Here is a 56,182-nt window from a genome sequence, read left to right on the forward strand (position 1 = left end):
CCAGGTGGTCGGCGTACCCCATGAGAAGTACGGCGAGGAGGTCCTGGCCTGCGTCATCCCGCGGGACCCGGCCGACCCGCCGACGCTGGAGGAACTGCGGGCGTTCTGCGAGGGCCGGCTGGCGCACTACAAGGTGCCGAGCAGGCTGCAGATCCTGAAGGCCTTCCCGATGACGGTGTCGGGGAAGGTGCGCAAGATCGAACTGCGGGAGAACTACAGCGCCCCGTAAGGGGCCTTCGGCCGACGGTTTCAGGAGTCGGAACGGGCTTTCAGCGGCCGAACCGTGACTGCAACTGCTCAGGGACACGTCCGCCCTGGATCCGGATGTCGGCCGCGGCCTCTTCGATCCGGTGCAGGTCGCCGGACGTCAGCTCGACGTCGAGGGCGCCCAGGTTCTCTTCCAGGCGGTGCAGCTTGGTGGTGCCGGGGATCGGCACGAACCACGGCTTCTGCGCCAGCACCCAGGCGAGAGCGATCTGGGCAGGCGTGGCTCCCTTGTCGTCGGCGATCTGCCGCAGCAGGTCGACCAGCACCTGGTTGGCCTGCCGTGCTTCAGGGCTGAAGCGTGGAAGCAGGCGGCGGAGGTCGTCGTCGGCCAGCGATGTGCCGGCATCGATCTTGCCGGTCAGAAATCCTTTGCCGAGCGGGCTGAAGGGCACCAGGCCGATGCCCAGTTCCTCCAAGGTCGGAATGATGTCGGTCTCGTGCTCGCGCATCCAGAGCGAATACTCGCTCTGCAGCGCCGTCACCGGCTGTACGGCGTGGGCGCGGCGAATCGTCGCGGCACCGGCCTCGGACAGGCCGAAGTGCTTCACCTTGCCTTCGGCGATCAGCTCCTTGACCGTGCCGGCCACGTCTTCGACGGGCACGTCGGGATCGACGCGGTGTTGGTAGAGCAGGTCGATGCTTTCGGTTCGAAGACGCTTGAGCGAGGCCTCGGTCACCCGGCGGATCTGCTCGGGCCTGCTGTCGACCCCGGACATCGGGGTCGGCCCGTGTTCGCCGTGCCTGATGCCGAACTTGGTGGCGATCACCACCTGGTCGCGGACCGGTGCCAGCGCCCGGCCGACCAGGTCCTCATTGGTGAACGGGCCGTAGACCTCGGCGGTGTCGAGGAAGTTCACGCCGCGGTCGACGGCCGCCCGCAGCAACTTCGTCATCTCGCCTGTGTCCTGTGGCTGACCGTAGAAGAAACTCATGCCCATGCAGCCGAGCCCGAGAGCCGAGACTTCGAGGCCCTGCCCTAGTTCGCGTTTTTGCATGACCTCGACGCTATGGCCCTGAAGTGCACTTCAAGCAAGCCTCGCCAGTCACGCGCCTTTCATGTCCAGTTCGTCGGCCACCTCATTCACCGGCTGCGGAGTCCCCGTGAGGTCCAGGACGAACAAGGACACGCCGAGGGAGTCCGCGCGGGCCCGGGCGTCCGTGGCGTAACCGGCCAGGGAGAAGTACACGCAGATCGCCGACTCCGTCATGGCGGTCAGCCACAGGCACTCGACGTCCCGTGAGGAGGCCGGCCGTACCGTCGGGTCCACCTGGGCCAGCAGACCCCGCGCCGCGAGGCCGATGCCCGACGGCGGCCGCTGGTCGGCCCGCCGGATGTCCCTGAAGCCGAGCCAGCGCAGATACAGCGCGGCGGCCGTGACCGCGTCCCGCGCGGTACGGATGGTGACGGGCTGGAAGCGGGGGCGGCGGCCCTGCGGGCCCTGCGCGCGGGCCGGCCTCGGACGGGGAGCCGGCTCCGGCCAGGGCCAGGTCTCGGCGCTCGCCTCGTCCCTCTCGCCAGCCCCGTCGGCCCCCGCCAGCGGCACCCGCAGCAGCGTCCCGCACGGGCAGCCCAGCTCCGGCCGGGGCCACTGGTCGCTGCGGCCGCAGCCGGCGCAGCGCAGGGTGATCCAGTCCTCTTCCCAGACGGGATGGGAGACGGCCGTCGCCGTCCCGTGCCGGTCCAGCGACGGGGCGATCGGTGCCCCGCACACGCACGGATACGACGGCGCCGAGTAGAGGTGCTCGCGCCGGCAGGCCGGACAGCGCACCGGGACGCTCTCTGACATGGCCCACATCGTCCTCCAGCCGACCCCCGCTTGTCCGTCTCTTGACGGCCTTCTCCCGCCCACCTACATTGCTTCCAGATAGTAGAAATTAGTTTCCGCAATGTGGAAACGTTGAGGAAGTCGATTACGGAAGAGCTCACCGCGGGGCGCGACGGGCGTGCGAATCCGACAGCCGAGGCAGGAGTACTCGATGGCACGTATGACCGCTGCCCGCGCGGCAGTTGAGATCCTCAAGCGCGAAGGTGTCGGCGACGCGTTCGGTGTGCCGGGCGCGGCGATCAACCCCTTCTACGCCGCGCTCAAGGCCTCCGGCGGCATCAATCACACCCTCGCCCGCCATGTGGAGGGCGCCTCGCACATGGCCGAGGGGTACACGAGGACCCACGCCGGCAACATCGGCGTCTGCATCGGAACCTCCGGCCCGGCCGGCACCGACATGATCACGGGCCTGTACTCCGCCATCGGCGACTCGATCCCGATCCTGTGCATCACGGGCCAGGCCCCGACCGCCGTGATCCACAAGGAGGACTTCCAGGCCGTCGACATCGCCTCGATCGCCAAGCCGGTCACGAAGATGGCGGTCACGGTCCTGGAGGCCGCGCAGGTCCCCGGCGTCTTCCAGCAGGCCTTCCATCTGATGCGCTCCGGCCGTCCCGGCCCGGTCCTGATCGACCTGCCGATCGACGTCCAGCTCACCGAGATCGAGTTCGACCCGGAGACGTACGAGCCGCTCCCGGTCTACAAGCCGGCCGCGAGCCGCGCCCAGATCGAGAAGGCGATCGGGATGCTCAACGCGTCCGAGCGCCCGCTGATCGTCGCCGGCGGCGGTGTCATCAACGCCGACGCGGCCGAACTCCTCGTCGAGTTCGCCGAGTTGACCGGCACCCCGGTCGTCCCGACCCTGATGGGCTGGGGCCTGCTCCCCGACGACCACGAGCTGAACGCCGGCATGGTCGGCCTGCAGACCTCGCACCGCTACGGCAACGCGACCTTCCTGGAGTCCGACTTCGTCCTCGGCATCGGCAACCGCTGGGCCAACCGCCACACCGGCAGGCTGGACGTCTACACGGCCGGACGGAAGTTCGTCCATGTCGACGTCGAGCCCACCCAGATCGGCAAGATCTTCGCCCCGGACTACGGCATCGCCTCCGACGCGAAGGCCGCGCTGGAGCTCTTCGTCGAGGTGGCAAGGGAGTTGAAGGCGGCGGGCCGGCTGCCCGACCGCAGCGCCTGGGCCGCCGCCGCACAGGAGAAGAAGGCGACCCTCCAGCGCCGTACCCACTTCGACGACATCCCGATCAAGCCGCAGCGTGTCTACGAGGAGATGAACAAGGCCTTCGGCCCGGAGACCCGGTACGTCTCCACGATCGGCCTCTCGCAGATCGCCGGCGCCCAGATGCTGCACGTCTTCAGGCCGCGCCACTGGATCAACTGCGGCCAGGCGGGCCCCCTCGGCTGGACCGTCCCGGCCGCGCTGGGCGTCGCCAAGGCCGACCCGGAGGCGCAGGTCGTCGCGCTGTCCGGCGACTACGACTTCCAGTTCATGATCGAGGAACTGGCCGTCGGCGCACAGCACAAGATCCCGTACGTCCATGTCCTGGTGAACAACGCCTATCTGGGCCTGATTCGCCAGGCGCAGCGGGCGTTCGACATCGACTTCCAGGTCAAGCTGGAGTTCGAGAACATCAACTCGCCCGAGCTGGGCGTCTACGGCGTCGACCACGTCAAGGTCGCCGAGGGTCTCGGCTGCAAGGCGATCCGGGTGACCGACCCGAACGAGCTGGGGGCGGCGCTGGAGCAGGCGAAGAAGCTCGCCGCCGAGTACCAGGTGCCGGTGGTCGTCGAGGCGATCCTGGAGCGCGTCACCAACATCGCCATGTCGACGACGAACGACATCTCCAACGTCGTCGAGTTCGAGGAGCTCGCGACCGAGCCGGGACACGCGCCGACTTCGATCAGGACGCTGAAGGTCTGACACACCGGTACGACGAAGAGGGGCGGCCCGCCGACGGGCCGCCCCTCTTTCGTGTGCCGTGCAGCGGGGCCCGCCGCCCCCGTGTCGGCGGGCCCCGCGTGACGAGAATGTGCCCGCCCCCGGGGGCGGTTGAAGCCTCTTGAATCAAATTCAGAGCTGGATTTGAGGATTGCGTAGACATCCTACGTCCCCAGGTGTACGCGCGTAGTACGCCGTCACGGTTGCTCGTGGTGCTCGGAGAGGCCGGGCCAGTCGTCCGGGCCGCCGCCCTGCCACTCGATGAGGTCGCTGCCCTCGACGTCGGTGACGTACAGGTCGGCCAGGCGCAGGATCTCGCCGACGTCGTCCACGTGCGTGGCGACGCCCAGGGTCCTGTCGCCGTCCGTGACCCGCCGGGAGCCGTCCAGGGCCGGCGAGTGCACCACGATGTGCGGATGCTCGGTTGGATGTGCCATGCCTTCAGCGTCCTGCGGAAGGTGCGCGGATGCACCCCGTACACACCGAAAGGCGCCGGATGCGGGACCGTCCGCATCCGGCGCCTTCGCCCCGGAGAGGTCTTCTGCTGTGCCCCTCCGCGAGGAGGTGGCCGGGACCGCGGCGGCGACGACGGAACCGGGCGCTCCTCCCCTCAGGTCGAAGAAGGAGGCCCCGGACCCTTCACCACCGCACTGGCTCGCACACCGCCGCGGTCCTTGCCTCGCCCGCGCGCCGCTAACCGGCCACCCCTCATCCGGGCCGGTCGGCGGCGCGCGGGCCGTCTTCGTCAGTCCTCGCGGAGGGCGTGGACCGCCTTCTCCACGCGCTTGCCGTAGTCCGGGTCGGCGGCGTGGAAGTGGGTCAGGTTCTTCTCGATCACGTCGTCGCGGGAGACCTGGGAGAGGCCGCCGGCGATGTTGGCGACCAGCCGGGACCTCTCGTCCTCGGACATCAGCCGGTACAGCTCGCCGGCCTGGAAGAAGTCGTCGTCCTTGGTGTGCTGCGGGGCCTCGTGGGTGCCGGTCCAGCCGGTCACCGCGAGCGGGGCCGACAGGGCGCGACCGGTCTCGACCGGGCCGTCGTACGAGTTCGGTTCGTAGTTCTTCGCCGCGCGGCCCTGGGAGTTGACCGCCATGAGGCCGTCGCGGCCGTAGTTCTGCGCGGTCGTCGCCCTGGGGGCGTTCACCGCGAGCAGGGTGTGGTTGACGCCCAGGCGGTAGCGGTGGGCGTCCGCGTAGGCGAACAGGCGGCCCTGGAGCATCTTGTCGGGGGAGGGGCCGATGCCCGGGACGAAGTTGTTCGGGGAGAACGCGGCCTGCTCGACCTCCGCGAACACGTTGTCCGGGTTGCGGTCGAGGACCAGTCGGCCCACGCGCCGCAGCGGGTAGTCCCGGTGCGGCCACACCTTGGTCAGGTCGAAGGGGTTGAAGCGGTAGTCCGCCGCCTCGGCCGCCGGCATGATCTGGACGTAGAGGGTCCAGGACGGGTTCACGCCCCGCTCGATCGCCTGCAGCAGGTCCGTCTGGTGCGAGTTCGGGTCCTTGCCCGCGAGCCCTGCGGCCTGCTCGGTCGACAGGGACCGTACGCCCTGGTTGGTCTTGAAGTGGTACTTGACGAAGAAGGCCTCGCCCTCGGCGTTCGTCCACTGGTACGTGTGGGAGCCGTAACCGTTCATGTGGCGGTACGACGCCGGGATGCCGCGGTCGCCCATCAGCCAGGTCACCTGGTGCGTGGCCTCGGGGGCGTGCGCCCAGAAGTCCCAGACGTTGTCCGGCTCCTGACGGCCCGTGAAGGGGTCGCGCTTCTGAGAGTGGATGAAGTCCGGGAACTTGATCGGGTCCTTGATGAAGAACACCGGGGTGTTGTTCCCGACGAGGTCGTAATTGCCCTCCTCCGTATAGAACTTGACCGCGAAACCGCGCGGGTCGCGGACGGCGTCGGCGCCGCCGAGCGAGTCGGCCACGGTCGAGAAGCGCAGGAAGACCTCTGTGCGCCTGCCGACCGTGCTCAGGAAGTCGGCGGACGTGAAGCCCGTGACGTCGTCCGTCACCTCGAAGTAGCCGTAGGCACCGCTGCCGCGGGCGTGCACCACACGCTCCGGGATGCGCTCGCGGTTGAAGCGGGCGAGCTTCTCCAGGAGGTGCTGGTCCTGGAGGAGGAGCGGGCCGCCGACGCCGGCGGAGGCGGAGTTCTGGTTGTCGGCGACCGGGGCGCCGGACTCGGTCGTGAGCACGCGCTTCGACATGGTGATCTTCCAGACGTGAACGGTTTGCTGAAGTGGTGGGCATGGGTATCCGGGCCGCGGCGACGCCTGGGCGCGACAGGACAGATGTCGGCGGCGCCGCGGCCCGGAAGTCCGGGGTGGGTGTGTCAGACCTGGGCGCCGGAGAGGCGCTCCACGGCCCGCAGCAGGGCGGAGTGGTCCAGGCCGCCGTCGCCCTGGGCGCGCAGGCTGGCGACCAGCTGGGCGACCACGGCGCCGACCGGCAGGGCCGCGCCGACGTTGCGGGCGGCGTCGGTGACGATGCCCATGTCCTTGTGGTGCAGGTCGATGCGGAAGCCCGGCTTGAAGTCGCGCTGAAGGAAGTTGACCTTCTTGCGCGTCAGCACGGTGGAGCCCGCGAGACCGCCGTTGAGGACGTCAAGCGCGGCCTTCAGGTCCACGCCCGACTTCTCCAGGAAGACCACGGCCTCGGCGCACGCCTGGATGTTCACGGCGACGATCAGCTGGTTGGCGGCCTTCACGGTCTGACCGGAGCCGTGCGGACCGCACAGCACGATGGTCTTGCCGAGCGCCTCCAGGATCGGCCGCGCGGCGTCGAAGTCGGCCTGCTCACCGCCGACCATGATGGACAGCACGGCCTCGACGGCGCCGGCCTCACCGCCGGAGACGGGGGCGTCCAGGACGCGAACGCCCTTGTCCGCGGCGGCCTTTGCCAGGTCGACCGAGGTCTGCGGGGTGATCGAGGACATGTCGATCAGCAGCGCGCCGGACCTCGCGTTCTCCAGGATGCCGGCGGGGCCGTACGCGATGGCCTCGACCTGCGGGGACGCCGGCACCATCGTGATGATCACGTCGGCGTCGCGCACGGCCTCGGCGATGGACCCGGCCGCGGTGCCGCCGGCGGCGGCCAGGCGGTCCAGCTTGTCCTGTTCCAGGGTGAAGCCCGTGACGTCGTAACCCGCCTTGATGAGGTTCTCGGACATGGGGGAGCCCATGATGCCGAGGCCTATCCACGCGATCTTGGGGAGGTTGCTCATGATGGGGGTGCCTTTCACGTAAAAGGGGGTCAGCGGGCGGCGCGCGCCTCGCGCGGGAGCCAGTCGAAGGCCTCGGCGCTCGGGCGGTCGCCCGGCTTGTACTCCAGGCCCACCCAGCCGTCGTAACCGGCCTTCTTCAGCTGGTCGAGGAGCTCCTCCAGCGGGAGCGAGCCCGTGCCGGGCGCGCCGCGGCCCGGGTTGTCGGCGATCTGCACATGGCCGGTCCTCGAGGCGAACTCCTCGATCACCGACGGCAGGTCCTCGCCGTTCATGGACAGGTGGTAGAGGTCCATCAGGAACTTCGCGTTGCCGAGCCCCGTCGCCTCGTTGACCTTGTCGGTGATGCCGGCCGCGGCGGGCGCGCTCACCAGCGGGTACAGCGGCGACTCCGGCCTGTTCAGCGCCTCGACCAGCAGGATCGCGCCGATCCGGTCGGCCGCCCGGGCCGCGAGGACCAGGTTCTCCAGCGCGAGCGCGTCCTGCTCGGCCGGGTCCACGCCCTCGACGCGGTTGCCGTACAGCGCGTTGAGCGCCTTGCAGCCCAGCGAGGCGGCGAAGTCGGCGGCCACGTCGATGTTGGCGCGGAACCTCTCCGACTCCTCGCCCGGGACCGACAGGGCGCCGCGGTCGGGGCCCGGCAGCTGTCCGGCGTAGAAGTTCAGGCCCGTGAGCTGTACGCCGGCGTCCTCGATCGCCTTCTTCAGGGCGTCGAGGTCGGACCGCTCGGGGGTGGGGGAGTCGACCCAGGGCCACCACAGCTCGACCGCGGTGAAGCCCGCCGCGGCGGCGGCCGCGGGGCGCTCCAGGAGCGGGAGTTCCGTGAAGAGGATCGACAGGTTGACGTTGAAGCGCTGGTCTGCGAATCCCATGGGCCGCCGCGCTCCCTTCCGTGTCGAGTGATTCCGTATTGCGGAAGTTCATTTCTGCTTAACGGAAGACTGCCTGTGGTCCGGGAGGCCTGTCAAGTACTCTGAGGAGGTGGCCCGGTCCAACGACGAGGTCGCCGCGCTCCTCCAGGAGTACGCGGACCTCATCTCGATCACCGGCGGAGACGCGTTCAAGGCGCGCGTCTACGAGAAGGCCGCACGCGCGGTCGGCGGCCATCACGCCGATGTCGCCACCCTCGACCTCAAGGGCCTCCAGGAGATCCCGAACGTCGGGAAGTCCATCGCCCAGAAGGTCCGTGAGTACTTCGACAGCGGCAGCGTGACCGCCGTAGAGGAACTGCGGGCGAAGATCCCCGCCGGGGTGCGCCGGCTCACCGCCATCCCCACGCTCGGCCCGAAGAAGGCCATGGCGGTCTACGAGGAACTGGGCATCTCCTCGGTCGACGAACTCGCCGACGCCATCCACCAGGAGCGGCTGCGCGACCTCAAGGGCTTCGGCCCGAAGACCGAGGAGAACATCCTCCACGGCATCGAACTGCTCCGGTCCTCCGGCGGGCGCGTCCAGCTCGACGTCGCGACCGGCCTCGCCGAGGACATCGTGGCCGCGCTCTCCGCCGTGACCGGCTGCAAGCGGTGCACCTACGCCGGCTCGCTGCGCCGGGGCCGCGAGACCATCGGCGACATCGACGTCCTCGCCGCCTCGACGAAGCCCGCGCCGATCATGCGGGCGTTCACCGAGCTGCCGTACGTCACCGAAGTGATCGGCACCGGCGACAAGAAGACGTCCGTGCGCACCAGCAAGGGCCTCAACGTCGACCTGCGTGTCGTGCCGCCGGACTCCTGGGGCGCCGCCCTGCAGTACTTCACCGGCTCGAAGGCCCACAACATCCGCACCCGCGAACGGGCCGTGCACCAGAAGCTCAAGCTCTCCGAGTACGGGCTCTTCGACGTCGAGAGCGGCGAGAAGATCGTCTCCGAGACCGAGGAGGAGGTGTACGAGCGGCTCGGGCTGCCGTGGATCCCGCCGGCCCTGCGCGAGGACCGCGGGGAGATCGAGGCGGGGCTGCGCGGCGAACTTCCCGACCTGGTCGCCGAGGCCGACCTGCGGGGCGACCTGCACACCCACACTGACCTCACCGACGGGCTCGCCCCGCTGGAGGAGATGGCCGAGGCGGCCGCCGGGCGCGGTTACGCCTACTACGCGATCACCGACCACGCGCCCGACCTGGCCATGCAGCGCATGACCGACGAGCGGATGCTGGCCCAGCGGGCACGGGTGCGCGAGCTGGACGGGACGTACCCCACCAGAGGGAGGCGTGGTGGGCTGCGGCTGCTGCACGGGGCCGAGCTGAACATCGGGCCCGAGGGGCAGGTGGACTGGCCGGACGAGTTCCTCGCCGGGTTCGACCTGTGTGTGGCCTCCGTGCACTCGCACTTCAACCAGGGGCGCGAGGCGCTGACCCGGCGGCTCGTGCGGGCCTGCGAGAACCCGTACGTCAACATCATCGGTCACCCCACCACCCGGCTCATCGGCAGGCGGCCCGGCATCGACGCCGACCTCGACGAGGTCTTCGCCGCCTGCGCCCGCACCGGCACCGCGCTGGAGGTCAACGCCCACCCCGACCGCCTCGACCTGCGCGACGAGGACATCCTGCGGGCCCGGCGGCACGGCGTGCGGTTCGCCGTGAACAGCGACGCGCACGCCGTCCCGCACCTGGCCAACATGCGCTACGGCATCGGCACCGCCCGGCGCGGCTGGCTCACCAAGGAGGACGTGATCAACACCTGGCCGGAGCGGCGACTGCGCTCCTTCCTGCGCAAGGGGCGCGGGACCTAGGCAAAGGGGGCGCCGAGAGGTGTCCGGTGGGGCTGCCCGAAAACGTGTCCAGGGCGTTAGGTTGAGCCCGTGCGATTGAGAGTGGAGTTCACGACCGAGCCCTTCGACCTCGACGAGGCCCCCGCGCACGCGGTCGTCGCCCGCGAGGTCGTCGAGGCGGCCGAGCTGGACGCGGTGGACGTCGGGCCCTTCGGCAACACGGTGGAGGGCGGTGCGGACGCGGTCCTGACCGCCGTGGACGCCCTGCTGCGCAAGTCCCTGGAGGCCGGCGCCACCCGGATCTCGCTGCAGGTCAACGTGATCGGGGAGGGCGCGGCGTGACCGGCACCGGGGACGAGCCGTTCATCACGGCCGTGAAGCCGCTGGTCGACGCCATGGGCGGGGAGATGCTCCCGCCGGACGAGGCCGGTCCCGACGACGTCGTGCTCGCCTGGGAGGGCGTCGACGCCGTCGCCGTACGGCTGCCGCAGCTCGCGGACTCGCTGGATCACATCCTGGCCGCGATGGAGCGCAAGCAGGGCAAGCCGCTGGCCGAGCTGGACCGCAAGTCCAAGCAGGAGGTCGTGCGGATACTCGAGGCGCGCGGCGCCTTCTCCGTACGGCACGGGGTGGAGACCGTGGCGGGCGCGCTCGGCGTCAGCCGGTTCACGGTCTACAACTACCTCAACCGTGAGAAGGACAGCTGAGCGCTGTCGGGTTTGTTACCCCGAATTTTCAACAAAGTGTTGACTCGATGTTGCGTGGGGGCGTTAGCTGACTCCCGTGACTTCGACTTCCGCGTCCCCCGGCCTGGCCCGGTTCAACGCCCTGGAGGAGCACGCGGCCTACGCCGCCCTCCACGAGGCGTGTGCCTCCGTGACCTGGGCGAAGCGACTCCTCGCCGCCCGCCCGTACGCCACCGCCGACGACCTCTTCGCCGCCAGCGACGCTGCCATGGCCGAGCTGAGCACCGCGGATCTGGAGGAGGCCATGGCCGGCCACCCGCCGATCGGCCGCCCCAAGGAGGGCGACCCGACCTCCGCCCGGGAACAGGCCGGCATGGCCGGCGCCGCCGAGGGCCTCAAGGCGGAGATGCTGGAACTGAACCTGGCCTACCAGGAGCGGTTCGGCCATGTCTTCCTGATCTGCGCCACCGGCCGGACCGGCGAGCAGATGCGCGACGCGGTCAAGGAGCGGATCGGCAACTCGCCGGAGCAGGAACGGGAGATCGTCCGCACCGAGCTGGGCAAGATCAACCGTATCCGGCTCGCCCGACTCGTCGAAGAGGACTGAGAGCAGCATGAGCACCAGCACCACCGCCTCGGTGTCGACGCACATTCTCGACACCAGCATCGGCCGCCCCGCGGAGGCAGTCGCCGTCCAGTTGTCCGCCCGCCTGGGCAGGGACGCGGACTGGCAGGCGCTCGGCGGCAGCGCGACCGACGCGGACGGGCGGTGCAAGGACCTGCCGGCCCTGCCGGAGGGGACCACACACGTACGGCTCGACTTCGCCGTGGAGCCGTATTTCGAGAAGAAGCAAGCCGATGCGCAGCAGGACGCCCCCGCGAATCGGGACAGCGGTGCGGCCGTGTTCTTCCCGGAGGTGGCGATCACCTTCGCCGTCGTGCCGGGCGAGCACTACCACGTACCGCTGCTGCTCAACCCGTTCGGCTACTCCGTTTACCGAGGGAGCTAGCTAGATGCCCACGATTCTGGGACAGAACCAGTACGGCAAGGCCGAGAACCGAGTCGTAAAGATCACGCGGGACGGCGCCACCCATCACATCAAGGACCTGAACGTGTCCGTGGCGCTGTCCGGCGACATGGACGAGGTCCACTACTCCGGCTCGAACGCCAACGTGCTGCCGACCGACACCACCAAGAACACGGTGTACGCGTTCGCCAAGGAGCACGGCATCGAGTCGGCCGAGCAGTTCGGCATCCATCTCGCGCGGCACTTCGTGACCTCGCAGGAGCCGATCAAGACCGCGCGGATCCGCATCGAGGAGTACGCCTGGGAGCGGATCGAAGCGTCCGACGCCAACTCCCAGTTCATCGGCGCGGACGAGGTCAAGCACTCGTTCGTGCGGAAGGGCCAGGAGACCCGGCTCACCCAGATCACGTACGACGGTTCGTCGTGGGAGGTCGTCTCCGGGCTCAAGGACCTCGTCGTGATGAACTCGACCAACTCCGAGTTCTGGGGCTACGTCAAGGACAAGTACACGACGCTCCAGGAGGCGTACGACCGCATCCTGGCCACCCAGGTCGCGGCCCGCTGGCGGTTCAACTGGACCGACGACGAGCAGAAGATGCCCAACTGGGAGAAGTCCTACGAGCAGACCAAGAAGCACATGCTCCAGGCCTTCGCCGAGACGTACTCGCTCTCGCTCCAGCAGACCCTCTACCAAATGGGTTCGCGCATCATCAACAACCGCAGCGAGATCGACGAGATCCGTTTCTCGCTGCCGAACAAGCACCACTTCCTCGTCGACCTGGAGCCCTTCGGGCTGAAGAACGACAACGAGGTGTACTACGCGGCCGACCGCCCCTACGGCCTGATCGAGGCCACCATCCTGCGGGACGGCTGCGAGCCGAAGATCCCCGTGGACCTGACGAACCTGTAGTAGCTCCTTTCAGCAGTTCCTTTTCGGCACCCGCGGCCGGCGGGCCTCCTCACCGGCCGCGGCACTCAAATCCCCGGGGTCCTGCCGTGCCCTCACCACAAAGTCCACTGAGCGAAAAGGACGAATCATGGCAGCAGCCCAGCGCATCGTCATCGAGAACTGTTCGATCGCGACGGTCGACGCCGACGACACCGAGTACGCGAGCGGTCAGGTCGTCATCGCCGGCAACCGCATCGAGTCGCTCGGCGCGGGCAGGGCCCCCGAGGGCCTGGAGAACGTCGTACGCCGTATCGACGCGACCGGCCATCTGGTGACCCCCGGCCTGGTCAACACCCACCACCACTACTACCAGTGGATCACCCGGGGCCTGGCCACCGACCACAACCTCTTCAACTGGCTCGTCGCGCTGTACCCGACCTGGGCGCGCATCGACGAGCCGATGGTGTACGCGGCCGCGCAGGGCTCGCTGGCCATGATGGCCCGCGGTGGTGTGACGACGGCCATGGACCACCACTACGTCTTCCCGGCCGGCTCCGGCGACCTGTCCGGCGCCATCATCCGCGCCGCCCGCGAGATGGGCGTCCGCTTCACCCTCGCCCGCGGCTCCATGGACCGCAGCGAGAAGGACGGCGGACTGCCCCCGGACTTCGCCGTCGAGACCCTCGAAGGCGCCCTCGCCGCCACCGAGGCCACCGTCAAGGAGCACCACGACGCCTCCTTCGACGCGATGACCCAGGTCGCCGTCGCGCCCTGCTCGCCCTTCTCCGTCTCCACCGAACTCCTGCGCGAGGGCGCCCAGTTGGCCCGCCGCCTCGGCGTCCGCCTGCACACGCACGGCTCGGAGACCGTCGAGGAGGAGCAGTTCTGCAAGGAACTGTTCGGCATGGGCCCGACCGACTACTTCGAGTCCACCGGCTGGCTCGGCGAGGACGTGTGGATGGCGCACTGCGTCCACATGAACGACTCCGACATCGCCGCCTTCGCCCGTACGAAGACCGGTGTCGCCCACTGCCCGTCCTCCAACGCCCGCCTGGCGGCCGGCATCGCCCGCGTCCCCGACATGCTCGCGGCCGGCGTCCCGGTCGGCCTCGGCGTCGACGGCACCGCCTCCAACGAGTCCGGCGAACTGCACACCGAGCTGCGCAACGCCCTGCTGATCAACCGCCTCGGCGCCCACCGCGAGGCCGCCCTGAACGCCCGTCAGGCGCTGCGTCTCGGCACGTACGGCGGTGCCCAAGTCCTCGGCCGCAGCGCCGAGATCGGTTCCCTGGAGCCCGGCAAGCTCGCCGACCTGGTGCTGTGGAAGCTGGACACCCTGGCGCACGCCTCCATCGCCGACCCGGTCACCGCGCTGGTCTTCGGCGCGGCGGCCCCGGTGACCGCCTCCTTCGTCAACGGCACGCAGATCGTCGAGAACAACCGCCTGCTGCACGTCGACGAGGACGCGATCGCCCGCTCCACGCGGGCGGAGGCGCAGCGGCTGGCGCGGATCGCCGCGCAGGCCTGAGCGGTCGAAGATCTCCGGTCGAGGGGGACGGCCCTCGACCGGTAGCCGTGGACCCCAGCGGGTCCATGGCGGCCGTCTCCGGGGCGCGCATGGACGTGCGCGCCCCCGGAACGGTCACCGTCACTTTCCTTACAGGCACCCCCGGTCCCGCACGACCGCGCACCACCTCCAAGAAACCCACGTCAGAGCCGACGTGTTAGCTGACCCGGAGGAACCGCTGTGACCGCCCACCCCGTCGACGAGAAACTCCCCGCGCTCAAAATGGCCACCACGGGCCTGCAGCACGTGGCCGCCATGTACGCGGGAGTCGTCGCCCCGCCCCTGATCGTCGGGGCGGCCATCGGCCTCTCCGCCGCCGAGCTGACCTTCCTCACCGGCGCCTGCCTCTTCACCGCGGGCCTCGCCACCTTCCTCCAGACACTCGGCATCTGGAAGATCGGCGCCCGGCTGCCCTTCGTCAACGGCGTCACCTTCGCCGGTGTCGCCCCCATGACCGCGGTCGTCGCCTCCACCAAGGACAAGTCCGACGCGCTGCCGGTCATCTTCGGCGCCGTGATGGTGGCCGGTCTGCTCGGCTTCATAGCCGCCCCCTTCTTCAGCAAGGCCGTCCGCTTCTTCCCGCCGGTCGTCACCGGCACGGTGATCACACTCATCGGCGTCTCGCTCCTGCCGGTCGCCTTCGGCTGGGCCCAGGGCCCCAACCCGGCGGCGGACGACTACGGTTCGACGACCAACCTCGCACTGGCGGGCGCAACTCTCCTGATCGTGCTGGTACTTCGCCGCTTCACCCGCGGCTTCGTCAAGCAGATCGCCGTGCTGCTCGGCCTGGTCGCGGGCACGCTGGTCGCGATCCCCTTCGGTGCCACGGACTTCGGCCCGGTCGCGGACGCGGACGTGATCGGCTTCCCGACGCCGTTCCACTTCGGCGCACCGCAGTTCCAGGTCGCCGCGATCGTGTCGATGTGCGTGGTGATGGTGGTCTCGATGACCGAGTCCACCGCGGACATGCTCGCCCTCGGCGAGATCGTCGAGCGCCCGGCCGACGAGCGGACCATCGCCGCGGGCCTGCGCGCCGACACCCTCGGCTCGGCGATCAGCCCGCTCTTCAACGGCTTCATGTGCAGCGCCTTCGCGCAGAACATCGGCCTGGTGGCGATGACGCGGATCCGCAGCCGGTACGTCGTCGCGACCGGCGGCGGATTCCTGGTCCTGATGGGCCTGTGCCCGATGGCCGCCTCGCTCATCGCCGTCGTACCGCGCCCGGTGCTCGGCGGCGCGGGCGTGGTCCTCTTCGGCTCCGTCGCGGCGAGCGGCATCCAGACCCTGGTGCGGGCCGGCCTGGACAAGGACAACAACGTCCTGATCGTCGCCGTCTCGCTGGCCGTCGGCATCATCCCGATCACGGCGCCGGACTTCTACCACGCGTTCCCCGAGACCGCGCGGATCGTCCTGGACTCGGGCATCTCGACGGGCTGCGTCGCGGCGGTCGTCCTGAACCTGGTCTTCAACCACCTCGGCAGGGGCCGCGACGCCCAGGACGTGACCCACCCGATGGAGGCCGGCGACCGGATCGCCGCCGCCCACTGATGCGCTGCACGCGGGGTGCGGCGATCGCCGTACCCCGCAAGGGCGATGGGGCAGGCTGTCTCCCATGAACGAGTCCGGCCGCGTAGAGGCCTTCAGCGACGGTGTGTTCGCCATCGCCATCACCCTGCTCATCCTGGAGATCAAGGTCCCCGAGGTGGGCGAACACGGCGGCCTGTGGCACGCGTTGGGGCAGCAGTGGCCCTCCTACGCGGCCTATGTGGTGAGCTTCCTGGTCATCGGCATCATGTGGATCAACCACCACCAGCTGTTCAGTTACGTCGCCCATGTGGACCGCACGCTGATGTTCCTGAACCTGCTGGTCCTGATGGTGGTGGCCGCGGTGCCCTGGCCGACGGCGATGCTGGCGGAGTACCTGCGCGAGGACGCGGCCTCGCATGTGGCGGCCGCGGTCTACAGCCTGGTCATGGTCGTCATGGCGCTCACCTTCCAGACCCTGTGGTGGCACCTGACCCGCACCGGCCACCTCTTCGACGACCGGGTCGACGTCCCCGCCGCCCGGGCGACCCGCGCGCGCTTCGCCCTCGGCACCCTGGCCTACCCGGTCACGGTGGGCCTGGCCTTCGTCTCGGCCCCGCTCACCCTGGCCGCGCACGGCCTGATCGCCCTGTACTACGGCTTCAACCAGGTGCCGGTGCCGACCCGCCAGGCCCCGGCCAGTTCATGAGCTTGTCCGGACAGCCGGAGTGCCCGAACGGACTCTCCCCGGTGAAGCGGATCAGGTACCAGTACAGGAAGGTCCAGTCGTACGAGGCCGGGTAGCCGCACATGACGGGCTGCGCCTCGGCGCTCACCTCCCGCACCCACGCAGCGAACTCGCCCAGCGCCGCGGCCGGTTCGGCCCCCTCGCGCTTCAGCCGCTCCCGATCGAGCCCGCTGACGGCCAGCGCCTCCGGTACGAACTCCTCGCTGATCGGCCGCAGTTCACGGTAGAAGGTCCGCTCCTGCGGGTCGGCGGCGGTGAACCCGTCGGCCGTGTGCGTGCCGGCGACGGCGGCGCCCAGGCTGATCATCGAGTACGGCCCCGGGATCGGGCCGTCGGCCTCGATGTCGACGGAGATGTAGCAGCTGGGGCGGATGCGGCGTGCGGACATGAGTCCGGAGCATCGAGGTGGGCAGGGGCGGCCGCAGCCGATTTGAGCCGTGTACGGGCTTCAGGCGCGGCGGACCGCCTGGCAGGGGGTCGCTTCCGGCAGGCGGCCGGTGAAGTACGAGCGGGGCGGGACGCCCATCAGGGTGCGGAAGTCGGTCGTCATGTGGGACTGGTCGTAGTAGCCAGTGGCGGCGGCGAGTTCCGCCCAGGGGCGGGTGGCCGCGTGGTCCAGTACCGTGCGGACGCGGTTGACGCGGGCGTAGTGCTTGGGGGAGAGGCCGACGCCCTCGGCGAAGAGGTTGCGCAACTGCCGCTCGCTGACGGCCAGTTCACGGGCCACGTCGGCGACCTGGGCCGGGGAGCGGCCGGTACGGACCGACAGCGCGTCGACGCCCGCCCGCACCAGCTCGGTGCGCGCCCGGTCCGCCGCGGCCCCGAGCCGCTCCGGCAGCACCTCCGCGAGACGCTCCAACGCCTCGTCCGGCGTCAACCCCCGCAACTCGTCGGCCAGTCGGCGGGCCATCGCGCCCGGCAGGTCCCCCAGGCGCACCGCACGGCCGACCAGTTCCACGGCCGGGACACCGAGCAGCGGGCGGACGGTGCCGGGTGCGAGCCGCAGCTCCACGCATGAGGCCCGGTGCTTGCCGCTGTGGTACGACGCCCGGGCCCGTGGGCCGACGACCAGCGTGCTGCGGCTGCCGTGCTCCCCGGTGCGCACGACCACCCTGGTCGCGGGCTCGGGGAGATGCACGAACGGCTCGGTCGGCGCATCGCCCACCGACAAGGACCCGACCCCGGCGAACCACGGGCGCAGCGCCTCGGGCGTGGGCAGGGTCTCGCGGAGCACGGCATTCGTCACCCCTCCACGGTAAGCGCGCGGCACGGCCGCCCGGGCCCCGGAACCGTGCCGGAATTTCCAAGAGTTACCGCGCCCCGGCCGCCCACCCTCGTGGACATGATCCTTGTGACCGGTGCCACGGGCACCATCGGCAGTGAAGTCGTACGACAGCTCGCGGCGCGCGGCGAGAAGGTCCGCGCGCTGACCCGGGACCCGGCGAAGGCCCAGGTGCCGCCGGGAGTGGAGACCGCGCCCGGCCACCACCGCGACCGGGCGGCGGTGGAGGCGGCGATGGCCGGGGCGCAGGCCGCGTTCCTGGTGGGCGTGTTCGGGCCGGACGACGCGGAGCACGACCGCGGGCTGGTCGAGGCGGCGAAGGCGGCGGGGGTGCGGCGGATCGTGAAACTCGGGGCGATCGGTACGGGCGACCCTCGGCTCGGCCGGTTCGGGACCTGGCATCTGCACGGCGAGGAGGCGGTCCGGGCGAGCGGTCTGGAGTGGACGATCCTGCGCCCCTCCGCGTTCGCGTCCAACACGCTGAGCTGGGCGGCGGCCGTCCGGGAGGGCACACCCGCGCCGAACATGATGGGCGACGGCAAGCAGGGGGTCGTGGACCCGCGGGACGTGGCCGCCGTCGCGACGGCCGCGCTGCTCGACCCACGGCACGCGGGCCGCACGTACACCCTGACCGGCCCCGAGACCCTCAGCGCCCACGAACAGGCCGCCGTCCTCGCCGAGATCCTCGCCCGCCCGGTCCCACTCCACGACCTGACCCCGCAGGAACGCCGGTCCCAGCTCCTCGCGTCCGGCCTGACCGAGACGTACGCGGACGGCCTGCTGGTGACGGCACGCTTCATCCACGAGGGCGGCAACGACGTGGCGACCGGGGATGTGGAGGAGGTGCTGGGGAGGCCGGCGCGGACGTATCGGGAGTGGGCGGAGGACCACGAGGAGGCCTTTGGCTGACGGGTGGGGAGGGGTGGGTGGCTGACGGTGGGGCGACAGGGGGAGGCCGTGGGAGCGGCGGGGGTACAGGGGCGAGGCTGTCGGGATTGCGCTGCCTGCCACGCCAGCCCCCCACCTCACTCACCCGCGCCGCGGCCGCAGCACCCCCGCCGCCAACCCCAGCGCCGCCACGGCGATCACCGCCCCGACCCTGAACGCCAGCCGGTATCCCGCGGCCGTCGCCTCAACGAGCGTGTCGCCTCCCGCCAGCAGGCCTGCCGTGTGGTTCGCCGCCAGTACCGACAGCACCGCCAGGCCCAGCGAACCCCCCACCACCTGTGTCGTGTTGAACAACCCGGACGCCAGCCCCGCGTCCTCCTCCCGCGCCCCCGACATCGCCAGCCCGGTCAGCGCCGGCATGGCCGCGGCGAAGCCGGTGGCGAGCAGGAGGAGGGGTGGGAGTACGTCGGTGGTGTACGAGCCGTCGGCAGGGGCCCGGCTCAGCAGGGCCATCCCGGAGACTATGAGGACCAGCCCCGCCAGCAGCACCCGGTGCGCGCCGAACCGCCCGATGGTCCGCGCCGACAGCCCCAGCATCAGTACCCCGATCACGACCGGCGCCGGCAGGAACGCCGTGCCGGTGAGCAACTCGCCGTACCCCAGCACGCGTTGGAGATAGAGCGCCCCGATGAACTGGAAGCCGTACATCGTCGCGATCATCAGGATCTGGACGGCGTTGGCACCGCTCAGCACGCGTGAGCGGAACAGACGGAGGCGGAGGAGTGGGCGGGCGGCGCGGGCCTGGCGGAGGGTGAAGGATGCGAAGAGGGCGAGGGCCAGGGCGGCGAGCAGGAGCGTCGCGGTGAGGGAGCGGTCGCCGGAGCCGACGATCACGTACACGCTCAGCATCAGCGCGCCCGTGACCAGCGCCGCCCCCGGACAGTCGGCGCCCTTGCCGAGGCCCGCGCCCGGCTCGGGGGCGAGCACACGCAGGGCCGCGAACAGCGCGACCGCGCCGATCGGCAGGTTGATCAGGAAGATCCAGTGCCAGCTCAGGGCCTGGGTGAGCGCCCCGCCGAGGAACATGCCGAGCGCCCCGCCCGCCGCGCCGACCGCACTGAACACCGCGATGGCACGGGCCTGTTCACGCGGCTCGGGGAACAGTGCCACCAGCATGCCGAGCACGACCGCCGAGGTCATCGCCCCGCCGACGCCCTGCACGGCCCGCGCCGCGATCAGCATGCCCTGGCTGCCGGCCACCCCGCACAGCACGGACGCCGCAGTGAACACCGCCAGCCCGACCGTGAACATCCGCTTGCGGCCCAGCAGATCGCCGAGCCGACCGACCAGCAGCAACAGCCCGCCGAACGGGATGAGATACGCGTTCACCACCCACGCGAGCCCCGGCGCCGAGAAACCGAGGTCGTTCTGGATGGCCGGCATGGCGACCGTGACGATGTTGCCGTCCAGGATCGTCATCAGCGTGCCCGCGCACAGCACGACCAGGGACGCCCAGGGGGAGTACGTCCGGTGTGACGCTCGCGTCGATGACTCGGTGAGGGCCGTCATGGCGGCGTGGCCTCCGTAAGCTTCATGGTGCACGATTTGTAACGGGGTACATCGTGAGTGACCATGGAGCCCGGCATAAGGAGGCAGTCCGATGTCCCCTAGGAACACCGGTGTTACCGCCCAGGTGGTGAACGCGCACGCCTGTCCGGTCCGCGAGGTTCTTGACAGGGTCTCCGGCAAATGGAGCGTGCAGATCCTGGTCGCCGCCGCCCACGGACCCATCCGCTTCACCGAACTGGAGCGCAGCATCGAGGGCATCAGCCGCCGCATGCTGACCCTCACCCTGCGCAATCTGGAACGCGACGGCCTGGTCACCCGCACCGTCCACCCGACCGTCCCGCCGAAGGTCGAGTACGAACTGACGCCGGTGGCAAACGAGTTGCACGAAACCCTGCTGCGGCTGACCGACTGGGCCGAGCGCAACAGGGTCTACATCGCGGAGGCGCGGGCCGCCTACGACGCCGAACGGGACCCGGAGCCGACCTGACCCGTGACGCCCGACTGCGCGGGTGCCTAGAGCCCGAACAGGCCTGGGTCGGAGGCCAGTTCCTTGAAGACGTCGCCGGGGCGGGTGACCAGGCGCCGTGCCTTGAGGTCCATCAGCCCGCCCACCGCCGTGATCTCGGCCGCCACGGTGCCGTCCTTCTTGCGGATCGTCTGCTGTATTCGGAACGTCTTGCCCTCGCCCCACTCGAAGCCGCAGGTCACCTCCACCTCGTCACCGGCGACCAGCTCCCGCTGGTAACGGATGGTCGTCTCCAGCGCGACCGGCCCCACCCCGGTGCCGATGAGCGCGGCCTGGGAGATGCCCGCCGCATCGAGCATCGACCAGCGGGCGTGCTCCGCGTAGTTGATGTACACGCTCTGGTTGAGGTGTCCCTGGACATCGGTCTCGTACCCGCGGACGGTCACCGGGACGGAAAACGCCTCAGCCACAACAAACCCCTCTCGCATCACGGCAGTTGACGGACCCGATCCTGACACGTGCCCTCTACACCCGGCGCGGCGAGGCCAGCAGATAACGGACCCTGGTCCGCGGCTCGGTGTACTCCCCGGCCTGCCAGCCCGCCCCCTCCAGGGTGATCGCGCAGGTCCGCAGCGCCTCCGCGTCCGGAGCGTGCACGGCGACGGCGTCCGGCTGCGGCGTCGCGCGCACCCGGTAGCCGGGCGAGTCCCCCGTTTCCGGCGCGTGCCCCGCCGCCTCCAGTGCCAGCGCGGCGGCCTGCACGAGATGCGTACGCTCCCAGCCGCAGGGCCGGTCGGTGGCGGCGTCGGGATTGGTCATCCGGCGCAGCTCCAGCAACCCCTGCCAGGCACTGTGCACCTCACGCACACGAGCGACCCGGGAGACCGGCGCGCTCTCCTCCCCACCGACCCGCGCGGCGAACACCCCACCGGCGCCGCCCGCCTCGGCCCCGCCGGACGCACGACCCCCGGCACCGGCAGCACGTGCGGCCACGGCAGCGGCTCCCACGCCGGCAGCACCGCCGACACCGCCCGGACCCGTCCCCGCCGCACCGCCCGCACCGGTCTGAGCCGGCCCCGCGCCAGCCGCCCCCGCCCCCACACCTGCCGCCCCGGGCTCCTCGCCCTCCCGTATTCGATGCCCCGCCGGCGTCAGAAAGTGGTCGTGCGGCGGCCGTGGATGCCGAAAGGCCAGCCCGCGCTTCACCAGCGCCGCGAGCTGCGTCTCCGTACCCCTCACCCGCCCGGTGACAGGATCGGCGGCGTCGATGACACGCCGCTGCGCGGCGGTCGGCGGTCGTGTCACGGCGTACTCCTTCCAGCGCTGGGGCTCCTGCTCCCACCTGCCTTCGAAGGTACGACGCGGGTCTGACAGTCGACCTCGGAGTGAGGCCCGCCTACGCCCCCGGCCGCACGTTCCACCCCGCGATCACCGGCCGCCCGTGCTCCGTCCCCAGCCGGCACACCGTCCCGGTCGCGAGCTGGAAGAGCGCCCCGGCCGAGGGCGGCAGTCCGAGCCGCCGCGCGGTGAGCACCCGCAGGAAATGCCCGTGGGCCACCAGCACCACGCACCCTTCGGTGTTCGCGAACGCCGCGTCCACCTTGGCGAGCATCCGGTCCGCCCGCTCGCCGACCTGCTCCGGCGTCTCCCCGGGATGTTCCGGCGGCCCGGGCGCGACCCCGTCCGTGAACAGGAACCAGCCGGGCCGGGTGCGCTGGATCTCGACGGTGGTGATCCCCTCGTAGCCGCCGTAGTCCCACTCCCGCAGATCGACGTCGACCCGGACGTCCTGCAGCCCGATCAGCTCGGCGGTCTCCCGCGCCCGCTGCAGGGGGCTGACGAACGCGGCCCCGATCCGGTGCGACCGGATCAACGGCACCAGCCGCCGCGCCTCCTCCCGCCCCCGCTCGGTCAACGGAACATCGGTCCACCCGGTATGCCGCCCGGACCGCGACCACTCGGTCTCACCGTGCCGCACGAGAAAGAGATCACCCATGGGTCAGAGGCTACGAGCCCGGCGGGCCCGGCGCCCGGTGACGGCTACTGCCGATACCCGCTCAGAAACCGCCCGATCCGGCCGATCGCCGCCTCCAGGTCCTCCGCGTGGGGGAGGGTGAGGATGCGGAAGTGGTCGGGGGTCGGCCAGTTGAAGCCCGTGCCCTGGACCACCTGGATCTTCTCGCGGAGGAGGAGGTCCAGGACGAACTTCTCGTCGTCGTGGATCTTGTGGACCTTGGGGTCGAGGCGCGGGAAGGCGTAGAGGGAGCCCCGGGGCTTCACGCACGACACGCCCGGGATCTCGTTCAGCTTCTCCCAGGCCACCGTCCGCTGCTGGTGCAGTCGGCCGCCCGGGGCCGTCAGGTCGTTGATGGACTGGCGGCCGCCGAGCGCTGCCTGGATGGCGTACTGGGCGGGCGCGTTGGCGCACAGCCGCATGGAGGCCAGCATGGTCAGGCCCTCCAGGTAGTTCTTCGCGTGCTGCTTGGGGCCCGTCACCACCAGCCAGCCCGAGCGGAAGCCGGCCACGCGGTACGTCTTCGACAGGCCGCAGAAGGTCAGGACCACCAGGTCGGGGGCGAGCGCGGCGACCGAGTGGTGCACGGCGTCGTCGTAGAGGATCTGGTCGTAGATCTCGTCGGCGAAGACCATCAGGCCGTGCCGGCGGGCGAGGTCGAGGATGCCCTCGATGATCTCCTTCGGATAGACCGCGCCCGTCGGGTTGTTCGGGTTGATGATGACGACCGCCTTGGTGCGGTCGGTGATCTTCGACTCCATGTCGGCCAGGTCCGGGTACCAGTCCGACTGTTCGTCGCAGAGGTAGTGAACGGCCTTTCCCCCGGCGAGCGTTGTCACCGCCGTCCAGAGCGGGAAGTCGGGGGCCGGGATGAGGATCTCGTCGCCGTCCTCCACCAGCGCCTGTACGGCCATCGAGATCAGCTCGGAGATGCCGTTGCCGAGGTAGACGTCGTCGACGTCCACCTCCAGGCCGAGGTTCTGGTAGCGCTGGGCGACGGCCCGGCGGGCGGAGAGGATGCCGCGGGAGTCCGTGTAGCCGTGGGCCTGCGGGAGCATCCGGATCATGTCCTGGAGGATCTCCTCCGGCGCCTCGAAGCCGAAGAGCGCGGGGTTGCCGGTGTTCAGGCGCAGCACGCTGTGGCCCGCCTCCTCCAGCGCGTTGGCGTGCTCGATCACCGGGCCGCGGATCTCGTAACAGACCTCGCTGAGCTTGTTCGACTGCCGGAACTCCATGCTCGCTCGCCCCTCCGCTTTCGTGTGTTGCTTGGTTTTACCAAGTTCGAGCTTGGAAAGTCCAACAACATGTCTAGACTGCGTCGCATGTCACCACGCCGAAGCTACGACCAGTACTGTTCCGCAGCCCGCGCCCTCGACCTCGTCGGCGACCGCTGGACCCTGCTGATCGTCCGCGAGCTGCTGGCCGGACCGCGCCGCTACACCGACCTGCACGCGGACCTGCCGGGCGTGAGCACGGACGTACTCGCCTCACGGCTGAAGGACATGGAGCGGGACGGGCTCAGCACCCGGCGCCGGCTGCCGCCGCCCGGTGCCGCGTACGTCTACGAACTGACCGACCGCGGGCGGGAGTTGCTGCCCGTACTGGCCGCGCTGAGCGCGTGGGGGCGAGCCGAACTGGGCGAGCGGCGGCCCACGGACGCCGTACGGGCGCACTGGTTCGCGCTGCCGCTGCTGCGCTCGCTGGAGGCCGTCGCGGAGGGGGAGGGGGAAGGTCTCGTCGAAGTCCGGCTGGAGGAAGGGGACTTCCACCTCCACGTCGGTGCCGAGAAGGGGCCCGTGTACGGCGACGGGCCCGCGCCCGGCGAGCCCGACGCGCGGCTGACACTGGACGCCGTGACCTGCGAGGCCGTCAGCCGGGGGGAGTTGAGCCTCGTCGACGCGGTGCGGGCCGGGCGGGTCACGGTGACGGGTGACGGTACGACGGCCAAGGCGCTGCGCGAGGCGTGAGACGCGTGGCAGAGACGCGAGGCATGAGAAGGGCCGCCGACTCCGAAGAGCGGCGGGCCCTTTGACGTACCGTCAGGCTCCCGGCGGCACCTGCCTCGGCCGTCCCGACCCCCGCGTCAGCGCGTAGCCGCCCACTCCCGCGAGCGCCGCCAGCACGCCACCGATCGCCGTCCACACCCAGCGGTCGGACCACCAGCCGGAGGCCCAGCCGTCATCGGGTTCGAGGCTGGAGAGCACCGCCGCCTTGGCCGAATCCCCGTCGCCGTCCCCGGAGTCGGAGGTCACCGCGATCCCCGGCACCAGCGGCTGCGCCAGCGAGCCGTCCACCGCCGCCGAGCCGCCGACGTCCTTGGAGTCGACCCGCACCGACGCGTCGATCGGCTGGCCGAGGTCGGCCGTCGTCAGGCTCACCGCGGTCAGCCGGATGTAGTAGGTCCCCGGCAGCGGGTCGTCGGCCCACGGCTCCGACCAGGCCCGGACCGTACGCATCACACACGTCAGTTCCACCGACGCGGCACCCTGCGCGGCCGTGCGCGTCTGCGCCCCGTACTGGCAGGCCTGGCGGCGGCGCAGGCCGTCGTACACGTCGACCTGCCAGGTCTGGGCCGCGTGCGTGTCCGGCAGCTTCACCGTCGCCTTCACGGTGGGGCGTTGGCCGGCGTCCGCGGGGAACGACCAGTACAGGTAGTCGCCGGTGGAGGCTCCCCCAGAGGGGGGACCCCCAGCCGTCGCCTCCTGACCCTGCTCGAACTCGGTCGCCGTACGGAAGGACGTGCCCGCCGAGGTCGGCGCGCCGGCGTCCGAGGAGGCCGAGGGGGACGGCGAGGAGTCGGCCGCCGCCGGGGCCACCGCCAGTCCCAGCGTCAGCAGGGCGGCGCTCAACACATGTGTGATCCGCATCAGTTGGTCCTCCAGACCGCGACCCGCCAGCGCGAAACCCAGCCCCAGAGCAGGCCCGCGACGAACCCGACCAGCACCAGCAGGCCGAGCAGCCACCAGCCGCGCCCGAGGCCGAAGGAGGCCACGTCGGCGGAGTGCGAGGGGCCGTCCACGACGTCGACGGTCAGCTCCAGCGGGAGGCCGGGGGTGGTCTTCACGCCTGTGGCCGGCGAGAACGAGTTGGTCACCTGCAGGCACACGGTCTCCGCGGCCGGCTTGTCGCTGTCGTCGTCGTCCCGTTCGGGCTTCGGGTAGCGAAGTCCCGTGGAGATGACGTCCGTTCGGCCGTTGCCCGCGGCCTCGCCGCGCACGATCTCCCGGCCGTGCAGGGTGACGGCCCGCAGCAGCGTGCCGTAGTCGGGGCCGACGGCCCGGTCGGCCGACACGCTGACGGAGGCGCGCAGTTCCTGGCCCGCCAGGAGCTCCACGCGGTACCAGCGCTCCTGCCCGAACTCCTCGCGGTCGGTGTACAGACCGGACTTGAGCACCGGCGCGTCGGTGCACTGCGCGGCGCCCTCGGTGGCCACCGGCGTCACCACCGGATCGGCCGCCCGGTCCACCAACTGGTTGACCTTGTCGGTGAGTTCGTCGGTGTGCTCGACCGAGGTGTACGTGCCGCCGGTCGCCTCCGCGATGCAGCTGAGCTGCTTGCTCAGCTTGGTGCTCGGGACAAGGCCGAGCGTGTCGATGGTCGTGCCGATGCCCTTCGCGGCGATCTCGCGGGCCACCTCGCACGGGTCGAGCGGGGCGCAGGTGTCCTCGCCGTCGGTGATCAGGACGATGCGCTTGGAACCGTCGCCGGAGCCGAGGTCGTCGGCCGCCTTCAGCAGGGCCGGTCCGATCGGCGTCCAGCCGGTCGGCGAGAGCGTGGCCACCGCCGTCTTCGCCTCGGTGCGGTCCAGGGTGCTGACCGGGTAGAGCTGCGCCGTGTCCTTGCAGCCCGTCTTCTGGTCGTCGCCCGCGTAGTTGGCGCCCAGCGTGCGGATGCCGAGCTGGACCTCCTCGGGCGTCGCGTCGAGGACCTCGTTGAACGCCTGCTTCGCCGCCGCCATCCGGGTCCCGCCGTCGATGTCCCGGGCCCGCATGGACCCGCTGACGTCGAGCACGAGATCGACCTTCGGGGTGGCGTCGCCCGTGGGCTCGCCGGCGCTCGCCGCGGCCGGGAACGCGAGCCCGGCCGCCAGGGCGGCGAGCAGGGCACACACTCCTGCCGCCAGCCGTTGTGTTCTGATCATCGGCGGATCTTATTGATCACAGGCGCCGGGCTCCAAAACGCGCGGTCAGCGCAGGGGATTGGGCAGCCCGGTCCACTGGTCCCCGGGTGTCTGCGGCGACAGCCTCATCAGCGTCAACGCCTTCGCGGGCAACGGCTCTTCGAGCAGCGCGACCAGGTCGGGCGTGCGCGGCAGATCCCGTACGGCCGTCTCCAGCGCCGCACCCAGCGCCGGCGCCGAACCCGCCGTACCGGCCAGAGCGCCCGCGACCAGCGACCCGAACAGCTTGCGGCGCAGGGTCGGTACGTCGTCCGTGACGATCCGGCCGGTCAACTCGGGGACGGGGATGCCGTGTCGGGCCAGCCGGGCGGGGCTGACCCGGATGTCCGCGAGGTCGCGGTAGACCAGCCGGAGCGGGGCACCCGTGTCCGAGAGGACGACCAGGAGGTTCTGGCCGTGCGCCTCCAGGGCCACACCGAGCTCCAGGAGGCGCAGGCCGACGGTGAGGGTGAGGCGGGTGAAGTCCGCGAGCCAGCCGGGGGATTCGGGCAGCCCGGTGGCCGCGAGCGCCGCCACCGGCACGACCCGTTCGCCGCGGTCGGTCGCCGCGTACGTCTGCGGCGACTCCCGCAGTACGGCGGCCAGGTCGGGGGAGCCCGCGGTGGCCGCGCCCAGCGTCCGCGTGACGTGCAACAGGCCCTCCGAGCGTGCGGAGAGGGACTCCGCGAACGCCGACAAGGTCGCCGAAAGTCCGATCGAGTAGGCCGAGATGTCCCGCACCGAGGACGTCAACCGGGCACTCAGCGCGGTCTTGACGTGCGGCCCGCCGGGCACGGCGAGCGTCCGCAGGGACATCAGCGGACGCGCCGAGAACCCCGCCTCCGGCATCCCCTTCAGCACATGCGCCGCCTGCCACGGATGCACCGGCAGCAACAGCCGCCCCCCGTCCCGCAGTTCCTCCGGCCACACCCCGGTCACCAGGCACTCCTCCGCCCGCACCGGCACCGACCCGAGCTCCACGACCGGCCGGTGCTCGGGCCCGTACGCCAGCTGCTCGGCCACCGAGAAACCGGGCCGGGAACGGCAGCCTGGATGGTACGGATGCCCGTCGACCACCCGCTGCTCCCACTCCCAGTCCTGCGTCGGCCACTCTTTCGGGCGGTCCTCCTGCCCGGCCCGCGACAGCGCCAACGAGGCGACGCTGTGCCCGAGTTCGGCCGCGAAACCCTCACCGTGCGGTACGGCGAGCCCGGTCATCAGCCGCGCCGGATGGTCGTACGACACCTCGTCCAGCCGTACGGCGGAGACGTACGCGGCGGTCGCGTACGGGTCCGCGGCCGGGCCGTGCAGCCGGCGGCCGTCCCGGAGGCGCAGGGTGAGGCTCTCCCGGCCCGGCTCGCGGCCGGTGATCCACGGCAGCGGCTCGTGCGCGAGCGCCCGCCACAGCCGGGTCAGCACCGCGGCCCGGGCACCCGGCAGCTCGGCCGCGTACCGTGGCAGAAGGCCGGGGCGTACGGCGGCCAGCTCGTCGGCGACCTCGGCCTCCGCGGGGTGGGGACGGTGCACGGGTGGGCTCCTCGGGTACGAGTAGGGCGTCACGAACGGGAGGTGACGACGTACATACTGATCATCTCCGCCCGAACGGACATCGAAGAACGAGTGGATCGCGTGGAACTCATCCCCCCGCCGGCCGGTGACGACGCCGCCGACGCGTACGCGGCAGCACCGCTGCTCAACTGTCTGCTGCGCGAGGTCGCCGAGCCCGCCGGACGCGGCCGGTACCGGCTGCCCGGCGTGGACCGGCTGATGCGGGTGCGCGGCGGCCGCCGCCCCCGTGACCCCGAGGTCTACGCGGCGGGCCGCTGGCACCACATCGGCCACACCGAGCTGGTCAAACTCGTCGCCGAGGAACTGCGCCGCCACACCGGCCTGTCCAACCACGAACTCCCCGCCGAGATGATCGACAGCCGCGACGCGGTGGCCGCGATCCTCGCCGCGCGCGCCCGGGCGACGCCGCCCGAGGACCCGTACGTGCGCTCCGAGCAGTCCCTCATCACCGGCCACCCCTACCACCCCGCGCCCAAGGCGCGCGGCGGCGGCCCGGTCGCCGGGTGGCTGCCGTACGCCCCCGAGGCGTACGCCCGTTTCCCGCTCACGCTGCTCGGTGTGCGCGCGGACACGGTGGTCGAGGAGGGCGACACCTCCGCGCTCGACGCCCTCGGCGAGGCCCCGCCCGGCTACCGGCTGCTGCCGGCCCACCCCTGGCAGCTCGACCTGCTGGACCTCGACGACGCCTTCGCCGACGGCCGGCTGATCCGGCTGGGCGCGACGTCCTTCGAGGTGTGGCCGACGGCCGCGATCCGCACCCTGTACGCCCCCGACCAGGACCTGTTCCTGAAGTTCAGCCTCGACGTCCGCATCACCAACGACATCCGCCGGCTGTGGCGCCACGACCTGCGGAAACTGCGCCGGACGGACACGGCGGCGGCGCAGGCCTTCGCGGCGGTCCCGGGACCGGCCGCCTGGCTCAGCGACCGCGGCTACCGCACGGTCGACTTCGCCTTCGAGGAACTCGCCGTGCTGGTCCGCGACGGACTGCGCGGCCACCTCCTGCCCGGCGCGACCCCGCTGCTGGCCGCGGGCCTGGTGGAGGGCTTCGAGGGCAGCCCGCTCGCCGGTGCCCGGGACCCGGACGCCTGGTGGCAGGCGTACCTGCGGGCCGTCGTACCCCCTGCCCTCGCGGCCTTCGACGACCACGGCGTCGTACTCGAAGCACACCTGCAGAACACGCTGGTCGCGATGGATCCCGAGGGCACACCCGTGCAGGCGCTGTTCCGGGACGCGGAGGGGGTGAAGCTGCTCGCGGACGTGGAGCGGGCGGCCGGGTGGGAGCGGCTGGTGTACTGCCTGGTCGTCAACCATCTCACGGAGGTCGCCGCGGCGCTGGCCGAGCGCCACCCCGGCCTCGACCCCTGGCCCGCCGCCCGCCGCGCCTTCGCCCGCCACGACCTCCCGGAGATCGCGGAGCTGCTCTCCTCCCCGACCCTGCCCGGCAAGACCAACCTGCTCCTGCGCTGGACCGGCGCGGACGGAGCCGCCGCCCGCTACCTGCCGCTGCCGAATCCGCTGGCCGGTTGAGCGCTGACATACCCTGGCGGGTGTGCTGCGCGACGTGACCGCTGTTCGATACGTGACCCCGCTGAGGTCGGGCGGCTCCGTGCCCGGAGTCGTCGAGGCCGACGACCTGGGGACGTACGTCGTGAAGTTCACCGGCTCCGCGCAGGGGCGCAAGGCGCTGGTCGCCGAGGTGATCGTGGGGGAGCTGGCCCGTGCGCTGGGGCTGCGGTTCCCCGAGCTGGTCCTCGTGCACTTCGACCCGGCGATCGCCGACAGCGAGCCCCACCAGGAGGTCCGCGACCTGCATGCCGCGAGCCACGGCCTCAACCTCGGCATGGACTACCTGTCCGGCGCCGCGGACTTCACCCCCGAACTCGCCGAGCACTTCCCGGTCGACCCCCTGGAGGCGGGCCGGATCGTCTGGCTCGACGCGCTGACCACGAACGTCGACCGCACGGTCCACAGCTCCAACCTGATGGTCTGGCCGACGCTCGGCGTCGCACCCCCGCGCCTGTGGCTGATCGACCACGGCGCGGCCCTCGTCTTCCACCATCGCTGGGAGGGCGCGGACCCCGAGAAGGTGTACGACTTCCGGCACCACGCCCTCGGCCACTACGGCCCCGATGTCCGCGCGGCCGACGCGGAGTTGGCGCCGAAGGTGACGCGGGAGCTGCTGCGGCGGATCGTCGCGGAGGTGCCCGACGCCTGGCTCACGGACTTCGCGACGCCCGACGAGGCCCGCGACGCCTACGTGACGTACCTCCACGCGCGCGTGCGGGCCTCCGCGGCCTGGCTGCCCACCGACTTCCCCACCCGGGAGGAACTCGCCGCCGAGGAGGCCCTCAGAGCGGCGCGCACACAGGAAGGCCGGCCGAAGTGGCTGAAGCGGGTCCCCGACCTGCACGGCAAACCGGCCGCCGAACAGGATTGGTCGGTGCACCTCGGATGAGTCCCGTCGTACAGATCGAGTACTGCACCCAGTGCCGCTGGCTGCCCCGCGCGGCCTGGCTCGCGCAGGAGCTGCTCACCACCTTCGAGGCGGAGCTGGGCGAGCTGTCGCTGAAGCCCGGCACGGGCGGGGTGTTCGTGGTGCGGGTCGACGACGAGGTGGTCTGGGACCGCAAGGAACAGGGCTTCCCGGAGCCGACGGCCGTGAAGCAGGCCGTACGCGACCGAGTGGCCCCGGGGAAGTCCCTGGGCCACTCGGACAAGTGAACTGCCTTGCGGTGATCAGCCCTTGAGCTGCTCGTACGCGGGCAGCGTGAGGAAGTCCGCGTAGTCGGCGTCGAGGGAGACCTGGAGGAGCAGGTCGTGGGCCTGCTGCCAGTGGCCGGCCGCGAAGGCCTCCTCACCGATCTCCTGGCGGATGTTGGAGAGTTCCTCGGCGGCGACCTTGCGGGCCAGCTCCGGGGTGGCGAGTTCGCCGTTCTCGAACTCGACGCCCGCGTTGATCCACTGCCAGATCTGCGAGCGGGAGATCTCGGCGGTCGCCGCGTCCTCCATGAGGTTGAAGATGGCGACCGCGCCGAGCCCGCGCAGCCAGGCCTCGATGTAACGGATGCCCACCTGAACGGCGTTGACCAGACCGTTGTACGTCGGCTTGGCCTCCAGCGAGTCGATCGCGATCAGGTCGGCCGCCTCGACGTGGACGTCCTCGCGCAGCCGGTCCTTCTGGTTGGGCTTGTCGCCGAGGACGCGGTCGAAGGACTCCATGGCGATCGGGACCAGGTCGGGGTGGGCGACCCAGGAGCCGTCGAAACCGTCGCCGGCCTCGCGGTCCTTGTCGGCGCGGACCTTCTCGAAGGCGACCTTGTTGACCTCGGCGTCCCGGCGCGAGGGGATGAAGGCCGCCATGCCGCCGATCGCGTGGGCGCCGCGCTTGTGGCAGGTGCGGACGAGGAGTTCGGTGTACGCCCGCATGAACGGGGCCGTCATCGTGACCGCGTTGCGGTCCGGCAGGACGAACTTGGCGCCGCCGTCACGGAAGTTCTTCACGATGGAGAACAGGTAGTCCCAGCGGCCGGCGTTCAACCCCGAGGCGTGGTCGCGGAGTTCGTAGAGGATCTCCTCCATCTCGTAGGCCGCCGTGATCGTCTCGATCAGGACGGTGGCACGGATGGTGCCCTGCGGGATGCCGACGTAGTCCTGCGCGAAGACGAACACCTCGTTCCACAGACGGGCTTCGAGGTGCGACTCGGTCTTCGGGAGGTAGAAGTACGGGCCTTTGCCGAGGTCGAGCAGCCGCTGCGCGTTGTGGAAGAAGTACAGGCCGAAGTCGACGAAGGCGCCCGGGACCTGGGAGCCGTCGGCGTCGACCAGGTGCCGCTCGTTGAGGTGCCAGCCGCGCGGTCGCATGACGACCGTGGCGAGCTCGTCGTTGGGACGCAGGGCGTACGGCTTGCCCGACTTCTCGTCCGTGAAGTCGATGGTGCGGGTGTACGCGTCGGCCAGGTTGACCTGACCGAGTACCACGTTCTCCCACGTCGGCGCCGAGGCGTCCTCGAAGTCCGCGAGCCAGATCTTGGCGCCCGAGTTGAGGGCGTTGATGGTCATCTTGCGGTCGGTGGGACCGGTGATCTCGACGCGGCGGTCGTTCAGGGCCGCGGGGGAGGGGGCCACCTTCCAGGAGTCGTCGGCGCGGACGGCGGCCGTCTCCGGAAGGAAGTCGAGCGTTGAGGTGCGGGCGATCTCGGCGCGGCGCTCCGCTCGGCGGGCGAGGAGCTCGTCACGCCGGGGCGTGAACCGCCGGTGCAGCTCGGCCACGAAGGCGAGCGCCGCGTCGGTGAGGACCTCCTCCTGCCGGGGCAGGGGCTCGGCGTCGACGATGGCCAGCGGGGACGGCGCTGGTGCGGACATGAGCTGTCACTTCCTTCAGCGGTGGCACCGGGTGCCAGTCGAACCGGGTACGTCGGGAAACGCCCCTGGAGCCGGAGGGCGCTTCTGAACAGTGGATACTAGTTTCCTCATTGTGGAAGTTCAATGGTTTGTTGATGTCGAGATTCTCCGGGTCGAGGCAAGGTGGCGCTGAGTGCCACCCCGCTCACTCAAGGTGGACCAGGTCGGCCTCCGTGTCGATGTCGTACGGCTCGGCCACGTCCCCGCACTCGACGAGCGTGACCGCGTCCGCATGCGCCTTGAGGTAGGCCCGCGCCCCCCGGTCCCCGGTCGCGCTCGCGGCGATGCCGTCCCAGTGCGCGGCCCCGAACAGCACGGGATGCCCGCGTACGCCGTCGTAGGCGGCGGACACGAGCGAGGACTCGTCCTCGAAGCCGGCGAACACCCGCCGTACGGCCTCCACCCCGATCCCCGGCTGGTCCACGAGCGAGACCAGCGTGGCCCGGGCCCCCGTTCCCGCCAGCGAACCGAGCCCGGCCCGCAGCGAGGACCCCATCCCCGCCTCCCACTCCGGGTTCTCCACCAGCACACACCCGTCCAGCCGCGCCCGCTCCCGTACGTCGGCGGCGCGCGCGCCCAGGACGACGTGGACGCGGGTGCAGCCGGCCGCGCGCAGCGCGCCGACGGCGTACTCGACGAGCGGCCGGCCGCGGTGTTCCAGCAGCGCCTTGGGCCGCCCGCCGAGCCGCCGTCCACCGCCCGCGGCGAGCACCAACCCGGCCACCTGCTGTTCGTTCTGCCTCATGCGTCCTGCATACCTGACGCGGAGGCGAGTGCCCGGTTTCAGGGGGCTGAATTTCGGTCCGCACTGTGGCGCACCCGGCATCGGGTGGCGTTTACTGACCCGCGTCCCCCGGCGCCCGACCAACGCCACGGGACTGTTTCGCGGGAGCATTGCACCGAGTGAGGGCGCACGACGGCGTGCGAGGGGGAGAGCTGTGTTGCGGAGCTTGGGACAGAGGCCAGTGACCGGCAGCGACGAGGACCCGAGAGTGGCGGAACTGCGCACGGCGGTCTCCCGCCTGCGCCGTGAACTCGCCGCGCACCCCGCGGAGTTCCCCGACCGCGGCATCGCGGAGGACGAACTGGCCGCCCTGGCCGCGATGACCATCGACGGCGCCCCCGAGATCCCCCGCCTGCGCCGCTCGCTGCTCCTGATCGCCGGCGCGATCGGCTCGGTGAGCGCCCTGTCCCGGGGCCTGTCGGACGTACGCAGCGCGGTGGAGCTGTTCGGGGAGCCGCGGCGCGGCTGAGCCGGCGGACCGGACACTCACCGGGCGCTCAGTCGATGCAGAACTCGTTGCCCTCGATGTCCTGCATCACGATGCAGGAGTCGGTGCCGTCGTACAGCAGCCGCTGGCGTACCGCGCCGAGCGGAAGCAGCCGTGCGCACTCGGCCTCGAGAGCGGCCAGGCGCTCCTCACCCACGAGCCCGGTGCCGACCCGCACGCAGAGGTGCACCCGGTTCTTGACGACCTTGCTCTCGGGTACCCGCTGGAAGAACAGCCGCGGGCCCACCCCCGTGGGGTCGACGCAGGCGAACCATGAACCCCGGTCCTCGGGCGGCTGCGTGAGATCGAACTCGTCCCAACTGGCGAAGCCTTTGGGGGGTGTTGCCTCGTACCCCAGCACCTCGCACCAGAAGCGGGCGACGCGCTCGGGGTCCGCGCAGTCGAAAGTGACCTGGAACTCCTTGACCGTTGGCATCGGCGCACCTTAGCAAGCGCGCTGCTAGGCGCCGGAGCTGGCCAGCGCCTCGGAGAGTTCGACGGCCACCTGCTGCAGCACCGGCACGATCTTGTCCGTCGCGGCCTCGGTGACCCGCCCGGCCGGACCGGAGATCGAAATCGCCGCCGCCGTCGGGGAGTTGGGCACGGAGACCGCGAGGCAGCGCACCCCGATCTCCTGCTCGTTGTCGTCCACGGCGTACCCCTGCCGGCGCACGTCCTCCAGCGCCGCCAGGAAACCGTCCGCAGTGGTGATCGTCTTCTCCGTCGCGGCCGGCATCCCGGTCCGTGAGAGCAGCGCCCGCACCTCGTCGTCGGGCGTGTTCGCGAGCAGCGCCTTGCCCACGCCGGTCGAGTGCGGCAGGACGCGCCGGCCCACCTCGGTGAACATCCGCATCGAGTGCTTCGACGGCACCTGTGCCACGTAGACGATCTCGTCCCCGTCGAGCAGCGCCATGTTCGCCGTCTCCCCGGTCTCCTCGACCAGCCGGGCCAGATAGGGCCGTGCCCAGGTGCCGAGCAGCCGGGACGAGGACTCCCCGAGCCGGATCAGCCGAGGCCCGAGCGCATACCGCCGGTTCGGCTGCTGGCGGACGTAACCGCAGGCCACGAGCGTGCGCATCAGGCGGTGGATGGTCGGAAGCGGCAGCCCGCTGCTCGCGGAGAGCTCGCTCAGGCCGACCTCGCCGCCCGCGTCGGCCATCCGTTCCAGCAGGTCGAAGGCGCGCTCGAGGGACTGGACCCCGCCGGTGGCGGACTTGGCGGAGTCGGTGGTGCTGGCGCTGGACGTCGGCACGGCGCGTTCCTTTCGGGGCTGACAGGAAGGGCAGAAGCCTACCCGGCAGTCGGTTGACTCCCCGGTTGTGCGTAGCTACGTTCTGCTTGCCGGAATTCTAATTCCGCCTTGTGGAAACGTCCAGAGTGGGGGCGCGTGGAGCACTCTGGAGAAGTGTGCCCTTGACGACGCGGAAGCGGGAGTGAAGACTCCTTCAACAGAACGTTGAATTCCGTTACGTGGAAGTAAATCCCGTGTCTCGGAAGTAACGGCGGCAGAGAGAGGGGTCCGGGTGTCCGACGTAGAACTGGTGCTGCGCTCGACGCGCGTCATCACACCCGAGGGGACGCGCGCGGCCTCGGTCGCGGTCGCCGACGGCAGGATCACGGCCGTAGAGGCGTACGACGCCCCCGTCCCGGAGGGTGCCCGGCTGGAGGACCTCGGCGACGACGTCCTGCTGCCCGGCCTGGTCGACACGCATGTGCATGTGAACGACCCGGGCCGCACCGAGTGGGAGGGCTTCTGGACCGCCACGCGCGCCGCGGCGGCCGGTGGCATCACCACCCTCGTCGACATGCCGCTCAACTCCCTCCCGCCGACCACGACGGTCGACAACCTCCGTACGAAGCAGGACGTCGCCGCCGACAAGGCGCACATCGACGTCGGCTTCTGGGGCGGCGCCCTGCCCGACAACGTCAAGGACCTGCGCCCGCTGCACGAGTCCGGTGTCTTCGGCTTCAAGGCGTTCCTGTCCCCGTCCGGCGTGGACGAGTTCCCGCACCTGGACCAGGACCAACTCGCCCAGTCCCTGGCCGAGATCGCCTCCTTCGGCGGCCTGCTGATCGTGCACGCCGAGGACCCGCACCACCTCGACGCGGCCCCACAGCAGGGCGGCCCCAAGTACGCCGACTTCCTTGCCTCCCGCCCGCGCGACGCCGAGGACACGGCGATCGCCCAGCTGATCGCCCAGGCGAAGCGGCTCAACGCGCGCGTGCACGTGCTGCACCTGTCGTCCTCCGACGCGCTGCCGCTGATCGCGCAGGCCAAGGCGGAGGGTGTTCGGCTGACCGTCGAGACCTGCCCGCACTACCTCACCCTGACCGCCGAGGAAGTCCCGGACGGCGCGAGCGAGTTCAAGTGCTGCCCGCCCATCCGCGAGTCCGCCAACCAGGACCTGCTGTGGCAGGCACTGGCCGACGGCACGATCGACTGCGTGGTGACCGACCACTCCCCGTCGACGGCCGACCTGAAGACCGACGACTTCGCGACCGCCTGGGGCGGCATCTCCGGCCTCCAGCTGAGCCTCGCGGCGGTCTGGACCGAGGCGCGCAGGCGCGGCCACGGTCTGGAGGACGTGGTGCGCTGGATGTCCTCGCGGACCTCGGAGCTGGTCGGTCTCGGCCGGAAGGGCGCCATCGAGACGGGCCGCGACGCCGACTTCGCGGTCCTCGCGCCCGACGAGACCTTCACCGTGGACCCGGCCGCTCTCCAGCACCGCAACCGCGTCACCGCGTACGCGGGCAAGACCCTGTACGGCGTCGTGAAGTCGACCTGGCTGCGCGGCGAACGGATCGTCGTGGACGGCGAGTTCACCGAACCGAAGGGCCAACTCCTCAGCCGTACCCCCTGAACCCTCCCCGAAGGAGGGACCCACCCGCACCCGCAGCGGCCAACTCCCGAAAGGCACACATCTCGTGACGGCGATTCAGCGCTTCACCGGCGACGCGAACCCCTACGGAGGCGGCGACCCGTACACGGACTACCGCACCGCCGACTTCCCCTTCACCCAGTACGCCAACCTCGCCGACCGGCGGCTCGGCGCGGGTGTCATCGCCGCCAACGACGAGTTCTTCGCCCAGCGGGAGAACCTCCTCGTACCCGAGCGGGCCGAGTTCGACCCCGAGCACTTCGGGCACAAGGGCAAGATCATGGACGGCTGGGAGACGCGCCGCCGCCGCGGTGTCTCCGCCGAGCACCCGTGGCCGACGGCCGAGGACCACGACTGGGCGCTGGTCCGGCTCGGCGCGCCGGGTGTCGTGCGCGGGATCGTCGTCGACACGGCCCACTTCCGCGGCAACTACCCGCAGGCGGTGTCGGTCGAGGGCACGTCCGTCGCGGGCTCGCCGTCCCCCGAGGAACTCCTCGGCGACGACGTGAAGTGGACGACGCTCGTCCCGCGCACGCCGGTCGGCGGCCACGCGGCGAACGGCTTCGCCGTCTCCGTCGAGCAGCGCTTCACCCACCTCCGCGTCAACCAGCACCCCGACGGCGGCATCGCGCGCCTTCGCGTGTACGGCGAGGTGGTCCCCGACCCGAAGTGGCTGGAGACGCTCGGCACCTTCGACGTCGTCGCCCTGGAGAACGGCGGCCGGGCCGAGGACGCCTCCAACCTCTTCTACTCGCCGGCCACCAACACCATCCAGCCCGGCCGCTCCCGCAAGATGGACGACGGCTGGGAGACGCGCCGCCGCCGCGACCAGGGCAACGACTGGATCCGCTACCGCCTCGCCGCGCAGTCGCAGATCCGCGCGCTCGAGATCGACACGGCGTACCTCAAGGGCAACAGCGCGGGCTGGGCGTCGGTGTCGGTGAAGGACGGCGAGAGCGGCGACTGGACGGAGATCCTCCCGCGCACCCGCCTCCAGCCCGACACCAACCACCGCTTCGTCCTCCCGACCCCGGCGATCGCCACGCACGCGCGCGTGGACATCTACCCCGACGGCGGCATCTCCCGCCTGCGCCTGTACGGGTCCCTGACGGAACAGGGCGCGACGAGCCTGGCGGCACGGCATCAGGAGCTGGGCGGCTGACACGCGGGCGTGGGGCGCACCGACCCGACGGCACCGGTGCGCCCCACGTGGTGCTGTCATGGCCGTCGAGGCGCCGAGGACGCCCACCTCACCCGGCCGGAAGCCGGCGGAACTCTTTGCTCCACCTCCGGCGTTCTCCCCACGTGACACTTCAGCAAGAGATCGTCGGCAACGCCATGCAGATGGCGGTCGTCAACCTGCGCCCCGGGCAGACCGTGTACTGCGAGGCGGGCAAGTTCCTCTTCAAGACGACGAACGTGACCATGGAGACCCGCCTCTCCGGCCCCTCCAATGGCTCCGGTCAGCCTCAGAGCGGCTCAGGCGCCGCAGGCGTCGGCGGCATGCTCCGCCAGGCCATGGGCACCGCCATGCAGGTCGGCCAGCGCATGCTCGCGGGCGAGTCGCTGGCGTTCCAGTACTTCACCTCCCAGGGCGGCGAGGGCACCGTCGGCTTCGCGGGCGTGCTCCCCGGCGAGATGCGCGCCCTGGAACTCGACGGCACGCGCGCGTGGTTCGCCGAGAAGGACGCGTTCGTGGCCGCCGAGTCCACCGTCGACTTCGGCATCGCCTTCCAGGGCGGCCGCACCGGCACGAGCGGCGGCGAGGGCTTCGTCCTGGAGAAGTTCACCGGCCACGGCACGGTGATCATCGCGGGCGCAGGCAACTTCATCGATCTGAACCCCGCCGACTTCGGCGGCCGCATCGAGGTCGACACCGGCTGCGTCGTCGCCTTCGAGGAAGGCATCCAGTACGGCGTCCAGCGCATCGGCGGCCTCAACCGCCAGGGCATGATGAACGCCGTGTTCGGCGGCGAGGGCCTCTCCCTGGCCACCCTGGAGGGCAACGGCCGGGTGATCCTGCAGTCCCTCACCATCGAGAGCCTGGCCAACGCCCTGAAGAAGGCCCAGGGCGGCGACAAGCAGGGCCCGACCGGAGGACTGTTCTCGACGCACGCCGGGTGAACCGATGAGTTGCGGGCGCCCGCGGGGTCTGAGGTGATGACAACAGACCCCGCACCAGGAAGCAGGCACCCATCATGGGCAAGCTCGTCTCCACGATCTTCGTCACCCTCGACGGCGTCTACCAGGCCCCCGGCGGCCCCGAGGAGGACACCAGGGGCGGCTTCGAACACGGCGGCTGGAGTTTCGTCTACGGGGACGAGGACTTCGGCCGGTTCATCGCCGAGGTCTTCGAACACCCCGCCGCGTTCCTCCTCGGCCGCCGTACGTACGACATCTTCGCCTCCTACTGGCCGAAGGTCACCGACCCCGCCAACCGGATCGCCGCCCAGTTGAACACGCTGCCGAAGTACGTCGCCTCGTCCACCCTCACCGACCCGGAGTGGGCCGCGACCGCCGTGATCAGCGGCGACCTGGCCAAGGAGGTCACCGCCCTCAAGGAGCGCACCGACGGCGAGCTCCAGGTGCACGGCAGCGGTGCCCTGGTCCAGTCACTGCTGGCGCTCGGCCTCGTCGACACCCTCCACCTGGCGACCTTCCCGGTGGTGCTGGGTTCGGGCCGCCGCTTCTTCGTGGAGGGCGCCGTACCGACGAGGTTCCACCACACCGGCGGCAGGGTCACCGCGGGCGGCGTCTCCATCCAGACGTACGACCTGGCCGGGCGGCCCGAGTACGGCTCGTACGAGCTCCCGGAGAACCCCTGACCGGTCTCTCGTGAGGGCCGTGTGCGGTCGCGCGGCCCCACGTTAACTCCCGGAAAACTCATCGGACTTGCCGGGAAATTCTCCGGAGTTGTCATTGACATGCCACTGTCTACGCGCGTCATCATGTTGGGCATGAGATTCCCCCCACGAATCACCCGCATCGGCGCCGCAGCCGCTCTTCTGTCCGCCCTGCTCGTGGGCGGCACCGTCGCAGCCACTCCGGCGTCGGCCGCGGTCGGCAGCATCTGCTACAGCGACCTGCCCTCCCAGGCGTACGACACGCTCGACCTGATCGACTCGGGCGGCCCCTTCCCGTACTCGCAGGACGGCACCGTCTTCCGCAACGCGGAAGGCGTCCTGCCCTCCCAGCCGTCCGGCTACTACCACGAGTACACGGTCAAGACGCCTGGTTCGTCTACGCGCGGAGCTCGTCGCATCGTGACCGGTGAGGAGTACCAGGAGGACTACTACACCGCGGATCACTACGCCACGTTCGATCTGATCGACTTCGGCTGCTGAGCGACTTCCCCCGCTCAGTGGCGCGGTCAGCGAGGAACGGCGCGACCAGCCGGGAGTCCGGTCCGCGTTCAGCCGGACTTCCGGCTCTCCGCGGCGGCGAACAGCGCGACCGCCAGCACCAGCAGGGCGACGCTCGCGTAGACCCCGTAGCCGTCGAGGAAGCCGAGCCGCTGGACGAGGCCCACATGCCAGTGGGTGAACTCGTGCAGCAGGCCCAGCACACCCTGTACCAGGGCAAGGAAACCGAGTAGCTCCAGCAACCGCTTCATGGCACGACCCTCGCCCCGCGGACCCCCCACGCACATCGTCCGCGGGGCGAGGCGTGTCCGACGGAAGTTGCGCCTCCCACGGGACCCGCCGCCGAAAGTCTGCGGTGCCGCGACTTTGGTCGGGGATCCCGCACGAGGTGAGGTGCCGGGCTTCCGCACTGCGTAGATTTGTCGACCGTGAACGATGACGAGGCGACGCCGGCCGGGCCGGGCGCCGTGGGGCGCAGGTGGCTGTTTCCGTCCGCCGTGCTGCACGAGATCGACCCCGACGCCGGCCGCTCCGGGCGGCCCCGGCGCACCGCGCGGGACTGGATCGTCGACTTCACCTGCTTCGTGCTGGCCGTGGTGATCGGCCTGGCCGCCGCCGACACCCTCAACAACGACCCGCACACCCCGCACCCCCTCGCCGTCCTCGACCAGCTGCTCGGCGCGCTGGCCTGTGCCGCGGTCTGGCTGCGCCGCCGCTGGCCGCTGGGGCTGGCCGCCGCCATGATCCCCGTGGGATTCCTGTCGAACACGGCCGGCGGCGCCGCCATGATCGCCGTCTTCACCCTCGCGGTGCACCGGCCGTTCCGGTACGTCGCCTGGATCGGCGGCGTCCAGCTCGCCCTGATCCCGCTGTTCTACTGGATGCGCCCGGACCCGGACCTGCCGTACGCCGGGGCGGTCGCCTTCACCGAGCTGTTCGCCGTCACGGTCGTCGTCTGCGGCATGTTCGTCCGCTCCAAGCGGCAGCTGATGGTGAGCCTGCGGGACCGGGCCCGGCGCGCCGAGACGGAGGCGCGGCTGCGCGCCGAGCAGGCGCAGCGGCTGGCCCGCGAGGCCATCGCCCGGGAGATGCACGACGTCCTCGCCCACCGGCTGACCCTGCTCAGCGTGCACGCGGGCGCCCTGGAGTTCCGGCCCGACGCGCCCCGGGAGGAGGTCGCGCGGGCGGCCGGGGTCATCCGGGAGAGCGCGCACGAGGCGCTCCAGGACCTCCGGGAGATCATCGGCGTACTGCGGGCGGGCGAGCCGGACGACGCGGGCCGGCCCCAGCCGACGCTCGCCGCCCTGGACGCGCTGGTCACCGAGTCCCGCGAGGCCGGTATGAAGGTCACCCTCGTCAACCGCGTGAGCGACCCCGCCGCGGTCCCCGCCTCCGTCGGCCGCACCGCCTACCGCGTCGCCCAGGAGGCCCTCACCAACGCCCGCAAGCACGCCCCCGGCGCGGAGGTCACCGTGACCGTCGAGGGCGGCTCCGGCGACGGCCTTGTCATGACCGTGCGCAACCCGGCTCCCGAGGGGGACGTGACGCCCGTCCCCGGCTCCGGGCAGGGCCTGATCGGGCTGACCGAGCGGGCGACGCTGGCCGGGGGCCGGCTGGAGCACGGTGCGGAGGCTGACGGCGGTTTCGGGGTCCGGGCGTGGCTGCCGTGGGGGTGAGCACGCGCGCGTGGTCGGCGGGCCGGCCTTGGGCTCAGCAGCTCGTGCGCCCTCGGGCGGCGCGTACGCGTGTGCCCGCAGTGGCGGCCTTGGCATGTGCTCACGCGTCGTGGGGGCGGCGAGTACGCGCGCGTGCCCGCCGGGACGTCCTGGAGTGGCCGGCGGGGCATCTTCCGTTGCCGCAGGCGTGATTACGTGACCCCATGACTGCGATCAGACTGCTCCTCGTCGACGACGATCCCCTGGTGCGGGCCGGCCTGTCCCTGATGATGGGCGGCGCGGACGACATCGAGATCGTGGGCGAGGCCGCCGACGGGGCCGAGGTCGAGGCCCTCGTCGACCGCACGCGCCCGGACGTCGTCCTCATGGACATCCGGATGCCGTCGGTGGACGGGCTCACGGCCACGGAGCGGCTGCGGGCCCGCAAGGACCCGCCGCAGGTCGTGGTGCTCACCACCTTCCACGCCGACGAACAGGTGCTGCGCGCCCTGCGCGCGGGCGCGGCCGGCTTCGTCCTCAAGGACACCCCGCCCGCCGAGATCGTCGACGCGGTACGCCGGGTCGCGACCGGCGACCCCGTGCTGTCGCCCACCGTCACCCGGCAGTTGATGGAGCACGCCGTCGGCAGCGCCGGCGACACCCGGCGGGCACGCGCGCGTGAACGCGTCGACACCCTCAACGACCGCGAACGCGAGGTCGCCGTCGCGGTCGGCCGCGGTCTCGCCAACGCCGAGATCGCCACCGGCCTCTTCATGAGCGTCGCCACCGTCAAGACCCACGTCTCCCGCATCCTGGCCAAGCTCGACCTCAACAACCGTGTGCAGATCGCCCTGTTGGCGTACGACGCGGGACTGCTGGAGGAACCGGAGGCGAACGGGCACTAGCGGGCCGCCCCGAGCGTTGTCCGTGCACCGGGAGGAGAACCGGACGGGGGACGGGGGAGGGGCGGGACGAGCATGGCGGAACTGATCGACCTGGCGGAGTTCGGCGACGGCTTCCGGACCGATCCACATCCCGTGTACGCGCGCTTGCGCGAACTCGGGCCCGTGCACCGGGTGCTGCTGCCCGGATTCGGCGGCGAGCAGCGCGACGTCCATCACGAGACCTGGCTCGTCGTCGGGTACGAGGAGGCACGCGCCGCCCTGGCCGACCCGCGGCTGGCCAAGGACGGCAGCAGGATCGGCGTGAACTTCCTCGACGAGGAGCTGATCGGCAACCATCTGCTGACCACCGACCCGCCCCAGCACACGCGCCTGCGTGCCCTGGTCTCCCGCGCCTTCACGATGCGCCGGGTCGAGGAACTGCGGCCCAGGATCCAGCAGATCACCGACGAACTGCTCGACGCGATGCTGCCGCGCGGCAGCGCCGACCTCGTCGAGTCCTTCGCCTACCCGCTGCCGATCACCGTGATCTGCGAGCTGCTCGGCGTACCGGAGATCGACCGCGCGGCGTTCCGGCAGATGTCCACGGAGGCCGTCGCGCCGACCGACTCCGGGAGCGAGTACGAGGCGTTCGTCCGGCTCGCCGAGTACCTCACCGAGCTGATCGAGGACAAGCGCTGCGCCGGTCCGAGCGGGGACCTGCTGAGCGACCTGATCCGGACCACCGCGGAGGACGGCGACCGGCTCTCCCCGGGCGAACTGCGCGGCATGGCCTTCGTGTTGCTCGTCGCGGGCCACGAGACCACGGTCAACCTCATCACCAGCGCCGTCCACGCCCTGCTGACCCACCCGGACCAACTCGCCGCCCTGCGCGCGGACATGAGCCTCGTGGACGCCGCGGCGGAGGAGGCGCTGCGGTACGAGGGACCGGTGGAGAACGCGACGTTCCGCTTCGCCGCGGAGACCCTGGAGATAGCCGGCACGAAGATCGTGCGCGGCGACGCGGTGATGATCGGCCTCACCGCGGCCGACCGCGACGCCCTGCGCTACCCGGCCCCGGACCGCTTCGACCTCCACCGCGACACCCGCGGCCACCTCGCCTTCGGCCACGGCATCCACTACTGCCTGGGCGCTCCACTGGCCCGCCTGGAAGCGCGTACGGCGATACGCACCCTGCTGGAGCGGGCACCGGGCCTGGCTCCGGACGGCCCGCCCGGCGAGTGGCTGCCGGGGATGCTGATGAGGGGGGTGCGGAGTCTGCCGGTGCGGTGGTGACGCGACGGGGCGGCGGTGACAGGGCGGCGCCTTGTGGACCCGGCGGTGCTCTGCGGGCACCCGCACGCCCCGCCCTGGGCCCGCTCACCTGAACGCCGACTCCACCCCACCCGGAATCTCGATCAGCGCCACCGGTCTGCGCTCCCGTCTGGACACCTCGCACGCCTCGGCGATCCGCAGCGCCTGCAGTGCCTCGCGGCCGTCGCAGGGGTTGGCCCGCTGGCCGAGCACCACCTCGACGAACGCGGCCAGCTCGGCCTCGTACGCGGGCCCGAACCGCTCCAGGAAGCCCGACCAGGGCTTGTCGGCGGCCGGCGGCCCGGTCGGCTCGGTGGACGCGATGGGCGTACGGTCGTCCAGGCCGACGACGATCTGGTCGCGCTCGCCGGCGAGTTCCATGCGGACGTCGTAACCGGCGCCGTTCATCCGCGTCGCGGTGGCCGTCGCGAGCGTGCCGTCGTCCAGGGTCAGCAGCGCGGCGCCCGTGTCGATGTCGCCCGCCTCCCGGAACATCGGCGGCCCGGCGTCCGACCCCGCCGCGAACACGTCGACGACCTCGCGCCCCGTCACCCAGCGCAGCATGTCGAAGTCGTGGATCAGCGTGTCCCGGTACAGCCCGCCGGACAGCGGCAGCCAGGCCGGCGGGGGCGGGGCCTGGTCGGAGGTCAGCGCCCGCACGGTGTGCAGCCGGCCCAGCCGCCCCGAGCGCACCGCCTCCCGGGCGCCGCTGTAGCCGGTGTCGAAACGGCGCTGGAACCCCATCTGCAGAATCGTCCCGGCAGTTTCGACCTCGGCGATCGCCTGCAGTGTGCCGGGCAGGTCGAGGGCGATGGGCTTCTCGCAGAACACCGGCAGCCCCGAGCGCGCTGCCCGACCGATCAGTTCGGCATGGGCCGCCGTCGCCGTCGTGATGACCACGGCGTCGACGCCCCACCTGAAGATCTCGTCCACCCCCGGAGCCGCGGTCTCGCCCAGCCGGTTCGCGAGCTCCTGGGCCCGCGCCGGATCCGCGTCGGTGAGGATCAAGGACCCCACCTCGCGACTGCGACTGAGCGTGTTCGCGTGAATGGTGCCGATTCGCCCCGTACCGATGACCCCGATGCGCATGGAAACAAAGTGGGGGTTCGGTGTGCGCGCTGTCAATGCGTATGTCCGGACAATCGAACTACACAACTTCCCGTCAACAACTCGTGGAGCTACGCTCGGCGCGTGCCGAAACCAGAAGTGGACCCGACCGTCTCGCTCGAGCTCAGCGTGGACCGGAGCTCTCCCGTGCCGTTGTACTTCCAGCTGTCGCAGCAGCTGGAGGCGGCGATCGAGCACGGAGCGCTCACGCCCGGCAGCCTGCTGGGCAACGAGATCGAGCTCGCCGCACGGCTCGGCCTGTCCCGGCCCACCGTCCGCCAGGCCATCCAGTCGCTGGTCGACAAGGGCCTCCTGGTGCGCCGCCGCGGTGTCGGCACTCAGGTCGTGCACAGCCAGGTCAAGCGCCCGCTGGAGCTCTCCAGCCTCTACGACGACCTGGAGGCGGCCGGGCAGCGCCCCGCCACGAAGGTGCTGGTCAACACGGTCGTCCCGGCCACCGCCGAGGTCGCCGCGGCCCTGGGCGTCGCCGAGGACAGTGACGTCCACCGCGTCGAGCGGCTGCGCCTGGCCCACGGCGAGCCGATGGCGTACCTCTGCAACTTCATCCCCCCGGGCCTCCTGGACCTGGACACGGCCCAACTGGAGGCCACCGGCCTGTACCGCATGATGCGCACGGCGGGCATCACCCTCCACAGCGCCCGCCAGACGATCGGCGCGCGCGGCGCGACGGCCGCTGAGGCCGACCGCCTGGCCGAACCGGAGGGTGCCCCTCTCCTCACCATGCAGCGGGTGACCTTCGACGACACGGGCAGAGCGGTCGAGTACGGCACGCACACGTACCGCCCGACCCGCTACTCCTTCGAGTTCCAGTTGCTCGTACGGACGTGAGGATCCAGGCGACGGAGTCCTCTTTGTCGTAATGTCGCGACAAATGCAGCCGTGTGCCGCAAGGCATACCCTCCTTTGCTCCCCGGCTCGGCACTCACCGTGAGCGTGCGGCAGAATCGGGCCTTGATGAGCACCTACGGCAACTTCACGGCCCCCATAGGCTCCCGCCGCGCGCCCGCACTGCGAACCGTCGGCACCCGGGAGCGGCGGTCCCACCTGACCGCCCCCCGTGTCCCCACGGTCGGCATCGACATCGGCGGTACCAAGGTGATGGCCGGCGTCGTCGACGCCGACGGCAACATCCTGGAGAAGCTCCGCACGGAGACGCCGGACAAGTCCAAGAGCCCCAAGGTCGTCGAGGACACCATCGTCGAGCTGGTCCTGGACCTGTCCGACCGGCACGACGTGCACGCGGTCGGCATCGGCGCGGCCGGCTGGGTCGACGCCGACCGCAACCGCGTCCTGTTCGCGCCCCACCTCTCCTGGCGCAACGAGCCGCTGCGCGACCGCCTGGCCGGCCGCCTCGCCGTGCCCGTCCTGGTCGACAACGACGCCAACGCGGCCGCCTGGGCCGAGTGGCGCTTCGGCGCCGGACGCGGCGAGGACCACCTGGTCATGATCACGCTCGGCACCGGCATCGGCGGCGCGATACTGGAGGACGGCCAGGTCAAGCGCGGCAAGTACGGCGTCGCCGGCGAGTTCGGCCATATGCAGGTCGTGCCCGGCGGCCACCGCTGCCCGTGCGGCAACCGCGGCTGCTGGGAGCAGTACAGCTCCGGGAACGCGCTGGTCAGGGAGGCCAAGGAACTCGCCGCGGCCGACTCCCCGGTGGCGTACGGGATCATCGAGCACGTCAAGGGGCAGATCGGCGACATCAGCGGTCCGATGATCACGGAGCTGGCCCGCGAGGGCGACGCGATGTGCATCGAACTGCTGCAGGACATCGGCCAGTGGCTCGGCGTCGGCATCGCCAACCTCGCCGCTGCCCTCGACCCGTCCTGCTTCGTCATCGGCGGCGGCGTCTCCGCGGCCGACGACCTGCTGATCGCCCCCGCGCGCGACGCCTTCAAGCGCCAGCTCACCGGCCGCGGCTACCGCCCCGAGGCCCGGATCGTGCGCGCCCAGCTCGGCCCCGAGGCCGGCATGGTGGGCGCCGCCGACCTGGCCCGCCTGGTCGCCCGCCGCTTCCGCCGCGCCAACCGCCGCCGGGTGGAGCGCTACGAGCGGTACGCGCGCTACACCGAGGGCCGCCGCTCCACCCGGGACACCGCATGACGGCATCGCTGCCGCGCCAGGCGGCGCCCCCGGACGAACCCCGGCAGCCGGCCGAGGACCGCCGTCACAAGATCCGCCGCCGGGCCATCACCCTGCTCATCATCGGGCTGCTCATCGGCGTCCCGGCCGGCTATCTGGTCATCTCCGCCGCCCAGAGCCGCGACAGCGGCAAGGACAAGGAGGCCAAGTACGCGGCGACCGGCCTCACCAAGGGCTGGCCGTCGAAGGTGCAGCGCCGCCTCTACCAGGTCCCGATGCCGCACCCCTCGGGCAAGGTCGCCTCGTACGAGACCAACAACTGGAAGACCAGCCGCCTCTACGTCCAGTTCCAGACGCCCCTGCGGAACCTCGACGTCTTCCTCGCCAACCTGGGCGTCCGGCGCAGCGACCTGAAGAAGGGCGACATCACCATCAGCGCCCGCGACCAGAAGATCACCGGCTGGAAGTTCGACGGCCCCGGCCCCTGGTACGGCCTCGTCCACAAGCAGAAGAACCCGAAGCCGACGCAGGACGTGGTCGTGAGCCTGGCCGACCCGAACAACCCGTTCTTCTACGTCGTCTCCCGCACCGTTCCGTGACAGGCGGGCCCCGGCGGGCCGTCGCCGGGGCCGATTGTCAGACCCCGCCCGTAGAGTCGAAGACGTCTGATCCGACACACGGGTGGGAGGTGACAGGTCGTATGAGCACAGGCACGACCGCGGTGGCCGAGCGGGAGCGCGGAGCGGGGGATTCCGTCCCGGTCCGGCTGGCGGCCGTCTTCCTGCCCGCGCCCCTGCCCAGGGACGGCCGGGTCGCCTTCTGGGACCCCGAGGGCGGACAACTGCCCGCCGAGGACACCGAGCTCACCGTCGTACGACCGCACGGCGCGGGAGTACGGCGCAAGGCCGCCCCCGCCCTCACCCTGCCGGTCGGCGAGGCCCTGCCCCTGCTCGTGCGGGCCCGGCGCGACCCGGCCGCCCACCCCGCCACCGCCTGCTGGGGAGCGGCCGCGCTGCACGCCCTGCGGCTCGTCGCGCGCGGACGCCTGCTGCCCGGCCTGACCGCCACCGGCCACGACGCCTGGCGGGCCGGCCCGCTCGACCCGGACGACATCGCGCACATCCGCGCGGTCGCCGCCGCCCTGCCGTACGAGGGCCACGCGGTCCCGCTGCCCGGCCCGGGCCCGCTCCGGCTGCCCGAGCCGGAGGCGCTGATGCGCTCCTTCCTGGACGCGGTCGCGGACACCCTGCCCCGTACCCCGGCCGCACCGCACGCCTCCGGGAAGCCCTTCGCCGACCGCCGTCCGCAGCGGTTGCCCGGCGCCCACGACTGGGCGGCGGAGGTCGCCGCGGGCATGGACGCGGGCGTGCGCATCTCGCTCCGCCTCGACCTGTCGGCGTACGAGCTGTTCGACAGCGAGGAAGGCGTGCGCATGGCGGGCGCCGCCATCGTCCAGGTGCACAGCCTCGCCGACCCCACACTCGTGGCCGACGCGGCGGCCCTGTGGGCCGGCCAGGCGGACGCGGTGTTCGGCCCACGCGCGCGGGTGGACGCGGCCCTCGCCGTGCGGCGCGCGGCCCGGATCTGGGCACCGCTCGACCGGCTCGCCGAGCAGGACGTGCCCGACGTGCTGGCCCTGTCCGACGAGGAGCTGGGCGAACTGCTCGGCGTGGCCGCGACCCGGCTCGCGGCGGCCGGGGTCGCCGTGCACTGGCCCCGGGACCTGGCCCAGGACCTCTCCGTGGCGGCGATCGTACGGCCCGCGCCGGGCTCGGCGACCGACGGCACCGGTTTCTTCGAGAGCGAGGAACTGCTCCAGTTCCGCTGGCAGTTGGCGCTCGGCGGCGATCCGCTCAGCGAGGCCGAGATGGACGCGCTGGCCGAGGCGCACCGGCCGGTCGTCAGGCTGCGGGACAGCTGGGTCCTGGTCGACCCCGCCCTCGTCCGCAAGGCCCGCAAACGCGAACTGGGCCTGCTCGACCCGGTCGACGCGCTCTCCGTCGCCCTCACCGGCAGCGCGGAGGTCGACGGCGAGACGGTCGAGGCGGTACCGGTCGGCGCCCTGGCCGCCCTGCGCGACCGCCTCACCACGGGAGTGCGGCCGGCCGCCCCGCCCCCGGGCCTGCACGCCACCCTCCGCGACTACCAACTCCGCGGCCTGGCCTGGCTGGACCTCATGACCACGCTCGGCCTCGGCGGCTGCCTGGCCGACGACATGGGCCTCGGCAAGACGATCACGGTCATCGCCCTCCACCTCAAGCGCGCCCGCAGCGAGCCGACGCTGGTGGTCTGCCCGGCCTCCCTCCTCGGCAACTGGCAGCGGGAGATCACCCGTTTCGCCCCCGGCGTCCCCGTCCGCCGCTTCCACGGCCCGGACCGCTCGCTCGACGGCCTCGACGCGGGCTTCGTCCTGACGACGTACGGCACGATGCGCACGGCGGCCGCGCAACTGGCCGAGCAGCGCTGGGGCATGGTCGTCGCGGACGAGGCACAGCACGTCAAGAATCCGTACTCCGCGACGGCGAAGGCCCTGCGCACGATCCCGTCCCCCGCGCGCGTGGCCCTCACCGGCACCCCGGTCGAGAACAACCTCTCCGAACTCTGGGCCCTGCTCGACTGGACCACCCCCGGACTCCTGGGCCCCCTGAAGTCCTTCCGCGCCCGGCACGCACGCGCCGTCGAGAACGGCGAGGACGAGGAGGCGGTACAGCGACTGGCCCGGCTGGTACGGCCGTTCCTGTTGCGCCGGAAGAAGTCCGACCCGGGGATCGTGCCCGAGCTGCCGCCCAAGACCGAGACCGACCACCCCGTGCCGCTCACCCGGGAACAGGCGGCGCTGTACGAGGCGGTGGTGCGGGAGTCGATGCTCGCCATCGAGACCTCGCAGGGGATCGCGCGCCGGGGGCTGGTACTGAAGCTGTTGGGCGCGCTGAAGCAGATCTGCGACCACCCCGCGCTGTACCTCAAGGAGGAGCCAGCGGCCGACGCCCGCGCCCTGGCCCGCTCGGGCAAACTCGCGCTCCTGGACGAGCTGTTGGACACCCTGCTGGCGGAGGACGGCTCGGCGCTGGTCTTCACGCAGTACGTCGGAATGGCCCGCCTGATCACCGCCCACCTGGCCTCCCGGGCGGTCCCGGTGGACCTCCTCCACGGCGGCACACCGGTCCCTGAACGGGAGCGCATGGTGGACCGCTTCCAGAGCGGCGCGACGCCGGTCCTGGTGCTGTCCCTCAAGGCCGCCGGTACGGGCCTGAACCTCACCCGCGCGGGGCACGTCATCCACTTCGACCGCTGGTGGAACCCGGCGGTGGAGGAACAGGCCACCGACCGCGCCTACCGCATCGGGCAGACCCAGCCCGTCCAGGTCCACCGGCTCATCACCGAGGGCACGGTGGAGGACCGCATCGCCGAAATGCTGGAATCCAAGCGGGCGTTGGCCGACGCGATCCTGGGCAGCGGCGAGTCGGCCCTGACAGAACTGACCGACCGCGAGCTGTCCGACCTGGTGTCCCTGAGGAGGCCGACATGACGGGCGGCCCGGCGGACGAGGCACGGCGAGCGTTGCGGGAGGCGCGGGAGCGGCGGGGGGCCGGGCAGGGCGGAGACGCGGAGGGGGCGTCGGGGGTGAGGGCTTCGGTGGGGGAGGGGGCTGCTTCGGGAGGGCGGGAGCCTGCCTCGGGGGAGTCTGCTGCGGGAGGGCAGGGGTCTGCTCAGGGAAGGCAGCAGCCCGCCCAGGGAAGGCAGGATTCCGCTCAGGCAGGGGGTGAGGCCGACCTGGCAGGGCGTGAGTCCGGTCAGGTAGGGCATGCGGCCGCCGCCGAGGCAGGGCAAGGGGCGCCTTCGGAGGAGGATGCGGCGTCGGAGCGGGGCGCTGTGCATCCGGCGCGTCGCGAGGTGCGGCCGGCCGATGCTGCCCGGGCGGCGCTGAGGCAGGCGTTGTCGGCGAGGCGTGTTGGGGCCGAGCGGGAGCGGGGGGAACGGGGCGCGGGGGAGGGGGAGCCCGACGGGGGTCGTACGGATGAGGCGGCTTCGGCTGGAGGCGGCGCGGACGGGGCTGCCGGTGAGCAGAGGGGTGATGCCGGGGACTTCGGGGGGTCCATGGTCGGCTCGGGGCGGCGCGCGGGGGCGGTCGATGAGTCGGGTGATGGCGGTGCGGCATTGAGTGGGTCCTCGGTGGGCTCGGGCCGGCGCCGGGGGGCGGCCGATGCGTCGGGTGGGGGCGGCGTGGCCTCGGGTGAGTCCTCGGCGGGCTCGGATCGGCGCCCGGGGGCGGTCGGCGAGTCGGGTGGGGGTGGTGTGGCCTCGGGCGAGTCCGTGGTTGGCTCGGGGCGGCGTGCGGGAGCGGTCGCTGAGCCGGACGGGGCCGTCGTGACCTCGGGTGGCCGCACTTCCGCCCCCGGCAGCCCTGCTCCCGACTCAGGCGGCCCCGCTCCTGACTCGGGTTCGGGTGCCCGCACTCCCGACTCGGGCAGCCCTACTCCCGACTCGGGCGGCCCCGCTGATGACTCAGGCGGCCCCGCTCCTGACTCAGGTGACCCCGCTCCCGCCTCAGGCGGCCCCATCCCCGACTCGGGTGGGCACGAATCGGGCGGTGGTTCTGGCGTGGGAACGGCGCGGCGCCCTGATACCGCGGGCCCGCGTCCAGGGGACGCCGCGCGGGAGGCCTTGCGGGCTGCGCGTGGGGCGGCGCGGCGGGCGCGGGATGACGAGGCTGTGGTGAGGGGGGCCGTCGGCGAGCGTGGGGCGCGGCGGGCCGTGCCGTCTCGGCGGCCGTCGCCGGGTGGTGTTCGGGGGCGGGGTGCCGGTGGACGCGCCCTTGAGCTGCGCGAGTTGCTCGCGGACGCGTTTCGGATGCCGGCCGGGACGGAGGAGGCCGGGGAGCCGAGGGAGGGGGCCGACCACAACGCCGCTTCGGGGCAAGGGAGTTCCCATCGCGCGGCGCCCATCCCCACCGACCAGGCCGACACCCTCGTACCCCCTGCCGTACCCCCCGCCGTACCCCCTACGCAACACCCGCACGACACGGCACCCGACGCCGCCCCACCCCTCCCACGCGTCCCCCACTCCATGGCCGCCCCCTCGCGCGACGGAGAACTGCGGCGCACCTTCCCGGCGTTGCCGTCGCCCGCGACCCGCACGTCTTCCACCGCCGCCGACCCCGCCGCCTCCCCCCAGTTCGCCGAGACCTGGTGGGGCAACGCCTGGATCGGCGCGCTCGAACAAGGCGCTCTGGATCCCAAGCGGCTGGCGCGCGGCCGGACTTATGCCGAGCAGGGGCATGTGGACGCCATCACCGTCACGCCAGGTGTCGTACTCGCCTACGTGCAGGGCAGCCGTCCCCGCCCCTACCGCGTCCAGGTGCGCCTGCGGACGCTGGACGACGCCGAGTGGGCGCGGTTTCTGGACGTCGCCGTCGAGCGGCCCGGGCATATCGCGGCCCTGCTGGACCGGGAGTTGCCGCATTCGCTCGCGGACTGCGGGGTGCCGTTGCTGCCGGGGCCGCGTGATCTCGACCCGCACTGCAGCTGTCCCGACCGCGGTCACCCCTGCAAGCACGCCGCCGCCCTCTGCTACCAGACGGCCAGACTCCTCGACGCCGACCCCTTCGTGCTGCTCCTGCTGCGCGGCCGCGGTGAACGCGAGCTGCTCGACGCCCTCTCCCGGCTCAACGCCGCCCGCGCGGCCCGCGCCGCACAGGAGCGGGAACCCGCCCCGCTGCCCGGCGTACGCGCCACGGAGGTCCTTGCGGCCCGCCGACTTCCGCCGCTGCCACCACCGTTGCCAGCGCCCGCACACCCCGAGCAGCCCCCCGCCTACCCGGCCGCACCGGGCGGCCCCGACCCCTTCGCACTGGACCAGCTCGCCACCGACGCCGCCGCACGCGCGCACGCCCTGCTCACCACCGGCCGTGACCCGGTCGGCGAGCTGACGCTGTGGCAGGACGCGGTCCGGCTCGCCGCCGCCCGCCCCGGTTCCGGCCTCACCGCCGGCACCCGCGCCCTCTACGCCTCGCTCGCCTCCGCCGCCGAACGCACCCCGTCCGAGCTGGCCCGGGCGGTCGCCGCGTGGCGGCAGGGAGGCCTGGAAGGGCTCGCCGTGCTGGAGGAGCCCTGGGATCCGCCGGCCGGACGCTTCGACCGGGCCCGCCCGCTGCTGCTCGCCGCCGACCTGCCGGCGTTTCGGCCCTGGCGCAACCACCTCACCCACCCCCGCGGACACGTCCAGCTCCGCTTCGGCCGCGACGGCCTGTGGTACGCCTACGAATCGGAACCGGGCGACGAGGACTGGTGGCCCCGCGGCACCCCCGACCTGGACCCGGTGGGCGCCCTCACCGGCCTCGGCACACCGAACGACCTCTGAGGCCGGCCGCGATCGCCCACGAGGCCGCGTGGGCTGCCGACCCGACACCACCGCGACCCCTCGGCGCGCCCCACCGCTCCACCCCTCTCACCTCCAGGTCATCGCTTCGACCCGGTCTTCCCGCATCCCGTGAAGGCGGTGTGAGGGTTCACGGGTGATCCGCGGGAGTCAGGTGTGAGGACTGGGGGCCCATGGGCGTAACGGACAGAAACGGCGGTTAGCGTGGAGCGGTGAGTGAGACGACGACCCCCGCCCTCCAGTACCGCTTCGACGGCCCGGAAGACGCCCCGGTCCTCATCCTCGGTCCATCGCTTGGCACTACATGGCACATGTCGTAGAAACCGTCCACGGGTGTCCAGACAGTCCGGGGCGAGTGCGTTGGTGCAGGTCAGCGCCCTGTACCGTGAAATCGTCCACGGGGTTGGTGATACGCCTGTGATAGCTCGTGACACGTGAGGATCTCCGTCGGCTCGCTCCAGCGTGGGGTCCTGCGTAGACGGGACCTGATGCGACGACGCCCCGCCGGCCTGCTGCGGCGGGGCGTCGTCGTGCAGTTGGTTATGACGGATTGGGGCTCGCACTGGACGCTCGGTTGTACTCCGGTTCGCCGCTCTCGAGTACCCGGAGGAGCGAGGCGGTGACTACGCGGGCGGTGCGGCCTATCGGCAGCACGCGGCATGGGAATTCCCCGCGGCGAACGAGGTCGTAGCTCTTCGATCTCGACAAGCCCAACGCCCGGGCGGCGTCCTCGACGCTCGCCGTCCCACTCCAGGTGGCGCGTATGTGGTCGGGGCTGAACTGGCCGTGAGGCGTTTCGCTGCTCTTGCTGGGCATTCCTGTCAACAGTGCCTTTCGGGTCTGGTTGCTTCCCTTGGAGCGGGGAAGCGGGGAGACGCGGTGGACTGCCAATCGTCCGTGGATTCACCGGTTTCGGTAACCGGCCAATGACGGATACCCTGCTTCGCTCCGCGTTGGAGGTGAGCTGTATAGGGGCCAGTCAGCGCCAGCATCGCTAGTTGGAGCCGTCGGCATTGTCTCCATGCGCTTCCGATGGCGCACCATGTGGAGTGACGAGCCGAGTTTGGCTGGAGTGGGCGCGAAAGTATGCGCGGGGGATCGATCCGCTGCTGAATCCTCCGGGCACGCAGATTCCCCGTGATCCGACGCCGGATGAACTTGAGCCGCATCTGAAGGGCTGGAGTCCGCACCCGCCCGAGCGACGGGCGGGACCATGAGAACTGAGGCTGAAAGCGCGTATGGGAGGCTCTGAAGGAGCGTCGTATCCTCGCGCCTGAGAAAGGGACCGCAGCCGTAGCCGTTGCCGACGACCAAGTGTGAATGGTTTCCAGATACCTCGCCCTCTGTATCGGGGATGGCACGTAGAGATACTCTTGCGCCGTGCCGGGTGAAGAGGAGCACGTCAAGGGCGCCGAGGCGGTGCAGCGCGTCAAGCGGTGGCTTGAGGGCACCATGCGTGTGTCGCAGTCGTACACCAACATCGATGGTGCGTGGGCGCGGAAGCTCACCTTGCGGTGGCCAAACGGGAACGAGAGGCCCTTCTCGTACGACCTCGGCGGGATGATGCGAGGCGGCGAGTGGGAGGGCCAGATGTTCTGCGCCGAGGTGAAGTGGCGCAAGAACGCGAGTGATCAGGGTCCCGCTTACAAGAGCTTCCTGGCCAAGTGCTACGTGGCACTGAGCCAGGAGTACATGCTCGGCGACCACTACATGTGGATCAGCTGGGCGCCCTTCCGTGCCAATGACTGGGATCTGCTCACCAGCCCGCAGATGATCCGCGAGGCCGTGCTTGCGGAGTCGCTGAGGATCTTCGGCATCGAGGATCCGGAGGCGGCTGCCGAGTCGATCAAGGACGAGCTCGTGGAGGACTTGTCCGAACGGCTCTGGCTGGTCGTGATGTCAGAGAAGCAGGAGAAGCTGGTACCGCTGGACGACTGGCGTGGAGTCGTCGCCAACTTCTACAACAGCCAGGGGAGGTCGTCATGGTGACGCCTGTGGCGCCGGAGATCGACAGCGCTCTCGACCACCCCGATCCGCGGCAAGCGGTCGAGCGCGTCAAAGATGTGGTCCAGCGGCGTCTCCTGGATGTGTACCCCACCGCGCGGATCGTGCGGACGGACTTCTTCAACCACACCTACGTTCCAGACCTGTTGATGACCTGGAGTTCCGGCACTCGCAAGTCCGAACGACGCGTCTACCTTCGCGCGTCCTCTGACCCGGAACTCCTCGCATCGGATGTTCAGCTCTTCGAGCGCGAACAGCAGCCGCTGGTCGTGCCGCTTGCCCACCTCGGGACCGGGCCTGCACGAGAGCAGTTGGAAACAATCGCTGAGGAACGTCACACCCTTGTGCTCGATCCCTCCGGGCTCGGGGCGTTGCCTGCCCGCACCCCTACGCGGACGCCGACCGCTTTGGCGTCCGACGCGATCGTCGAGGGCGGTCGCGGCATCATGGGGGAGCGTCAGGTCGA

The 56,182-nt window shown here is 71.3% G+C and carries 56 protein-coding genes (2 of these 56 cut by a window edge); 33 read left to right on the forward strand and 23 right to left on the reverse strand.

Features of this window, described 5'->3' with window-relative positions; all coding sequences use genetic code 11:
* Positions 1-229 carry the end of an AMP-binding protein gene (locus ABZ848_RS27510; RefSeq protein ID WP_360836113.1) on the forward strand. 1,364 nt of this gene lie to the left of the window's left edge, so only the last 229 of its 1,593 coding nucleotides appear in the window; its start codon lies off the left edge, out of view; it ends in the stop codon at positions 227-229.
* Positions 230-269: 40 nt separating this feature from the next.
* Here ABZ848_RS27510 and ABZ848_RS27515 read toward each other — a convergent pair whose 3' ends face one another.
* Positions 270-1,262: an aldo/keto reductase gene (locus ABZ848_RS27515; protein ID WP_360836115.1), complete on the reverse strand. Its 993-nt coding sequence runs from the start codon at positions 1,260-1,262 to the stop codon at positions 270-272.
* 48 nt (positions 1,263-1,310) lie between these two features.
* A complete protein-coding gene (locus tag ABZ848_RS27520) occupies positions 1,311-2,063 on the reverse strand; it encodes a hypothetical protein (RefSeq protein WP_360836117.1) in 753 nt (250 codons plus the stop codon).
* A gap of 181 nt (positions 2,064-2,244) precedes the next feature.
* On the opposite strand from ABZ848_RS27520, the gene gcl reads away from it, so the two are divergent.
* On the forward strand, positions 2,245-4,029 hold the full coding sequence (gcl, locus tag ABZ848_RS27525) for a glyoxylate carboligase (protein ID WP_360836119.1): 1,785 nt from the start codon (positions 2,245-2,247) through the stop codon (positions 4,027-4,029).
* Positions 4,030-4,244: 215 nt separating this feature from the next.
* Here gcl and ABZ848_RS27530 read toward each other — a convergent pair whose 3' ends face one another.
* The 4 genes from ABZ848_RS27530 to ABZ848_RS27545 all read right to left on the reverse strand — a co-directional run bounded on the left by ABZ848_RS27530 (position 4,245) and on the right by ABZ848_RS27545 (position 8,135).
* Complete coding sequence (locus tag ABZ848_RS27530) at positions 4,245-4,484, reverse strand: hypothetical protein (RefSeq protein ID WP_242763830.1); 240 nt, start codon at positions 4,482-4,484, stop codon at positions 4,245-4,247.
* A 308-nt stretch (positions 4,485-4,792) separates the two neighbouring features.
* Positions 4,793-6,250 carry a catalase gene (locus ABZ848_RS27535; protein ID WP_360836121.1) on the reverse strand — a complete coding sequence of 486 codons (1,458 nt, stop codon included), beginning with the start codon at positions 6,248-6,250 and terminating at the stop codon, positions 4,793-4,795.
* Positions 6,251-6,375: 125 nt separating this feature from the next.
* Positions 6,376-7,266, reverse strand: coding sequence for a 2-hydroxy-3-oxopropionate reductase (locus ABZ848_RS27540; RefSeq protein ID WP_360836123.1), 891 nt, complete (start codon positions 7,264-7,266; stop codon positions 6,376-6,378).
* 29 nt (positions 7,267-7,295) lie between these two features.
* Positions 7,296-8,135, reverse strand: coding sequence for a TIM barrel protein (locus ABZ848_RS27545; RefSeq protein WP_360836125.1), 840 nt, complete (start codon positions 8,133-8,135; stop codon positions 7,296-7,298).
* 109 nt (positions 8,136-8,244) lie between these two features.
* On the opposite strand from ABZ848_RS27545, the gene polX reads away from it, so the two are divergent.
* The 9 genes from polX (at position 8,245) to ABZ848_RS27590 (ending at position 16,372) form a co-directional block, all read left to right on the forward strand.
* Positions 8,245-9,990 carry a DNA polymerase/3'-5' exonuclease PolX gene (polX, locus tag ABZ848_RS27550; RefSeq protein ID WP_360836126.1) on the forward strand — a complete coding sequence of 582 codons (1,746 nt, stop codon included), beginning with the start codon at positions 8,245-8,247 and terminating at the stop codon, positions 9,988-9,990.
* 69 nt (positions 9,991-10,059) lie between these two features.
* Positions 10,060-10,311, forward strand: a complete 252-nt coding sequence (locus ABZ848_RS27555; protein WP_360836128.1) for a thiamine-binding protein — start codon at positions 10,060-10,062, stop codon at positions 10,309-10,311.
* The gene (locus ABZ848_RS27560) at positions 10,308-10,676 is read left to right on the forward strand and encodes a helix-turn-helix domain-containing protein (protein WP_360836130.1); all 369 of its coding nucleotides are present in this window, start codon (positions 10,308-10,310) and stop codon (positions 10,674-10,676) included. Before ABZ848_RS27555 ends, ABZ848_RS27560 begins: the two co-directional genes overlap by 4 nt.
* A gap of 76 nt (positions 10,677-10,752) precedes the next feature.
* Positions 10,753-11,262, forward strand: a complete 510-nt coding sequence (gene uraD / locus ABZ848_RS27565; protein WP_360836131.1) for a 2-oxo-4-hydroxy-4-carboxy-5-ureidoimidazoline decarboxylase — start codon at positions 10,753-10,755, stop codon at positions 11,260-11,262.
* Positions 11,263-11,269: 7 nt separating this feature from the next.
* Complete coding sequence (gene uraH / locus ABZ848_RS27570; RefSeq protein ID WP_360836133.1) at positions 11,270-11,665, forward strand: hydroxyisourate hydrolase; 396 nt, start codon at positions 11,270-11,272, stop codon at positions 11,663-11,665.
* Between the two features lie 4 nt (positions 11,666-11,669).
* A complete protein-coding gene (gene pucL / locus ABZ848_RS27575; RefSeq protein WP_360836135.1) occupies positions 11,670-12,593 on the forward strand; it encodes a factor-independent urate hydroxylase in 924 nt (307 codons plus the stop codon).
* Positions 12,594-12,720: 127 nt separating this feature from the next.
* Positions 12,721-14,100, forward strand: a complete 1,380-nt coding sequence (locus ABZ848_RS27580; protein WP_360836136.1) for an 8-oxoguanine deaminase — start codon at positions 12,721-12,723, stop codon at positions 14,098-14,100.
* Positions 14,101-14,319: 219 nt separating this feature from the next.
* Positions 14,320-15,687: a nucleobase:cation symporter-2 family protein gene (locus ABZ848_RS27585; RefSeq protein ID WP_360836138.1), complete on the forward strand. Its 1,368-nt coding sequence runs from the start codon at positions 14,320-14,322 to the stop codon at positions 15,685-15,687.
* A 64-nt stretch (positions 15,688-15,751) separates the two neighbouring features.
* Complete coding sequence (locus ABZ848_RS27590) at positions 15,752-16,372, forward strand: TMEM175 family protein (RefSeq protein WP_360836139.1); 621 nt, start codon at positions 15,752-15,754, stop codon at positions 16,370-16,372.
* On the opposite strand, the gene ABZ848_RS27595 is transcribed toward ABZ848_RS27590, so the two are convergent.
* The gene (locus tag ABZ848_RS27595) at positions 16,326-16,799 is read right to left on the reverse strand and encodes an exonuclease (RefSeq protein ID WP_360836141.1); all 474 of its coding nucleotides are present in this window, start codon (positions 16,797-16,799) and stop codon (positions 16,326-16,328) included. The two genes, ABZ848_RS27590 and ABZ848_RS27595, sit on opposite strands and share 47 nt — an antisense overlap.
* A gap of 60 nt (positions 16,800-16,859) precedes the next feature.
* A complete protein-coding gene (locus ABZ848_RS27600; protein WP_360836143.1) occupies positions 16,860-17,657 on the reverse strand; it encodes a helix-turn-helix domain-containing protein in 798 nt (265 codons plus the stop codon).
* Between the two features lie 96 nt (positions 17,658-17,753).
* On the opposite strand from ABZ848_RS27600, the gene ABZ848_RS27605 reads away from it, so the two are divergent.
* Positions 17,754-18,602, forward strand: a complete 849-nt coding sequence (locus ABZ848_RS27605; protein WP_360836145.1) for an NAD(P)H-binding protein — start codon at positions 17,754-17,756, stop codon at positions 18,600-18,602.
* Positions 18,603-18,722: 120 nt separating this feature from the next.
* Here ABZ848_RS27605 and ABZ848_RS27610 read toward each other — a convergent pair whose 3' ends face one another.
* On the reverse strand, positions 18,723-20,150 hold the full coding sequence (locus ABZ848_RS27610) for an MFS transporter (protein ID WP_360836146.1): 1,428 nt from the start codon (positions 20,148-20,150) through the stop codon (positions 18,723-18,725).
* A gap of 91 nt (positions 20,151-20,241) precedes the next feature.
* On the opposite strand from ABZ848_RS27610, the gene ABZ848_RS27615 reads away from it, so the two are divergent.
* The gene (locus tag ABZ848_RS27615; protein ID WP_360836148.1) at positions 20,242-20,637 is read left to right on the forward strand and encodes a helix-turn-helix domain-containing protein; all 396 of its coding nucleotides are present in this window, start codon (positions 20,242-20,244) and stop codon (positions 20,635-20,637) included.
* Between the two features lie 26 nt (positions 20,638-20,663).
* Here ABZ848_RS27615 and ABZ848_RS27620 read toward each other — a convergent pair whose 3' ends face one another.
* The 4 genes from ABZ848_RS27620 to ABZ848_RS27635 form a co-directional block, all read right to left on the reverse strand.
* Positions 20,664-21,086, reverse strand: coding sequence for an acyl-CoA thioesterase (locus tag ABZ848_RS27620; protein ID WP_360836150.1), 423 nt, complete (start codon positions 21,084-21,086; stop codon positions 20,664-20,666).
* Positions 21,087-21,141: 55 nt separating this feature from the next.
* Complete coding sequence (locus tag ABZ848_RS27625) at positions 21,142-21,921, reverse strand: hypothetical protein (protein WP_360836152.1); 780 nt, start codon at positions 21,919-21,921, stop codon at positions 21,142-21,144.
* A gap of 91 nt (positions 21,922-22,012) precedes the next feature.
* Entirely contained in the window at positions 22,013-22,612 is a 600-nt protein-coding gene (locus ABZ848_RS27630) for a histidine phosphatase family protein (RefSeq protein ID WP_360836153.1), read from the reverse strand.
* Positions 22,613-22,656: 44 nt separating this feature from the next.
* A complete protein-coding gene (locus tag ABZ848_RS27635; protein WP_360836155.1) occupies positions 22,657-23,865 on the reverse strand; it encodes a pyridoxal phosphate-dependent aminotransferase in 1,209 nt (402 codons plus the stop codon).
* A gap of 87 nt (positions 23,866-23,952) precedes the next feature.
* On the opposite strand from ABZ848_RS27635, the gene ABZ848_RS27640 reads away from it, so the two are divergent.
* Positions 23,953-24,597: a winged helix-turn-helix transcriptional regulator gene (locus tag ABZ848_RS27640; protein WP_360836157.1), complete on the forward strand. Its 645-nt coding sequence runs from the start codon at positions 23,953-23,955 to the stop codon at positions 24,595-24,597.
* Between the two features lie 72 nt (positions 24,598-24,669).
* On the opposite strand, the gene ABZ848_RS27645 is transcribed toward ABZ848_RS27640, so the two are convergent.
* From ABZ848_RS27645 to ABZ848_RS27655, 3 genes are read right to left on the reverse strand one after another with little or no spacing between them, the layout of a single operon-like run.
* Positions 24,670-25,497 carry a hypothetical protein gene (locus ABZ848_RS27645; protein ID WP_360836159.1) on the reverse strand — a complete coding sequence of 276 codons (828 nt, stop codon included), beginning with the start codon at positions 25,495-25,497 and terminating at the stop codon, positions 24,670-24,672.
* Positions 25,497-26,771: a VWA domain-containing protein gene (locus tag ABZ848_RS27650; RefSeq protein ID WP_360836161.1), complete on the reverse strand. Its 1,275-nt coding sequence runs from the start codon at positions 26,769-26,771 to the stop codon at positions 25,497-25,499. The genes ABZ848_RS27645 and ABZ848_RS27650 overlap by 1 nt, the downstream gene beginning before the upstream one ends.
* A 45-nt stretch (positions 26,772-26,816) precedes the next feature.
* Positions 26,817-28,316 carry an IucA/IucC family protein gene (locus ABZ848_RS27655; RefSeq protein ID WP_360836163.1) on the reverse strand — a complete coding sequence of 500 codons (1,500 nt, stop codon included), beginning with the start codon at positions 28,314-28,316 and terminating at the stop codon, positions 26,817-26,819.
* Between the two features lie 93 nt (positions 28,317-28,409).
* Between ABZ848_RS27655 and ABZ848_RS27660 the strand changes: the two genes are divergently transcribed.
* Genes ABZ848_RS27660 through ABZ848_RS27670 form a run of 3 tightly spaced genes read left to right on the forward strand, consistent with a single transcriptional unit; the run spans position 28,410 to position 31,082 of the window.
* Complete coding sequence (locus ABZ848_RS27660; RefSeq protein ID WP_360836245.1) at positions 28,410-29,888, forward strand: IucA/IucC family protein; 1,479 nt, start codon at positions 28,410-28,412, stop codon at positions 29,886-29,888.
* 22 nt (positions 29,889-29,910) lie between these two features.
* A complete protein-coding gene (locus ABZ848_RS27665; RefSeq protein WP_360836165.1) occupies positions 29,911-30,816 on the forward strand; it encodes a HipA family kinase in 906 nt (301 codons plus the stop codon).
* Positions 30,813-31,082, forward strand: coding sequence for a SelT/SelW/SelH family protein (locus tag ABZ848_RS27670; protein WP_360836167.1), 270 nt, complete (start codon positions 30,813-30,815; stop codon positions 31,080-31,082). Before ABZ848_RS27665 ends, ABZ848_RS27670 begins: the two co-directional genes overlap by 4 nt.
* 15 nt (positions 31,083-31,097) lie before the next feature.
* On the opposite strand, the gene aceB is transcribed toward ABZ848_RS27670, so the two are convergent.
* Positions 31,098-32,723 carry a malate synthase A gene (gene aceB / locus ABZ848_RS27675; RefSeq protein ID WP_360836169.1) on the reverse strand — a complete coding sequence of 542 codons (1,626 nt, stop codon included), beginning with the start codon at positions 32,721-32,723 and terminating at the stop codon, positions 31,098-31,100.
* Between the two features lie 184 nt (positions 32,724-32,907).
* Positions 32,908-33,507 carry a nucleotidyltransferase family protein gene (locus ABZ848_RS27680; RefSeq protein WP_360836170.1) on the reverse strand — a complete coding sequence of 200 codons (600 nt, stop codon included), beginning with the start codon at positions 33,505-33,507 and terminating at the stop codon, positions 32,908-32,910.
* A gap of 220 nt (positions 33,508-33,727) precedes the next feature.
* Between ABZ848_RS27680 and ABZ848_RS27685 the strand changes: the two genes are divergently transcribed.
* Positions 33,728-34,015, forward strand: coding sequence for a DUF5955 family protein (locus tag ABZ848_RS27685; RefSeq protein WP_360836171.1), 288 nt, complete (start codon positions 33,728-33,730; stop codon positions 34,013-34,015).
* Between the two features lie 28 nt (positions 34,016-34,043).
* Here ABZ848_RS27685 and ABZ848_RS27690 read toward each other — a convergent pair whose 3' ends face one another.
* A complete protein-coding gene (locus tag ABZ848_RS27690) occupies positions 34,044-34,469 on the reverse strand; it encodes a VOC family protein (RefSeq protein ID WP_360836173.1) in 426 nt (141 codons plus the stop codon).
* Positions 34,470-34,493: 24 nt separating this feature from the next.
* The gene (locus tag ABZ848_RS27695) at positions 34,494-35,285 is read right to left on the reverse strand and encodes an IclR family transcriptional regulator (RefSeq protein WP_360836175.1); all 792 of its coding nucleotides are present in this window, start codon (positions 35,283-35,285) and stop codon (positions 34,494-34,496) included.
* 271 nt (positions 35,286-35,556) lie between these two features.
* Here ABZ848_RS27695 and allB point away from each other — a divergent pair, with 271 nt between their 5' ends.
* From allB to ABZ848_RS27720, 5 genes are all read left to right on the forward strand, one after another.
* Positions 35,557-36,894, forward strand: coding sequence for an allantoinase AllB (gene allB, locus ABZ848_RS27700; protein WP_360836177.1), 1,338 nt, complete (start codon positions 35,557-35,559; stop codon positions 36,892-36,894).
* A 64-nt stretch (positions 36,895-36,958) separates the two neighbouring features.
* Positions 36,959-38,074, forward strand: coding sequence for an allantoicase (gene alc, locus ABZ848_RS27705; RefSeq protein WP_360836179.1), 1,116 nt, complete (start codon positions 36,959-36,961; stop codon positions 38,072-38,074).
* A 143-nt stretch (positions 38,075-38,217) separates the two neighbouring features.
* On the forward strand, positions 38,218-39,036 hold the full coding sequence (locus ABZ848_RS27710; RefSeq protein ID WP_360836181.1) for an AIM24 family protein: 819 nt from the start codon (positions 38,218-38,220) through the stop codon (positions 39,034-39,036).
* Between the two features lie 74 nt (positions 39,037-39,110).
* Positions 39,111-39,737 carry a dihydrofolate reductase family protein gene (locus ABZ848_RS27715; protein ID WP_360836183.1) on the forward strand — a complete coding sequence of 209 codons (627 nt, stop codon included), beginning with the start codon at positions 39,111-39,113 and terminating at the stop codon, positions 39,735-39,737.
* Positions 39,738-39,869: 132 nt separating this feature from the next.
* On the forward strand, positions 39,870-40,256 hold the full coding sequence (locus ABZ848_RS27720) for a ribonuclease domain-containing protein (RefSeq protein WP_360836185.1): 387 nt from the start codon (positions 39,870-39,872) through the stop codon (positions 40,254-40,256).
* 68 nt (positions 40,257-40,324) lie between these two features.
* Here ABZ848_RS27720 and ABZ848_RS27725 read toward each other — a convergent pair whose 3' ends face one another.
* Positions 40,325-40,525 (reverse strand): hypothetical protein, encoded by a 201-nt coding sequence (locus ABZ848_RS27725; RefSeq protein WP_360836186.1) that lies wholly within the window; start codon positions 40,523-40,525, stop codon positions 40,325-40,327.
* Positions 40,526-40,693: 168 nt separating this feature from the next.
* Between ABZ848_RS27725 and ABZ848_RS27730 the strand changes: the two genes are divergently transcribed.
* The 3 genes from ABZ848_RS27730 (at position 40,694) to ABZ848_RS27740 (ending at position 44,106) form a co-directional block, all read left to right on the forward strand.
* Positions 40,694-41,950 carry a histidine kinase gene (locus tag ABZ848_RS27730; protein WP_360836188.1) on the forward strand — a complete coding sequence of 419 codons (1,257 nt, stop codon included), beginning with the start codon at positions 40,694-40,696 and terminating at the stop codon, positions 41,948-41,950.
* A gap of 203 nt (positions 41,951-42,153) precedes the next feature.
* Positions 42,154-42,834 carry a response regulator transcription factor gene (locus ABZ848_RS27735; RefSeq protein ID WP_360836190.1) on the forward strand — a complete coding sequence of 227 codons (681 nt, stop codon included), beginning with the start codon at positions 42,154-42,156 and terminating at the stop codon, positions 42,832-42,834.
* Between the two features lie 72 nt (positions 42,835-42,906).
* On the forward strand, positions 42,907-44,106 hold the full coding sequence (locus tag ABZ848_RS27740; protein ID WP_360836192.1) for a cytochrome P450: 1,200 nt from the start codon (positions 42,907-42,909) through the stop codon (positions 44,104-44,106).
* 84 nt (positions 44,107-44,190) lie between these two features.
* Here the strand turns inward: ABZ848_RS27740 and ABZ848_RS27745 are convergent, their stop codons facing one another.
* Positions 44,191-45,213: a Gfo/Idh/MocA family oxidoreductase gene (locus tag ABZ848_RS27745; protein ID WP_360836194.1), complete on the reverse strand. Its 1,023-nt coding sequence runs from the start codon at positions 45,211-45,213 to the stop codon at positions 44,191-44,193.
* A gap of 117 nt (positions 45,214-45,330) precedes the next feature.
* Here ABZ848_RS27745 and ABZ848_RS27750 point away from each other — a divergent pair, with 117 nt between their 5' ends.
* From ABZ848_RS27750 to ABZ848_RS27770, 5 genes are all read left to right on the forward strand, one after another.
* Positions 45,331-46,080 (forward strand): GntR family transcriptional regulator, encoded by a 750-nt coding sequence (locus ABZ848_RS27750; protein ID WP_360836247.1) that lies wholly within the window; start codon positions 45,331-45,333, stop codon positions 46,078-46,080.
* Between the two features lie 126 nt (positions 46,081-46,206).
* A complete protein-coding gene (locus ABZ848_RS27755) occupies positions 46,207-47,355 on the forward strand; it encodes an ROK family glucokinase (RefSeq protein ID WP_242763710.1) in 1,149 nt (382 codons plus the stop codon).
* Positions 47,352-47,933 carry a sugar kinase gene (locus ABZ848_RS27760; RefSeq protein ID WP_360836196.1) on the forward strand — a complete coding sequence of 194 codons (582 nt, stop codon included), beginning with the start codon at positions 47,352-47,354 and terminating at the stop codon, positions 47,931-47,933. Before ABZ848_RS27755 ends, ABZ848_RS27760 begins: the two co-directional genes overlap by 4 nt.
* Before the next feature lie 101 nt (positions 47,934-48,034).
* Positions 48,035-50,863, forward strand: a complete 2,829-nt coding sequence (locus tag ABZ848_RS27765; RefSeq protein ID WP_360836198.1) for a DEAD/DEAH box helicase — start codon at positions 48,035-48,037, stop codon at positions 50,861-50,863.
* Between the two features lie 1,322 nt (positions 50,864-52,185).
* Positions 52,186-53,694 (forward strand): SWIM zinc finger family protein, encoded by a 1,509-nt coding sequence (locus tag ABZ848_RS27770; protein ID WP_360836200.1) that lies wholly within the window; start codon positions 52,186-52,188, stop codon positions 53,692-53,694.
* Positions 53,695-54,252: 558 nt separating this feature from the next.
* Here the strand turns inward: ABZ848_RS27770 and ABZ848_RS27775 are convergent.
* Positions 54,253-54,528, reverse strand: a complete 276-nt coding sequence (locus ABZ848_RS27775; protein WP_360836202.1) for a helix-turn-helix domain-containing protein — start codon at positions 54,526-54,528, stop codon at positions 54,253-54,255.
* Between the two features lie 564 nt (positions 54,529-55,092).
* On the opposite strand from ABZ848_RS27775, the gene ABZ848_RS27780 reads away from it, so the two are divergent.
* Positions 55,093-55,701, forward strand: coding sequence for a hypothetical protein (locus ABZ848_RS27780; RefSeq protein ID WP_360836204.1), 609 nt, complete (start codon positions 55,093-55,095; stop codon positions 55,699-55,701).
* Positions 55,695-56,182, forward strand: partial view of a hypothetical protein gene (locus tag ABZ848_RS27785; protein ID WP_360836206.1) — the beginning only. 931 nt of this gene lie beyond the right edge of the window; 488 of the gene's 1,419 nt are visible here — the first part of the coding sequence; the start codon lies at positions 55,695-55,697; the stop codon falls past the right edge of the window. The genes ABZ848_RS27780 and ABZ848_RS27785 overlap by 7 nt, the downstream gene beginning before the upstream one ends.

Origin of the sequence: Streptomyces sp. NPDC047081 (genome assembly GCF_040643775.1) — a bacterium.
Classification (GTDB): domain Bacteria; phylum Actinomycetota; class Actinomycetes; order Streptomycetales; family Streptomycetaceae; genus Streptomyces.

Bases quoted from the DNA above. Each gene is read 5' to 3' on its own strand.
- ABZ848_RS27775 (WP_360836202.1), bottom strand. From the start codon at position 54,528: ATGCCCAGCAAGAGCAGCGAAACGCCTCACGGCCAGTTCAGCCCCGAC.
- ABZ848_RS27640 (WP_360836157.1), top strand. From the start codon at position 23,953: ATGTCACCACGCCGAAGCTACGACCAGTACTGTTCCGCAGCCCGCGCC.
- uraH (WP_360836133.1), top strand. From the start codon at position 11,270: ATGAGCACCAGCACCACCGCCTCGGTGTCGACGCACATTCTCGACACC.
- ABZ848_RS27715 (WP_360836183.1), top strand. From the start codon at position 39,111: ATGGGCAAGCTCGTCTCCACGATCTTCGTCACCCTCGACGGCGTCTAC.
- ABZ848_RS27680 (WP_360836170.1), bottom strand. From the start codon at position 33,507: ATGAGGCAGAACGAACAGCAGGTGGCCGGGTTGGTGCTCGCCGCGGGC.
- ABZ848_RS27635 (WP_360836155.1), bottom strand. From the start codon at position 23,865: ATGGAGTTCCGGCAGTCGAACAAGCTCAGCGAGGTCTGTTACGAGATC.
- ABZ848_RS27615 (WP_360836148.1), top strand. From the start codon at position 20,242: ATGTCCCCTAGGAACACCGGTGTTACCGCCCAGGTGGTGAACGCGCAC.
- ABZ848_RS27515 (WP_360836115.1), bottom strand. From the start codon at position 1,262: ATGCAAAAACGCGAACTAGGGCAGGGCCTCGAAGTCTCGGCTCTCGGG.
- aceB (WP_360836169.1), bottom strand. From the start codon at position 32,723: ATGTCCGCACCAGCGCCGTCCCCGCTGGCCATCGTCGACGCCGAGCCC.
- ABZ848_RS27755 (WP_242763710.1), top strand. From the start codon at position 46,207: ATGAGCACCTACGGCAACTTCACGGCCCCCATAGGCTCCCGCCGCGCG.
- ABZ848_RS27580 (WP_360836136.1), top strand. From the start codon at position 12,721: ATGGCAGCAGCCCAGCGCATCGTCATCGAGAACTGTTCGATCGCGACG.
- ABZ848_RS27690 (WP_360836173.1), bottom strand. From the start codon at position 34,469: ATGCCAACGGTCAAGGAGTTCCAGGTCACTTTCGACTGCGCGGACCCC.
- ABZ848_RS27725 (WP_360836186.1), bottom strand. From the start codon at position 40,525: ATGAAGCGGTTGCTGGAGCTACTCGGTTTCCTTGCCCTGGTACAGGGT.
- pucL (WP_360836135.1), top strand. From the start codon at position 11,670: ATGCCCACGATTCTGGGACAGAACCAGTACGGCAAGGCCGAGAACCGA.
- ABZ848_RS27735 (WP_360836190.1), top strand. From the start codon at position 42,154: ATGACTGCGATCAGACTGCTCCTCGTCGACGACGATCCCCTGGTGCGG.
- ABZ848_RS27645 (WP_360836159.1), bottom strand. From the start codon at position 25,497: ATGCGGATCACACATGTGTTGAGCGCCGCCCTGCTGACGCTGGGACTG.
- ABZ848_RS27540 (WP_360836123.1), bottom strand. From the start codon at position 7,266: ATGAGCAACCTCCCCAAGATCGCGTGGATAGGCCTCGGCATCATGGGC.
- ABZ848_RS27650 (WP_360836161.1), bottom strand. From the start codon at position 26,771: ATGATCAGAACACAACGGCTGGCGGCAGGAGTGTGTGCCCTGCTCGCC.
- ABZ848_RS27745 (WP_360836194.1), bottom strand. From the start codon at position 45,213: ATGCGCATCGGGGTCATCGGTACGGGGCGAATCGGCACCATTCACGCG.
- ABZ848_RS27545 (WP_360836125.1), bottom strand. From the start codon at position 8,135: ATGGGATTCGCAGACCAGCGCTTCAACGTCAACCTGTCGATCCTCTTC.
- ABZ848_RS27595 (WP_360836141.1), bottom strand. From the start codon at position 16,799: ATGTCCGCACGCCGCATCCGCCCCAGCTGCTACATCTCCGTCGACATC.
- ABZ848_RS27765 (WP_360836198.1), top strand. From the start codon at position 48,035: ATGAGCACAGGCACGACCGCGGTGGCCGAGCGGGAGCGCGGAGCGGGG.
- gcl (WP_360836119.1), top strand. From the start codon at position 2,245: ATGGCACGTATGACCGCTGCCCGCGCGGCAGTTGAGATCCTCAAGCGC.
- ABZ848_RS27630 (WP_360836153.1), bottom strand. From the start codon at position 22,612: ATGGGTGATCTCTTTCTCGTGCGGCACGGTGAGACCGAGTGGTCGCGG.
- ABZ848_RS27740 (WP_360836192.1), top strand. From the start codon at position 42,907: ATGGCGGAACTGATCGACCTGGCGGAGTTCGGCGACGGCTTCCGGACC.
- ABZ848_RS27720 (WP_360836185.1), top strand. From the start codon at position 39,870: ATGAGATTCCCCCCACGAATCACCCGCATCGGCGCCGCAGCCGCTCTT.
- ABZ848_RS27520 (WP_360836117.1), bottom strand. From the start codon at position 2,063: ATGTGGGCCATGTCAGAGAGCGTCCCGGTGCGCTGTCCGGCCTGCCGG.
- ABZ848_RS27530 (WP_242763830.1), bottom strand. From the start codon at position 4,484: ATGGCACATCCAACCGAGCATCCGCACATCGTGGTGCACTCGCCGGCC.
- ABZ848_RS27610 (WP_360836146.1), bottom strand. From the start codon at position 20,150: ATGACGGCCCTCACCGAGTCATCGACGCGAGCGTCACACCGGACGTAC.
- ABZ848_RS27670 (WP_360836167.1), top strand. From the start codon at position 30,813: ATGAGTCCCGTCGTACAGATCGAGTACTGCACCCAGTGCCGCTGGCTG.
- ABZ848_RS27770 (WP_360836200.1), top strand. From the start codon at position 52,186: ATGCCGGCCGGGACGGAGGAGGCCGGGGAGCCGAGGGAGGGGGCCGAC.
- ABZ848_RS27760 (WP_360836196.1), top strand. From the start codon at position 47,352: ATGACGGCATCGCTGCCGCGCCAGGCGGCGCCCCCGGACGAACCCCGG.
- ABZ848_RS27590 (WP_360836139.1), top strand. From the start codon at position 15,752: ATGAACGAGTCCGGCCGCGTAGAGGCCTTCAGCGACGGTGTGTTCGCC.
- ABZ848_RS27535 (WP_360836121.1), bottom strand. From the start codon at position 6,250: ATGTCGAAGCGCGTGCTCACGACCGAGTCCGGCGCCCCGGTCGCCGAC.
- ABZ848_RS27605 (WP_360836145.1), top strand. From the start codon at position 17,754: ATGATCCTTGTGACCGGTGCCACGGGCACCATCGGCAGTGAAGTCGTA.